The sequence below is a fragment of the Tautonia marina genome, from assembly GCF_009177065.1.
GTDB classification, from domain to species: domain Bacteria; phylum Planctomycetota; class Planctomycetia; order Isosphaerales; family Isosphaeraceae; genus Tautonia; species Tautonia marina.
In genome coordinates this window covers 1-57,671 of record NZ_WEZF01000024.1, presented here as the reverse complement: position 1 = coordinate 57,671, position 57,671 = coordinate 1, and the positions used below count along the sequence as shown (strand labels likewise).

Here is a 57,671-nt window from a genome sequence, read left to right as displayed (position 1 = left end):
TGCTCCGCCGTCGCGGCGACGACCATGGCATGCGCACGCCATTCACCGTCTTCACGCCGCAGCCGGAGGCTCCCGCCCTCCAGGCGGCCGGTCGGTCCTTCTACCCGGATGGCAACCTCGGCCGAGTCGCCGTCGGTCGTGGCCTCGCCGATCTCGAACGGGCTGTTGGGATCGGGTTGCAGCGTGATGTTGTGCTCCTGCTGGGCACGTCGGGCCTTTTCAGTCATCAGAGCTTGCTTGGTCGCCTCGTCCTCGGTCCCGAGGAAGAGGCGCGCGACCTCCTTCGGATCGTCGCCGGGGAGGTCGTCCGGGACCGGCATGTCCGGGGCGGGCGAGGGGCTTGCCGGGAACCCCGGCTGCAGCTCCTCGCCGGGCATCATTTCCTGAGCGATCCCCTGCGACGGCGCGGGAGCCATTGGGGCCGACGCCGCGCCTGGGGCCTGCGCCCCCATCATCGGCGGCGGGGGAGGCGGAGCGGTTCCCGGAGGGGCCGCCGTCGTCGAGGGATCGAGGGGCGCCACGGCCGGCTCGTTGCCGCCGCAGCCGGCAAGCATCAGCCCGCTGATCAAAAAAAGACCGGCGTGGAAGGATCGAACGGGGTAGATCATCTCTCGTCTCCTGCGTAAGCGGGGAATCACCATCAACGCCAATCAACGAACGAAGGACTCCTCAACGCCCGATGCGGTCCAGACCTTCAGGCGGCCCTCCGAGCCTGCGACCACCAGCCGTCGGCCGTCGCCCGACCAGGCCAGGGCGGTCGGTTCCTCCGGCCCCGAGAGGCGAAGGACCGGCTGGCCAGTGGGAACGTCCCAGAGGGCCACGGTCCCGTCGGCGCTCGCCGTGGCGAGCCGTCGTCCGCCCGGATGCCAGGCCACGGCCGCCACCGGATCGCCGTAAAGGGGAATCACGATCTCCGCGTCACCCTCCTCGATCGACCGAATCCGGAGCACGTCCGGCCGCGAATCCCCCGAGGGCGCGAAGCCCACCGACGGCCGCGGCGTGAGCAAGGCCAGCCGATGGCCTGGCGCGTCCCAGACCATCAGGCGGAGCGTCCCCTCGTCGCGCGGCTCCAGGACCCGGAGCACCCGGCCCGAAGCCGGGTCGAGGATCTGCACCGAGCGATCTCTCCCGGCCATCGCCAGGCGTTCTCCGAAGGGAGCCAGGGCGGCGAGGGACCGTTGACCCGCGTTCAGGGGAATCATCGAGCCGGCCACCGGCCCGTCCGCCCCGAGGCTCCAGCTTCGCAGCGCCTCACCCAGGACCGCCACCAGCCGCTCCTCGGAGACCCAGGCGACGGCCCGGACCGGCCCGTCGTCCAGGGGGATGCTGCGACCGGGACCCCGCGCCGACAGATCCCAGACGACAAGGTGATAGGTCTTGGTGAACACATCGTGGAGCGATGCCGCGATCCTCCGGCCTTCAGGCGACCAGGCGATCGCGTTGACGATTCCTTCCGGCCCTGCCAGATGACGATCGACCGTCCCGCCCTCCACGTCCCAGAGCCGGACTCGTTCCCTCGAAAACCCTCCCCGAGTCGAGGAGGCCAGCCGCTGCCCCGTCGGTGCCCAGGCCATCGCGGTCACGGCCCCGGAGTCGTCGTCGAGGACCTGCGCCTCGGGCGACTCGAACGGGTCCCAGAGCTTCACTCGCCCGTCGGTGCTCGCCGAGGCCAGCCGCAAGCCGTCGGGCTTCCAGGCCACGGCGTTCACCCCCCGCTGGTGCCCGCGCAGGGTCACGATCGCCGCACCGTCCGAGAGGTCCCAGACTCGAACCGTCCGGTCGTCGCTCGCCGAGGCCAGCCGCCAGCGGTCGGGGCTCCACGCCAGATCCCGGACCGGCCCGTCGTGTCCCGAGAGGCGCTGAAGCGCTCGACCGGACGCAAGATCCCTCACCCGGATCGCGCCGTCTTCCCCGGCCGAGGCCAGCCGTTTCCCGTCCGGAGACCAGCTCACCGCCAGGGTGTCCTGACCTGGATCAACGAATCGCTGAATTTCGACGTGCTCATCCACGTTCCAGACAATCACAGTCCCGGGTGCATGCGCCGTCGCCAGCCGTCGGGAGTCGGGGGACCAGGCGGCGTCATGGCTCCCTCCCGCGTCGTCGGGGTCGAGTGTCGCCTGCAAGGTTCCCGTCGCCGCCTCCCAGATCCGGATCTTCCCATCGAGCAGCCCTCCGACGGCGGCGATCCGGCAGCCGTCGGGACTCCACGCCACCGACCAGACCGCCTTCGACGGCCCGCCCCCTCCCAGCGTCCGAACCGCCTTGTGTGCGATCACGTCCCAGACGCAGACGGTCCCATCCTCGGCGGCCGTCGCCAGGAACCGGCTGTCCGGCGACCACGACGCGTCGTAAATCCCACCGGTCTGCCCCCGAAGCTCCGCGACCATCTCCCCCGTCGTCGCATCGAAGAGCGCAAGGAACCCGACCTCCGACCGCAAGGCCGGATTGGCCCGTGTCGCCGCCAGCAAGCGACCATCGGGACTCCACGCCACCGTCTCGACAAACTGGCCGACCGTCATCAGATCGGCGTTGGCGAGTCCGTTGAAGTAAAACCACTCCCAGCCCCTCAGATCGACTCGACCCGGCTCGGGCACCAGGGCCGCCAGCAAATCGCCGAGCCTGGCCATGTCGGCCCCTTGGTAGGCATCGGCGAGTTGCTGTGCGTGGATCAGAGCAAGCTGATACGCCAGGCGATCGCGCTCCTGCTGCGTCTCGGCCCGCAGGCGTTGCTCGCGGCGTCTGGCCTCCTGTTCCGCGTCGAGCGCCTTGGCCGTCTGCACGGCGGAGACCACCGCCAGCACCGCCGCCAGCGCGGCGAGGCCGACCGCCGCGGCCGAGAGTCCCGCAATGGCTGGCCGTCGTCGGCACCACATTGCCAGCCGGGTCGCCAGCCCCACCCGACGCGCCCGGATCGGCTCGCCGTTGACGAACCGCCGCAGGTCGTCGGCCAGGTTGTGCGCCGAGTCGTACCGATGCTTTGGCGCTTTCTCCAGGCACTTCAGGCAGATCACCTCCAGGTCCCGAGGCACCCGGCGGTTGAGCTTCGACGGCGCTTCCGGCACCGTTTCGCGGACCTGTTCCAGCGTCTGCACCACCGAATCGCCCGCGAACGGCGGCCGACCGGTCAGCAAAGCGTAGAGCACGGTTCCCAGGCCGTGCACGTCGGTCGCCGTGGTCACGGCCCCCCGACGTCCCGACGCCTGCTCCGGGGCCATGTACGATGGCGTTCCCACCACGGCTCCGGTACCCGTCAGGGCGCTGTCGCCTTCGATCCGCTTGGCCAGGCCGAAGTCGGTGACGTGGGGCTCCCCCTCAGCGTCGATCAGGATGTTCGCCGGCTTCAGGTCCCGATGCAGAATGCCTCGCTGGTGCGCATGGTGGACCGCCTCGGCCACCGTGGCGACCATCCGGGCCACGTCGGGAAACCGGTTCACAAACGTGTCCAGGCACTGATCGAGCCCCACGCCGCCGATGAGCTTCATGGCGAAGTAGGCGTGGCCGTCGTGCTCGCCGACCTCGAAAATCGGCACCAGGTGGGGATGATCGAGCGTGGCGACCGCCTCGGCCTCGTTCCGAAAGCGCCGGCGTTGCTCCTCACCAGCCAGCACGGCCGATCGGATCATCTTGACCGCGACCAGCCGGTTCAGGCTCACCTGCCTGGCCTTGAAGACCACCCCCATCCCGCCGCGTCCCAGCTCCCGGATCAACTCAAAGTCGCCGAAGTAGTGGAGCCGATCGGGGGGAATCGACCTACCTTCCTCGGCCCCCGAACCCTCGACCTTGGGAGAGGCCGAAGGATCCGGATTCTGCCGTTCGGGTCCCCAGTCCGAAGTGGGCGCGGCGAATGCCTCGGTCGCGATCGCGCCGGCCACCGTTTGTCCGAGGTGGGTGTCCTCGTCGAGCACTTGCCTCATGACACAGGCCGGGCAGAGGCCATCGAGGACCCCGGCAGGCAGCGTCTCGCCACAGTTCGGGCACGATCGGGGGGAAGACACCAGGAGCTCTCCCGGACAAAACGCTCGTCATCACCACCGAGCTTCAGACCGTGTCAGGTGTCGAGCTTACAGGGAAGCCTTCGAAATCACGATCGCGCCGGGTGGGGACGGGGCCGTTTGCTGTTCGATCACCTGGAGGTCAGCGGTTCTTCCCCCTCCTCGGGGGCGAGCTCGCCCACGCGAGCGCGGGCAACATCGCCCGCCTGGTTCGCAACCGCAAGACGTGATGGATCGTGAGCGTCTTCATTGTTGGATGGACGCCGCCTGCATCGGCGGCCGCGCCGTGAGACTTGCGGTGTGCGGGGTTCCTCCTCCGCCGGCCGATCCCCGCATCGGTGCCGGTTTGCTCCTTGGCCGGCCGCGGCTTCGGGCGAGCCGAAGCCGCGGGGTCACGGTCAGGAGCATCGTGAGGGGGGACCAGCCGGCCCCGGATCAGCCGACGGCCTCCGGGGCCCGGGGGCTCAGACGCGGCCCCTGAGCTTCTTCCAGAGGGTCAACGCTGGAGAGGTCACGGGCTGGGCCTCCGGACCCATCGGGTCCAGTGACGCCAAACGAGCCCGCTCGATCCGGGACAGGAAGATGGAGGCCGATGACTCCGACGGACGGAAGACCGCCAGGTCGGCCCAACCGTCCCCGTCGTAGTCGCCGGGGGCCGGCAGATCCCTCCCGGCCCCTTCGACGGGTTGGTTGATCACCCCGCCGCCGGAGAGCGCCGCCAGCCAGTGGGCGGCGCCGGGGACCAGGTCGCTTTCGGGTCGGAAGACGGCCAGGTCGGCCCGGCCGTCCCCGTCGTAGTCGCCGGGGGCCGGCAGATCCATGCCGGCGGCGCCGAAGGGTTGGTTGATGACCCCGCCGCCGGAGAGGGCCACCAGCCAGTGGGCGGCGCCGGGGACCAGGTCGCTTTCGGGTCGGAAGACGGCCAGGTCGGCCCGGCCGTCCCCGTCGTAGTCGCCGGGGGCCGGCAGATCCATGCCGGCGGCGCCGAAGGGCTGGTTGATGACCCCGCCGCCGGAGAGGGCCACCAGCCAGTGGGCGGCGCCGGGGACCAGGTCGCTTTCGGGTCGGAAGACGGCCAGGTCGGCCCGGCCGTCCCCGTCGTAGTCGGCCGGGACCGGCACATCGACACCGGCCATGCCGAACTGGCGGGTGAGCCGTTGGCCGTCGGCCAGCTCGATCGTCCAGGAGGCGTCGGCCGGGTCGTAGAAGACGAGGTCGTCGGTGCCGTCGCCGTCGAAGTCGACCGTCATGGGCCCCCGCCCCGGCCCGATCCCTCCGGGAGGGACCGGATCGGCCGGCTCCGTCTGGCGGCTCGGGACGATCGACAGGGGGGTTGAGGGGCTCGACCAGAGCAGGTCGATCCCGCCGTCACCGAGCCCTCGGCGGTATTCGAGGAGGATCTCGGCCGGATGCTCCGGATCGAGCGGCACGGGGGTCGAGGAGGCGGTCGTCTCCCCGGTCGCCCCCCAGGTCTCAAGGACCAGCTCGCCGTCGATCCAGAGCCGGGCTCCCCCCTCCGCGCGGACCTGGAAGGTGTAGGGCTCGTCAAACTGAGGGAGCAGCCGCCCGGTCCATCGGGCCGTGGCGATCCCCTCGAACGCGCCGGGCCCGCCGAGCGCGACGACGGGGTCGACCCGCTGGACGGCCGTTTCCTCGGATCGATTGGGGCCGAGGTAGAGCCCTCTCAGCCCGGTGCCGGCCCCCAGTTCACCGCCGTCAACCCGGTAGACCGCCGTCAAAACCGCGTCGGTCCGGGGCGTGGCCAGGCTCGACACGGCCGGCCGGCCGTCCGACCAGGTGTCGAAGATCCAGGTCGTCCCGCCGAGGTCGATCGTGTCCGGGACCGTCACGGTGCGCTCGACCCCGGCCACGCCGACGAACGACAGCGGCATCGGCGTCGGGGTGCCGTCGAAGACGACGCCGAGCCCCTCGGGGACTCCCCGGAGCGTCACCTCGGCCTTGACGGGGTGGAGGTCGTACTCGGCCTCGGTCGTGAGCCCGTTGGCGTCGGTCACCCGGACGTGAATGCGGACCCAGACGTTGTCGCTGGTTTCCCCGACCGCCGGCACGACGGCCGAGCCCTCGGCCATTCCTCCGGTCGGTGCCATCAGCGGGTGATAATGCTCGTCGTGGTGGAAGTTCATCCACCAGGTGAAGGATTCCGGCCCGAGGGGGGTGCCGTCACCGGCGACGGCCTCGGCCGCGAACTCGAACGGGACGCCGGCGACGTAGCGGCTCTCGGGCGTCGGCGCCGAGAAGGTGATCTCGGGGCGATCGTACGGGACGACCGTCAGCGTTGCCGCCTCGGACTCGACAACGCCGTGCTCGTTGGTAATCCGGACGGAGAACACAGCGCCGTCATCGGCCGGGGTCGTGGCGTCAATCGAGTAGCGATCTCCGGTCGCCCCCATGATCGGCTCGCCGTCCCGGAGCCACTGGAACGCGTAGGGGGGAGCGCCGGAAGGTACAACCGAGAAGCGCGCCGGCTCGCCGGCGGAGACGATCTGGTCGGCCGGCGGTCGGGAGACGACCGGCTCGTCGCTGCCGGTGTAGGTGATCCGGTAGACCGCGCCGTTGTCGAAGGTTGTGCCGTCGTGTCGGAAGTCGCCGAGCGAAACGTAGTAGAGATCGCCGCCGGGGCCGACGGCCAGGTCGGTGACGAAGTTGGGCTCTCGGTCGAACCAGCGCGGCTCGTGGGTCCCTTCCTCAAGGATCCGGATGCCGTTGCAGTAGTCGGCGTAGAACAGGTCGCCGACGTATTCGGCCGGAAACGAAGGCTGCTCAGGCAGGTAATAGACCGAGGCCGAAACGGCGCAGCCGATCAAGGGATCCCCGGGGGTGTGCGAGTACGCGTGGATCGGGTCGCTGAAGCGGAGGTCTCCCGGTTCCGAGGGCCCCTCGACGTCCGGCCAGCCGTAGTTGGCGCCGGGGACACCGAGGTTGATCTCCTCCCAGTCCCACTGCCCCACGTCGCCGATGTTCACCTGGCCGGTCTCGGGGTGGATCGACAGGCGGAACGGATTGCGCAGGCCCGAGGCCCAGATCGAGGCGTACTTGCCCGGCAAGATGCCGACATACGGATTGTCGTCCGGGATGGTGCCGTCGGGGTTGATCCGCAGGACCTTGCCGTGCAGGCTCTCCAGCGATTGGGCATTCTCGCCCACGCTGTTGTCGCCGACGCCGATGAAGAGCGTGCCGTCGGGCGCGAACACGATCGAGCCGCCGTTGTGGATGGTCGCCGGGCCGAGCGGGTCGATCTCCAGCAGAACCTGTTCGGGGCCGGCGACCGCGCCGTCAACCATCATGAAGCGGCTGACCCGGTTGTGCGCCGGGGTCCCCGGGACGGTGTAATGCACATACAGGAAGTTGGTGTGGGAGTGCTCGCCACCGTCCTGGCCGTCGTCGTGCCCGTGGGAGGCGAAGCCGGGATCGAAGGTGAAGCCGATCAGGCCGCGCTCCCCCTGGTTGGCGACGTCCAGCCGGATCAAGGGGTCCGGCTGAATCACGCCGTCGCGGATCACCTTGATCTCTCCGCTCCACTGCTCGGCGACGTAGAGCTCCCCCTCCGGCCCAAACTGCAGCGTCGTCGGGTTCGAGAGGCCGGTGGCCACCTCGATCTGAGCGAAACCGGGCGGCAGGCCCGCGGGGGCGATCCGGTCCTCCAGCGCTTCGAGGCGCACCCGCGCGTCGCGTCGCTTCCCCACCGGGCGGCGACGGATTCCACGCCCAAGAATCGTGTTGGTCAGTTGCATCACGAAGGTACTCGGCAGCGGGTCTCTTGTTCTCGCGTGGCCGATCACCACGCCCCCCCGGTTCGGTCCCGGACTGCTGCGGCGTTCCACATGCGAGGGCCGATCACCAGACGGGCCTCTCCCCGGAAGCATCCTAACCTTCCGACGAGGCCGACGGGTCGGGTCGCACCGATTTTTCTATCGGCTCGGTGGCTCCCGAAGCTTGATCCCGTTGGCCTGTCGAAACCTCGGGAGAGAGTGACACATCCAAACGTGTGAAGGCGCTCGCGGATCGGATCCTGCCCCGGAGCAGGCCCCGGCGTCTCCATCCTCCCGAACTCGGGTTGCAAAACCTTGCCCCGGCATTACGCTCTGTCCCTCGCAGGGACCGTCCGTCCGGGGAGGACCCGGCCGCGCCGTGCCCCTTGCCCTGGCCCCTTTGTGGAGACCTGTGCCATGGACGGCGTGATCCGAGTCGGGAGCCGCGACGAGTTCCTGGCCCTGGTCGGGGGCCCGGCCTTCGCCCGGCATCGTCACCTGGAACAATACCTCGCCGAGCAGCACCGGGAGGCCGACCAGTTCGCCGTCCCTGGCTACTGCCTCTGCTGCGAACGCCCGGTCGACTTTCTCGTCGACTGGCGCTTCGGTGGCAGCAACGACGGCGAGGGCGCCAGGCCGAACTGGCGGGAGCGCCTCGAATGCCCGGGCTGCCATCTCAACAACCGCCAGCGCATGATCGCGGGCCAGGTCGCCGAGCTTCTCCGGGGGGCCGGCGAGCCCTGCTCCTCGGCCTACCTGATGGAGCAGATCACGCCGATCTTCCGCTGGTTTCTCGAACACTTCCCCGACTGCCGGATTGTCGGCAGCGAGTACCTCGGGCCCGACCTCCAGGGTGGCTCCGTCCGTGACGGCATCCGCCACGAGGACGCGGAGCGGCTGAGCTTCGAGGATGCTTCGTTCGACGTGGTTGTCAGCAACGAGGTCCTCGAACACGTCAACGACCCGTTCCGCTGCATGCAGGAGATGGCCCGGATCCTCCGCCCCAGCGGCCAGGCCTTCCTGACGATCCCCTTTGACGTGTCGAGGGATCACAACCGCCGACGGGCCGAGATCCGGGACGGCCAGCTCCACCACCTTGAGGAGCCGGCCTATCACGGCAACCCGCTCTCGGAGGAGGGTTCCCTGGTCTTCACTGACTTCGGCTGGGAAGCCCTCGCGCAGCTCCGCGAGGCCGGCTTCGCGGACGTCGGCCTCCATGTCCACTGGAGCTACGAGCTTGGCCACCTCGGGCCCGCCCCGTCCTACTTCCACCTCATCCGCTGACGATCCATCCCCTCGAGGCGGGCCGTCGCTCGGGGATCGGCGGCCCCTTGGTCGCACGCGGGCCGGATCGAAGCTGCCCCGGCGTTCCCGGTCCAACGACCCGCCTCAACGGGGGAGGGCTTCGGATCGCCGCTCGGCGATGGTCCCTTCATCCAGGCGGTAAAGGACCGCGAAATCGTCCTGGTAGACGGTCCTCGCAAGCCCTGAACCTTCCAGAAACGCCTTCTGGGCCGGCCAGCCGAACTCCTCGCCGACGTGATCGACCCGGAGGATCAGGACCGTGTCGACCCCCGAGTCGATCAGCCGATCGGCCAGGTCGTTCGCCGGGGCCCCCCAGGCATCCATGCCACCGTGACTCGACGGCGTCGGGAACAGGGCGCCGTTCTCGTTGGTGCTGATCGGCCGGTGCTGGTAGTTCCTCCCGAACAGGGGGAAGGTGAACTTCCGGCCAAACACGGCGATGTGCCTGGAGCGGGGCATCCGGTCGAGGTGTTCCCAGACCTTCCCGCCGTACGGATTGGTGTCGATCACGGCCTCCACCATCCTTGCCTTCTCCTCGTGGCGAAGCAGGAGGCACGCCGGCACGAGCAGAGCGACCGCAATCACGGACACCAGGCCGACTCGGGGCAACTCAAGCCCCCTCTTGCCGAGCGCGGACCACCCCCCGCCCCGCCATGTCGAGGCAATCGCCGTCAGCACGAACGCGCCGAGCAGCGAGGCGACGATCACCCAATCTCCCGAGTAGAAGGGCGCGGCCCAGGGGCGGAACGCCACGAGGGCGACCGCCACGAGCCCCACGGCGGCCTGACCGGCCACGGCGGACGATCGCAGAACGACGGTCAGCCCGGCGGCCAGCGCGGTCCAGCCGAGAAGCGGCAGGATCGTGACGTAGCGGAAGCTACTGCTGTGAATCTCGCCGACGACGAAGGTCGGTGGGTTGCCGGCGGAGAAGGGCAGGGTGGGGTACACCACGACCGTGAGGGCGGCGATCCCCAGCGCCCCGGCGATCCAGAACCGCTCTCCCGGCTCTCCCCGAGAGGACCAGAGCCGCCGCGCCGCCGCCGCCCCCCCCAGCACGAACCCGATCGCGGCCAAGAGGCCGAGCGACACGGGCCAGTCGCCGAAGTGCCGGAGCGAGGCGAGCAGGGTCGTCTTGAGGCCGTAGGTCTGGGCGAACTCGGTGAGCCTCGTCTGCTCGAACGTGAGGCCCTCCCAGCCGAGCAGTTTCGCCGGGAACAGCGGATTCCCGGTCAGCGCGATGTTCCGCAAATACCAGAACGCCCCGGTCGCCAGGCCGCTGGCCAGGAAGATGAGCAGGACCGTTCCCGCCGCTCGGCCGAGACCCGCCACGCCGACCCGCTCCCCCTCCCGACCGATGGCGCGGGCCTCCCGGGCGATGCAGAGCAGGACAATGACCGAGGCGCCGAGGACGCCGGTCACCTTCATCCCGACCGCGATTCCCGCCAGCAGGCCGGCGATCCAGGTCTCCAGGCGGACCCCCCGGCGGTCGTCGCGGTCCTCCCGCGTCGGGATGGCGAACACCAGCGCCGCCGAGACCACCGCCGCCAGCCCGAGGTCCACATCCGCGAACATCGTCATGATGTACTGGGCCCGGGGAGCGACCCCCAGCAGCAGACCGGGCAGCAGCCGCATCGACAGCGGAGCCCCCACCCGCCGCAGCGCCTCCGCGGCGGCCAGCGTGGCCAGCGCCCAGTACAAAAAGCCCGTCGTCCCGACCCAGGCCAGCGTTTCGGCCCGGTCGGACACACCGAAGGGCACCAGAAACCAGGTCGCGATTAGGTCTCCACTACTCGGATAGAAGTAGTGATAGCCGTAAATGCTTTCGAGGTCCTGGCCGATGATCGAACGGTCGATGAGCCAGCTCGCGCTGATCGTCATGTGGTAGTAGAAGTCGTCCCACATCTCGAAGCCGGAGAACCGCCAGACCTCGGTCAAAAAGAGCGAGGAACCGACGATCGCCAGCGCCAGCAAGGCAATCCAGTCGGCCAGGCCCCACGGCTCGGCCGCCGGGCGGGAGGGCCCCGTCGGACCTTCGGGGGCGCGCATGCGGAGGCGGCGATTCCAGACCATCGCGACCGCCGCGACGACGACCCCGAAGATCGCCACCGAGGCCGGAACGAGCAGCCCGGCCACGCCCAGGCCAAGCATGGCCGAGTGGCCCATCACCAGGCACCACGCCGCGACGGTCAGCAGCCAGCACGAGTTCGACGGCGGCCCGCCCCGCCAAACCCGCCACCCGACGATCGAGGCGGCCATCAGCACGCCGAGGTTCGCCAGGGCAAAGAGTGTCTCTCCCATCGCAGCTCCCTCCGACTGTCTTGCGTTGAGCGTCCGGGTCAGGCCGACCGGGCCATCAGGGGGCCTCGGACCGCGTCCGGCCCGGGCTTCGTGAAGACCGCCAGGTCGTGCGCATACCAGAGTCGATTGATGCGCTGCGGATCGGACGACGCGAAGCCGAGCTCTCCCGCCCAGAGGCGGACCTGCGTGATCGGCGTGTACCGGACCCACTCCCGAGCGACCAGCAGGTCGTGGCAGTTGTTCGCCAGCGCCCGCCATCGCGGCCGGTGCCCGATGTCCTTGTAAATGAGCCGGCCGCCCGGCCGCAGCGCCTCGAAGGCAAGCTGGAGGACTGAGGGCCGCTGGTCCCGGGGAACATGGTGCATCACGTCAACGATGGTCACCACGTCGAACCGTCCTTCGGGCCAGGCAGCGGAGACGGGAAGGTGCTCAAAGCGGAGGGCCCCGGGGTGCCCCTGCGCCTCATAGTGCGTTGCCATCTCCCGGGCGACGGCGATGGCGTCGGCGTCCGAGTCGAACCCGACGCCCTCCGAGCACCGGCCCGACACGCCCAGAAGCGCCAGGAGCATCCCCTGGCCGCAGCCGACGTCCAGGACGCGGGACCCGGGGTCCACGCACTCCGCGACCCGCTCGAAGGGGCAGATGTAGGGCCGGTAAACCGCCATCTGGCGGCGAAACCCCGTCGTCGAGGCATAGAGCGCCGCCGCGGTCTTCGAAAACTCGGAGGCCGTCATCAGTCTGCTTCCCCCAGCTCCCTTGGAACGTGGTCCTGCACAGGTTCAGCCCGTCCCGTCCCGTCCCGTCCCGGGTCGTGACGGTCGATCGGCTCAGAGGAAGGTCGCCGCCGCGAGAATCGCCAGCGTCAGCACCCCCGTCGCGAGGCTCTGGCGGTCCTTCAGCGCAAACACCACCGGGTCGGAGTGCATCTTCCCCCGCTGCGCGAGGATCCAGATCCGGGAGGTCCAGTAGAGCAGCAGCGGACAGATCAGCAGCAGCCAGCGGGGGTGGCGGTACAGCGCGACGCTGGCCGGGTCGTTCAGATAGAGGCAGATGACGAGCACCGCCAGGTAGCTGCACGCCGGCCCGAGCGAGCCGATCATCGCGTAGTCGTCCCCGTGGTATGCCCGACCCGGCAACCGCCCCCGGCGGCCCAGCGCCGATCTCAGCTCGCTGTACCGCTTCAGGAAGGAGAGCCCCAAAAAGAAGAAGAGCGAGAAGACCAGCAACCAGGTCGAGATGACGATCCCCGTCGCCGCCCCGCCGCAAAGCACCCGGAGCGTGTACAGCCCGGCCAGGCAGATCACGTCCTTCATGAGCTTCCGCTTCAGGTACAGGCTGTAGCTCAGTGAGAGGATGAGGTACAGGACCAGCAATGCGGTAAAGGGGGCCGGCAGCATCAGGCCGATCCCCAGCGCCGCCGCCAGCAAGGCGCCGGCAACCGGGATGGCCGAGGGAATCGGGATCACCCCCGAGGCCAGCGGGCGGTTGCGTTTCACCGGGTGGACCCGATCCGACGGCAGGTCGATCAGGTCGTTGACGATGTAGATCGCCGAGGCCCCGAAGGAAAACGCCACGAAGGCCATGACCGACGCCAGCACCAGCCCCGGGTTTCCCAGCTGGTGCGCCGCCAACAGCGGCACGAAGATCAGCAAATTCTTGGCCCATTGGTGGACCCGGAGCTGTCGCATCCAGTCCCGCACCGGCCGTCGCCCACCCTCGAAGACCCGGCCCACCCGGGCCCGTCCCCGAGCCCTCCGCTCCAACCGCGTCCCCGGCGCCACGAGGATCGCCTCGACCGCCCCTTCCCAGACCGGCAGATCCACCCGGTGGTCGCCGACGTAGTCGTACTGCCCCGAGCCAAACCGGGCGTCGAGGGCGGCCCGCTTCGCTTCGCCCTTCAAATTGACCGAGCCGTCGCCGGCAACGACCTCGTCGAAGATTCCGAGGTGGTCGGCAACGGCCCTCGCCACCCCGGGGTCGGCCGCGGTCGCCAGGACGACCCGACGGCCCCGACCTCGCTCGGCTCGCAGGTAGTCGACCAGTTCCGTGTGGTACGGTAGCCTCGCCACGTCGACCGGTGCCCGGTCGGCGAGCTGGGTCTTCAGCCGGACTCGACCGGAGAGAAGCCAGAAGGGCACCCGCCAGAGGTCCCAGGGGCGGGTCCGCAGCAGCACGGCGAACGCCTCCCACAGCAGGTCCGAGCGGATCAGCGTGCCGTCGAGGTCCACGCACAGGACGCGAGCGCTCTGGGGCACGAATCGCTCGTGGGGCGTGGTCGCCCTGGTATTGGCAATCATGCTCAAGCGTCCGACCCCGGCTCTCAAAACGACACGCCGCACGTCCGTGCGCGGCGTCGTGCAAAAGGCTTTAGATACCAAGATCGGCGACCGGTCAAGGTCACCTTGCCCCGGCCCGGTCGATTGGGATCCGCCTCAGCAAGGAACGACGTCGTGATGGTTCCCACGGATGGCCCGGCCGCGCGCCCAACAGCGGTGCGCGGTCATCGGATTCCGGTTGACCACCCCGGCGGCTTTGCTAAAGTCCCCCCTCCGAGTCGGCCGGGCGAGCGACCCGATGCCCGGCCGGTCGCGTTGGTTGCAGGAGGCCCGCTCATGAGTCAGGACCGCTCGCCCCGAAACGCCCTCCTGGTGCTCGGCATGCACCGCTCGGGAACCTCGGCGCTGACTCGGGTGCTCGGCCTGCTCGGGGCGGAGCTGCCCGAGCACTTGATGCAGCCGCACCCCAACAGCAACGAGACGGGCTTCTGGGAGCCGGTCGAGATCGTCGATACCCACGACGAACTGCTCCGGTCGGTCGGCTCAAGCTGGGACGACGTCGCCGAGTTCCCCAGGCACTGGTTCGGCAGCCGTGCGGCCGAGCAGTACGCCGATCGGCTCGCCGCGCTGGTCCTCAGGAACTACCACGACGCGCCGCTGATCGTCCTGAAGGATCCGAGAATCTGCCGATTCCTGCCCCTCTGGCTGCTCGTGCTGGAGCGGGTCGGGGCCCGCCCTCACTTCGCCATTCCGGTCCGCAATCCGCTGGAGGTCGCCGCCTCGCTGAAGCGCCGGGACGGCTTCCCGATCGCCAAGTCCACCCTGCTCTGGCTGCGCCACGTCCTCGACGCCGAGCGCGATTCAAGGGGCTTCCCCCGCGCCTTCATCGCGTACGATCACCTGCTCGCGGACTGGAAGGGGGTCACCGATCGCCTCGGTCATCAGCTTGGCCTGACCTGGCCTGGCAGCTCGCACCGGGCGAGCGTCGAGATCGAAGCGTTTCTCTCCGAAGCGCTCCGGCACAACCGCGCCAGCGGGAGCGAGCTGAGGGACCATGCCCAGGTCGTCAGCTGGGTCAAGTCCGCCTACGCGACCCTGCGACGGCTCGCCCGTGGCGACACTCAGGAGCCGATCGAAACCTTCGACCGACTTCGCGTGCAGGTCGACCGGGCGGAGCTCGCCTACGGTCCGGTCGTCGCCGACGCCCGAATCCGGATCGAGCGCGCCGAGGCGGAACTCCGGGCCGCCGAGGAGTCCGCCCGGGGGATTGCCCGAGAGAAGGACCGCAGCGAGGCCGAGGCCCGGGCCCAGATCGAGGCGATGGCCAGCGAGCTGAACCAGACCCGACAGGCACTCAACGCCCAGCAGGATCGGATGGCCCGGGAACGGCAGCAGTTCGAGGCCGAACGTCGCCAGGCCAAAGAGGCCCTTGAGGCCAGGCGTCGCCAGGCCGAAGAGCCCCTCGAGGCCGAGCGTCAGCGACTCCGGGACGAGCTGGAGACCCTGGCCTCCCAGTTGCTCGAGGCCGAGGCGATGCGGGATTGGCTGCGGAGGGAGCGAGGCCGGCTCTCGGCTGAGCGTGACCGCGACCTGGCCCGGCTCTCGGCGCTGGCTGCCGACCTGGCCCGGACCGAGGCCGAGCGCGAGGCGGCCCTCGCTGACCGGCAGGCCGTGCACCGGATCTTCACCGAGCACATGGAGGCCGCCCAGGCCGCCCACGCCGAGGCCGTGCAGGCCTACCACCGGGCCGAGTCCGCCCGGCAGCAGCTTGAGGCCACGCTGGCCGAGCTGATCGGCTCCCGATTCTGGCGGTACAGCCGGCCAGCCCGGGCGGTCGGCCCGATGGCCCGACGGGCCCGCGCCCGGCTCCTCGGTGCCCCTCTGGCCGCCGCCCGGAGGCTGCCCAGGCCGGTCCGCGAACCGCTCCGGGGCCTGAAGCGCCGGATCGACACCGCCCGGGAGGACCGCCGCGTCCTCGCCGAGCTGGCCCGCTCGGGCCTGGCCTTCTCGTCGACCGACCGGCCGACCGTCTCGATCGTCATCCCGGTCCACAATCACTACCGGGAGACGGTTGCCTGCCTGCAGTCGATCCGCGCTCAGGTCGCCGGCGTGACCTACGAGGTGATCGTCGTCGACGACGCCTCCACCGATCCAACCCCCCAGGCGCTGGCCCTGGTGCCCGGGGTGGTGGCGATCCGCAACGCCAGGAACCTCGGCTTCATCGGCTCGTGCAACGCCGGGGCCGCTCAGGCCCGCGGCGAGTTCCTGGCTTTCCTGAACAACGACACGGTCGTCACTCCCGGCTGGCTCGAGGAACTGGTCCGGACCCTCCGCGAGGAACCCGACGCCGGGCTCGCCGGCTCCCGCTTGATCTACCCCGACGGCCGGCTCCAGGAGGCCGGCGGCATCATCTGGCGAGACGCCAGCGGCTGGAACTTCGGCCGCGGCGGCGACCCGAACGACCCGGAGTACTCCTACGCCCGGGACTGCGACTACTGCTCCGGCGCCTCGATCCTCATCCGTCGCGCTCTGTTCGACGAGCTCGGCGGCTTCGACTCCCACTTCGCCCCGGCCTATTACGAGGACACCGACCTGGCCTTTCGGGTCCGCAAACAGGGTCTTCGGGTCATCTACCAGCCGCTGTCGGTCGTTGTCCACTTCGAGGGGCTCTCCTCGGGCACGGACCTGAGCGCCGGGGTCAAGGCGCATCAGGTCACCAACCAGAAAAAATTTCGGCAGAAGTGGGCCGAGGTGCTGGCCCACCACCCGCCCGGCGACGCCGGCGACCCGTACGAGCGCGTCGCCCCGAGCAACCGCGTCCTGGTCATCGATCACATCGTGCCAACGCCCGACCAGGACGCCGGATCGCTCCGGATGTTCCGGATGCTCCAGATCCTCCGGAGCCGGGGCCTGGCCGTGACGTTCATCCCCCAGAACTTGCACGCCTCCCCCGGCTACACCCAAGCTCTCCAGCGGATCGGCGTGAAGGTGCTGCACCACCCCTACATCGCCTCGGTGCGCGAGTACCTGGAGCGGCATGGGCACCGCTACATGCTGGCCTGGATCTGCCGCCCCGATATCGTCGCCCAGCACCTCGATGACGTCCGCCTGCTGGCCCCTCGGGCGAAGATCGCCTTCGACACGGTCGACCTGCACTTCGTCCGGGAAGCGCGCGAGGCGGCCCTCCTGGGCGATCCGGCCCTGGCCGAGGCGGCCGAGGCCCGCAAGGCCCAGGAGCTGGCCCTGGCCGAAGCCAGCGACTACACCGTCGTCGTCAGCCCCACCGAGGCCGACCTCCTCCGGGATCTCCGGCCGGGACTGGACACCCGGGTCGTCACCCTCATCCACGAGCCCCACAGCGCGATCCCCGGCTACGCCGAGCGCAAGGGGATTGTCTTCATCGGCGGCTTTAACCACCCGCCCAATGTGGACGCCGTCGAGTTCTTCGTCCGGACCGTCTTCCCCGAGGTCCGCCGCCGCCTGCCCGGCGTGACCTTCACCATCATCGGCAGCCACCCGCCCGAACAGGTTCGCGACCTGGCATGCGACGACGTGATCATCACCGGATTCGTTCCGGACGTGACCGACTTCTTCCGTCGATGCCGGCTCTCGGTCGCCCCCTTGCGGTACGGGGCCGGTGTCAAGGGGAAGGTGAATATGAGCATGGCCTTCGGCGTTCCGGTGGTCGTCACTTCGATCGCTGCCGAGGGGATGCACCTGGTTGACGGCCGCGACGTGCTGATCGCCGATGACTCCGCCTCCTTTGCAGAGGCCGTCGTCCGAGCCTACCGTGACCCGAACCTCTGGCAAACCCTCTCCGAACACGGCCAGAGGAACATCGAGGAACACTTCTCGACCCGCGTCGTTGCCCGCGAAATCGACCGCATTCTGACCGACGCCGGCCTCCCGTCCGACGACCAACCCACCCTGCGCCTCGTTGGTCCCGACGCCGAGGCCTTGACCACCTCGAAGCGGGCCTCCTGACCCCTCACCCCATCTCCTCCCAAGGCTCCGGCCCCGCCTCCAGACCCGCACGATCGGGCCTCCTGGCAGGCGTGGGAGCGGCTGCCGAACGTCCTCAAGACTGGGGGCCAGCCGAGGCATCGGAGCGGCCTGGCAATGGGTCCGGCAATGCGGCCCCTTCCCGAATCCGATAGCCCGTATCGGCGGAAAGGTCTCGGTGACGGTCGATCCGGCCCGACGGCCAGGAGATTTCGAGGAGATCGATGTGCGTGGCGTCCCTCACGCCGAAGTGGAGATTCGGACTCGATGCCGACTGGTAGCTGCCACCGCCCACGTTCCAACGGGTCTGGCGATCACCTCCGGCCTCAATCGAGACCTTGGCCCCGATGGCGTCTCGGTTCGAGGGGCCGCCGACCAGCTGGAACGTCACGAAGTGGCCGGCCCCGGTGGTCCGATTGCGCAGGGCCGCCAGGGGGGCATTCTGAGGGATGAGCAGCGCATCGAGCAGACCGTCATTGTCGAGATCCCCGACGGCCAGCCCCCGGCCGACGTGGCCCACCTGGAAGGGAACCCCCGCGTGCTCGGACGCATCGACCAGCCGGCCGCTCCCGTCGCCGATCAGGAGCTGGGCCGGCATCTCATAGGGGAAGAGGGGGCGAAGGTCATTGATGTGACCATTTGCCTGGATCAGGTCGAGGCTCCCGTCGTTCTCCGCGTCGATCGGCGCGATGCCGAAGCCTAGCCGATGGCGAGTGGCGCGAGCGAGGCCGGCGTCGGCTGTTCGATCCGCGAAGAACCCGCCGCCGAGGTTCCGATAGCCGGTGGTCGCCTCGCCGTAGAAGTTCGTGACGAAGAGGTCGGGCAGGTCGTCGCCGTCGAGATCGGCGCAGGCGACCCCCATGCCCGCCTGGTAGCCCCCCTCGGCGTTCGCGGCGACCCCGGCCCGGAGCCCTGCTTCCTCGAACGTCAGCGTTCCCTGATTCAGAAAGAGGAAATTGGCCGAGAGATCGTTGGCGACATAAAGATCCATCAAACCGTTGCCGTCGAGGTCGGCGGCGACGACCCCGAGCCCCCGGCCGACGACATCGGCAAGCCCAGCCTCGACGGTCACGTCCTCGAAGACGCCGCCGACGTTGCGGAAGAGGTGATCGGCCTGCGCCTCGAACAGGAGAGGGTTGCAATAGCCGTTTGAGTCGGGGAGGTCGGGCAAGGGACAGACCTCGGGATCCTGCTCATTCCAATCGAGGTAGTGGCAGACGTAGAGGTCAAGATGGCCGTCGCCGTCGAAGTCGGCGAAGGCGGCCGAGGTCGGCCAGCCGCGATCCCCCCCGAGGCCGGCGGCCTCGGTCGCGTCCTCGAACGTCCCGTCGCCGTTGTTGCGGTAGAGCGAATACGAGCGCCATCGGGTGATGAACAGGTCGGGATGCCCGTCGTTATCATAATCGCCGACCGTGACCCCGTGGCCGTACCCTTGCTCGAACGCGGCGATGCCGGCGGCGGTGGTCACATCCTCGAAGGTGCCATCACCCCGGTTCCGAAAGAGCCGGTCTCCGCCGGATCGATCCGACCCGGCGACCGGGGGGAAGTCCCCCCCCTGGACGGCGTAGACATCGAGCCAGCCGTCACCGTCGAAGTCGAGCAGCGCGACGCCGCCCCCCATGGTCTCGGGAAGGTGGTGCTGATTCGATTGACCATTTCGATAGGTAAAGATAAGTTCAGCGCGACGGGCATCGTCCTCGAACCGGAGACCGTCCAGGAGGATCGATTGAGCCGTCCGGCGCGATCCCCGATCCCCCGCGCTGGAGCCGCCGACGAGCGAGGGCAGCCGTTCCGCCAGCATCGCGTTCCCTGATTCGGGACGGGGGACGGGACCAAGGCGATCGAGGGCGCGGCGGGCCTCCTGGTGCCCCGGCTCCCGCTCCCGGACGACCGCCCAGAAGGCCCTCGCCTCAAAGTGCCGGCCCAGGGATTCGGCCAACGCGGCCATCGACGCGGCGTTGGCCCGGAGGTCGTCACCGGACAGCGTTCGGTAGCGATGCATCGCCTCGTCGAGTTCCGCCTTGCGGCGGCGCAGTCGGGAGGCCCGGTCGAGGTCTCCGGACGTCACGGCCAGCTCGGCGAGCCGATCCAGTGCCGGCAATTCTCCCGGGCAGGTGTCAAGCAACCGATCCAGCGCCCGGCGCTCCGCCTCGGCGTCGCCCAGCCGGGCGGCGTTCCAGGCCTCGATCCGAGGGGCCAGGCAGGGTGATACCCCCGCGGCCGGAAGGTGATTCAGGGCTTCCCGAGTCAGCTCAAGCCGATGCGATGCGAGCCCCAGTTCCAGGGCAGATCGCCAGACGGCCGGATCATCCGGGCGACGCTCCAGGCAGGCGTCGAGCCATCGCAATGCCTCCTCATACCGACCGTCCCGGATGGCCAGGTTCGCCTGACCGAGCCAGACCCGATCGTCGTCCGGCGCCGCCTGACCTGAGCGATCAAGCACGGTCTGGGCCCTCTCGACCGAAAACGGGTTGAGGTCGAGCACCAGATGGCGCCTCAGGGTCGTGATGGCTGGGGAGGAGTCGGCTCCCTCCGCCTCCTCGTACTCCTTCCAGTTCGCTTCGAGCAGCGATCGGGCCTCCTCCAGCCGGTCCTGATGCCAGAGCAACTCCACCAGGAACTGGCGGAGCCCCGGGGCCGAAGGCCCCGACCGGACCAATCCCGAGACGGCGGCGGCCTCGGCCTCGGCCAAGCGCCCCCGATCCATCTCGACGATGGCCCGACCGAGGGCCGCCTGCCCGGCAAACGGGGAACCGTGCGGGACCCGTCGCCAGGCCCTGAGGGCCGCCTCGACGTTGCCGAGGGCGTGCTCGCTCATCCCGAGGACGTAGTCCACCTCACCGTTGGCCGCCCAGGTCCCGGAGAGCCTGACCAGCCGGCCGCGGGCCGACGCGATCCGCCCGGCGTCCAGTTCGGCCCTCGCCCGCTCCAGCTCGGTCCGGAGATGTACCGTCTGCGAATGCCACCAGATCGCGAAGCCGGCGGCTGCACTGACGACAAAAAAGAGAAAAATGCCAAGCTTTTTCGATGCTTTAAATCGGAACATGCTGAATGATTCGAAACCAAGTTGATCGGAAAATGATGATCACTCTCAAAAAAATGTTTGACTCAATCTTCTGGCACGGCTAGAGACATGATGGTATTCACAAAACGGATGGTCCGTATCGTCAATCGATAGACCAACAATTTCTATACAGCAACGCGTCTTGGTGTGCAACGACGAACCGATGAGGTCCCGGCGCAACTCGGGCCTCGTCGGCAATGCCAATGCGCAAGGACGAGCGGGCCTCGGCAATGGCCAAACCTTGAGAAGCGAGCGGGACGGCACCATGAGGAGAGTTCGAATTGGTATCAGGTCACGCGTCGTGTCGTGGGCGTTCGCCAGCCTCGTGATGGTGGTGATCGCCGGTTGCGGAGACCAAAGTGGCCTCAATCTGGCAACGGTCCAGGGGACGGTCACTTACAACGGGAATCCGGTCGATCACGGTCAGGTTGTCTTCATCCCGACCGAGGGAGTCGGTGGCCCGTCGGCGGTCGGGGAGATCCATTCGGACGGCTCTTACCAGATGAGGACCGCCGACTTCGAAGGGGCGGCCGTCGGCCGCCACAAGGTCACCGTCCACAGCCGAAGGCCACTCCGGCCGGAGGAGGAGAAGAGCCTGATCATCCCGGAATTGCTCATCCCGGATCGCTACGCGAACGAGTTGGATACTCCGCTTGCAATTGACGTCGAACCCGGCGTGAACCAGTTCGACATTGAACTCACAGATTGACGGCAATCCGGGCGGGCCCGAATCGGCCGAGAGGCTCGGCCGCGGAGGACCGGCCCTCCCCTGAACACGGAGACATTCTCTTGAATTCACGCAAAAGTGTCTCGTCGAATTTCCGACGCTCGAAGTCGGCCTTCACCCTCATCGAGCTGCTGGTGGTCATCGCCATCATCGGCGTTTTGATCGCGCTGCTGTTGCCGGCCGTGCAAAGTGCCCGGGAGGCGGCCCGCCGCTCGCAATGCTCGAACAACCTCAAGCAGATCGGGCTGGGCATCCATAATTACGAATCCACGCACGGTTGCCTTCCCGTCAGCACGCCTCACTTTCCCGAGTCACTCGCTCCGGGGCTCGTCTCCAACGGGATGAGCTGGATGTTGGGGATCTTTCCCTTCGTCGAACAGAACAACGTCTACAACCAGTTCAATTTCGACGGCGATTTCCAGTCCGGGCTCGGCATCGCCAACATCGGGAATCGGACCCTGATCCAGTTTCGGATCAATCTCTACCAGTGCCCCTCCGACCCGGATGGTCAAGAGCTTCAGGACAATGTTTGGGGCCTCTTCGGCGTCCCCTTCTCGCCGACCAACTATGCCGGGGTGATGGGGCCGCATAACCTCGGCAACGGCTCGCTCTTCGGCGGCTTGCCCGACTGCCACAACTATTCGGCCTACGGGTATAAGGAGTGCACCGGCACCTTCTGGCGGCATTCGATCCTCCAGCCGGTGACCCTGAGCAGCATCCGGGACGGCACCAGCAACACCATCGTCGTCGGCGAGGTCTTGCCGTCCTACGACGACTTCAAGACCTGGTCGCTCGGCGCCGGCACCTACTCCAGCACCTCTCCGCCGCTCAACTACCGGCCGGCGGTCAACCAGCCCTTCGCCAACTGGCCGAATCAGATCAGCTTCCGGAGCGCCCATCCGGGCGGCGCCCAGTTCCTCTGGGGGGATGGCCGGGTCTCCTTCGTCAAGGAGACGATCGCCCGGGATGTCTACCGGTCGATCAGCACCCGCAAGGGGGGCGAGGTCGTCTCCGCCGACCAGTTCTGATCGGCCCCGAGGCCGATCGTCCCGACGCGACACACCCCCTCGATCGCGAACCGCTCGGCTCGGCGATCGAGGGGTCGCGTCGGGTCCTACTCTCCCTGGGCCGCTCCCGAGAGGATCTCCACCGATGAAGAAACCGCCCCTTTCGACCGAGAGCCGCCGCGAGTTCATCGTCCAGTCTGCCGCGGGACTCCTCGGCGCCTCGGCCGTCGGCGGTACTCCCGTCCGGGCCGAAGGAGAGCCTTGTCGACCGGCCCCCGACCGCGGCGTGATCCCCCCTCATCGCCCCCTCGATCTTCCCGGCCTGCACGCCTACGCCGAGAAGAGCATCGCTGTGGGCGATCCCATCCGGTTTCGGGTCAGCAGCACCGTCCCCTTTGAGCTGTCCATCTGCCGGCTCGGCCCGGACATCGACGACCGCTCCAGCGACGAGGTTCTGGAGGTGACCGGCGACTTCCCGGCGAGTCCTCAGCCGATCCACCCTGGTTCTTATGTTCACGTCGAGCGTCACTTGCCTCCGGACGAGGCGATCGACTCCATCGCCCTCGAATGCTGGGTCCGGCCCTGGCCGACGGCCCGGCAGCAGGGGCTCATCACCCAGTTCAATGAACCTGATTCCTGCGGCCTCGGGCTCTTGATCGACGCGCAGGGCCGGGCCGTCTTCTCCCTCGGCGACGGCGGCGCCTTCCGGGCCGACCGCCTCCTGACCGGCCCCGCCCTGGAGCCGAAGCAGTGGCATCACGTCGTCGGCACCTGGGACGGACGCCAGCAGACGCTCTGGGTCGATGGCCGACGAGTCGCCGAGCAGGCGATCGAGGGGCCGGTCAGGCCGGGAAGCGCCCCCTTGAGGCTCGGCGCGATGGGCTCGGGAGGCGTGGCCGACGTCTTCCTCGAAGGCGACCTGGCGGGGCCGACGATTCATCGGACCCCGCCGGCCCCGGCCGCGATCCGGGAACGCTTCGACCGCCGATCGACCGAGCCCCCGGATCCGGCGACGGTTCTTGCCCACTGGCCGCTCGACGAGGAGAACGGCGACCTCGTCGCGGACCGCGGCGACCAGGCCCGCGACGGGCGGATCATCAATCACGGCACCTGGATGATCGGCGGCCCGAGGTTCGACGGTTCGGCCATCCCTCGCTTCGGCTCGTACGATCCCGCCCAGGATCCCTCCAGGGGCCACGGCCTCAGGCTCGCGTCGGATGACCTCTATGATTGCCGATGGTCCGTGACCCACGAGGCGACCATCCCCGAGACGGCCCGACCGGGCCTCTACGTCGGCCGCTTCCGGTTCGAGCTTGACGGAGAACCCCATCAGTACGACGTGACCTTCCTCGTCCGCCGAGCCGCGTCGAGCCCGCCGGCGCCGATCCTGGTCCTCTGCTCGACGAGCACCTGGCTGGCCTACGGGGGAACGCCGTTCGCCAGGAACGCCTCGGGACCGCAGTCATGGGGGACGGGTGGGCTGACCAACAGCGTCGAGCAGGCCCCGGCCTATTGCTTCTACCGGGACCACCACGCCGGGCAGCCGACCTATCAGCTTGGCATGAACATGCCCTGGCCGGTGGCCGGTCCCGATGTGTTGTACAGCCCCCCCGAGGTCGGCTACAGTCACCTGATGCGGGGCGAGCGCTTCACCCACGTCTGGCTCGACGAGCAGGGGTATTCCTACGACCTCGTGACCGACCTCGACCTGCACCGCAACCCCGAGATGCTCCGCGATTACCGCGTCCTGGTCCTGAACGGGCACAGCGAGTACTGGTCGATCCCGGCCTTTGAGGGGGTCGATCGCTTCCTGACCAATGGCGGGGGGGCCATCGTGCTCTCGGGCAACACGATGTTCTGGCGGGTGAGCTTCAGCGACGACGGGTCGGTGGTCGAGTGCCGGAAGTACGACCCGAGCATCGGCGGCCGGACCGACGCGCCGATCGGGGAACTCTGGCACAGCCACGACCGGAAGCGTGGCAGCCTGATGAGGGAATGCGGCTACCCGGCCTGGGAGGTCATTGGCCTGGAGTGCCTCGGCTGGTGGGGCACCGGCCGCGGGAGTTTCGGCGTCTACCGGGCCGACGCGACCGATCATCCCCTCTTCCACGAGCCCGAGCCGGTCGGCCTGGAGCCCGGCGAGACCTTCGGCCATGCCCCCGGCGGAGGCGAGCCGAGGGCGGTCGGCCACGAGGCGGACGTCCGGCTCGCGACCTTGCTGGAGATGACGCATCATCCTGTCCCCGACGGGGCGGAACTCCCCGAGGAGCCCCCCGGCATCACCACCCTGGCCCGGGGCATCCGTGACCCGGCCAACGGCATGTCCCTGGACTACTTCGGCCGGCGGTCGGATCCGATCGACGGCACCTCAGCCGAGGTGATCTACTGGGAACGTCCCCAGGGCGGCAAGGTCTTCCACGCCGGGGCGATCGCCGCCGGCTGGGCCTTGTCCGTCGACCTGCGCTGGGGGACCTTGATGCGGAACGTGCTCGCTCGCCTCGGTGTCGATCCGTCCCCGGCCCGAGGCACCCCGCCTCGGGCGGATCGTCGGGTCGACCGAGAAGATCCTTCGTAAGGCGGTTTCGTCCCTCAGCACTCCGGCGGGGGCCTCCGGAGCGCTTCCGCAGCGTCGACGCCGGGCGCTCCGCAACCTGACGGCCTTGGCCGCCGAACTCGGCGCGTCGGCCAGGCCGATTTCCGACGCGTCAGAGGGCCGCCGCTCACACCGGTTGGCCGGTCCGGGCTGGGCGCGGTCCCGTCGCCGCGGCCTGCCGGTCGATTGTGGCCACGGGGCGGGGTTGCGATAACTCCGCCTGGGTCGCCGTACCGTCTGATAATGGAGGTTATGCCACTCAGGGCAATCATGCTTGCGACGTTCGTCACCGATTGTCGTGCAGCGAACAAGTGACCTCGCGGCCGAAGAACCGGTCAGTTCCTCGCGACGAGAGGCCATGCCGATGTCTGATCGGGGGCCGTGCCTGCTGAGCCCGGGTGCCCCCCACTCCGAGGAGGGAGCGACACGGTTACGTCTTCCGATGGGCGATGGTGCTGCCGAATCGCTCCGTCGCGAAGGCATCCGTCACCCCGTAGAGACTCTCGGCGGCGCCGATGATCAGGAGGCCGGAAGGATTGAGTGCCTGGTGGAGGCCCAGGCAGAGGCGACGGCGCGCGACGTCGTCGAGGTAGATCAGGAGGTTCCTGCACAGGATCAGGTCGAACGTCCCCAGGTTGGGCAGCGGCAGGACGAGGTTGAGGCGGCGGAACTCGACCGCGCGTCGGAGTGGCTCGGCGACGAACCAGCCGTCACGGTCCGGGGAAAAGTACCGGGCTCGCTGGTCCTCGGAGACCCCGCGGCGGACCTCCTCGGCCGAGTATCGGCCGGCGCGGGCGATCGCCAGCGCCCCCTGGCAGATGTCGGTCGCCAGGATCGGGAAGTCCCCGAGGGTCAGCCCGATTCCCGGCCGACTCGCCAGGAAGTCCGAGATGGCCATTGCCACGCTGTAGGCCTCCTGGCCAGTCGCCGCGGCCGCGCACCAGATGCGGCACCTTGGGAGCGACGGGGCGGGCGCGGCGCGGCGGGCGAGGAGGCGGCGCGAGAGCTCGGGGAGGATCGACCGCCGGAGTTCCTCGAAGGGGTGGCCGTCCCGATTGAACGAGGTCTCGCGGGTCGTGATGGCCTCGATGAGCAGCTCGCGCAGGGGCGTTGCGTCCGGCCGCCCCAGCGCCTGGACGAAGGCCTCGTAGGAGGGCAGGCCGAGCCGCGTCAGGACGGGCTCGAGGCGGGAGACAACCAGGTAGTGCTTCTCCTCGGCGATCACGATGCCGCAAAGCTCGTGGACGGCCTTCCGGATTGCGTCGAACGCCTCAGGGCTCAGCCGCATGGCCGTGTCCCGCCGGCCAGCAGGGAGGCGACCGCCGGCCCAATGGCCTCCAGAGGGAGGACCTCGTCGACCAGATCGGTGGCGACCGCGGCCCCGGGCATGCCCCAGACGACGCTGGTCGCCTCGTCCTGGGCGATGACGTAGGCGCCACTCCGCTTCAGCGGCCCGAGCCCCCGGGCGCCATCGGTCCCCATGCCCGAGAGAACGACGGCGACGACGGCGTGGCGGTAGGCCGCCGCGGCGGAGCGGAAGAGGACGTCGGCCGAGGGCCGGCAGCCATTCTCGGGCGGCTGGTCGTTCAGGGCGATGGTCACCCGGTCATCTTGCCCCCGGAGGGTCATGTGCCGGCCCCCGGGTGCGACGTAAGCGGTCCGGGGCCCGACCGGCGCGCCGTCCTCGGCCTCGACGACCTCGTACGAGCACTTACGGCCGAGGCTCTCGGCGAAGTAGCGCGTCATGCCCCGCGGCAGGTGCTGGACGATGAACAGCGGGGCCGTCGAGTGGGCCGTCAGGCCGGGCAGCAGCAGCGCAAGCGCCTCGGGTCCTCCCGTGGAGGATCCCATGGCGACCGCCCGGAACCGGCCGGGACGGTCAGCGAGGGCCGCCGCGCGGTGCGGGCGGCCCGGGGGGGGCGAGGGGGAGCGTGAGAGCGTCGACCCCCGCCGTCGCTGGGCGAACAGGGCGATCTTTTCGGCGAGCTGCTGCCTCAGGGACGCGGCGTTCGAGCGGTCGTCCGGGCCGTCGGGCTTGCGGATGAAGTCGAAGGCCCCCCGCGCCAGGCCCTCGACCGTGACCGCCGCCCCGTGCTCGGTCAGGGCGCTGACGAGCAGGACTCCCACGGGGGGAAGCTCGGGGCGGGAGGCGTTCAGCCGGCGGATCTCGCTGAGGGTGTCCAGGCCGCCGAGGCCGGGCATGTTCAGGTCCAGAGTGACCAGGTCGGGAGGCGTGTCGCGGACGAAGGCGACCGCCTTCTCGCCGCTCCAGACCGAGCCCACCACCCGGACGCCTGGCTGCCCGGCCAGCGCGTCCTCAAGGGCGGAGCGGAAAATGCGAGAGTCGTCGACAATCAGGATGCGAAGCGGCTCGGAGATCATGCGCCCGCGGCCCCTCCCGTGTTGATCTTAAACCGGCCGATCAGGGTCCTGAGCTGGGTGCTGGTCCGGTCGAGCTGCTCGGCGGAGGTATGGACCAGGGAAGCCGAGTCGTTGGTCGATCGCGACGCCTGGCTGACGCCGTGGATGTCCGAGGAGATGCCGCTGGCGGCCTTTGCGGCCTCGGCCACGTTGCGGGAGACCTCGGTGGCTCCCCGGGCAGCCTCGGCCACGTTGCGGGCCATGTCTCCGGCGGCCTTGGCCACCTCGGAGATCGACCGGGCAATGTCGCCGACCCCCTTGCTCGCCTCCGACACGTTCTGGGAGATCAGGCTCGCCGCCCGGGTCTGCTTCTCCACCGACACCGTGATTCTACCCGAAGAGGCGTTGATGTCCTTGATGATCTGGGAGACGCCCTGAATGACCTGGACGGCCCGCCTCGTGTCCTCCTGCACCCCCTCGATCTTTCGAGCGATGTCCTCGGCCGCCTTGGCGCTCTGGTTGGCCAGCTCCTTGATTTCGTGCGCGACCACGGCGAAGCCCCGCCCCGCCTCGCCGGCCGAGGTCGCCTCGATCGTGGCGTTCAGCGCCAGCAGGTTCGTCTGCAAGGCGATCATCTTGATCGCCTCGGTGACCTTGCTAATCTCGGCGCCGGAGCGGTTCAGGAGCTGAATGGTCTCGGTCGCCGAGTCGGCCATCCGGCTGGCCTCGCCGGCGATGTCCGACCCCTGCTGGACGTCCTTGAGCACATCGGCGAACGAGCTGGAGATCTCGCCCACCGCCTGGGAGACGAAGTCCACGTTGGTCGAAGTCTGCTCGGCGGCCGACGAGATCGTGCCCACATTGATGCTCATCTCCTCACTGGCCGAGCTGATCGACGCCACGCTGGCGCTCATCTGCTCGGCCGCCGAGGCCATCGTGCCGATGTTCGTCGTGAGCTGTTCCGAGGCGCTCGCCACGCTCGTCGCCTTCATCGAGGCGTGCTCGCTCTGAGAGACCAGCTGGTTCGAGACCCCGGAGAGCTCCCCCGCCGAGGCGGCCATCCCTTCACAGACGCCCCGGATCTCGGCCACGATGGTGGTGAAGGCGTCCGCGAGGGAGTTGGTCGCATCGGAGAGTTGCCCGACCTCGTCGCGCTGGCGGAGCGAGACGCGGGAACGCAGGTCGCCGTCGGCCATCGACCGGGTCAGGTCGCGGACCTCCAGGACCGGTCCGGCGACGGAGCGCGTGACGAACACGGCGAGTGCCCCGCCGAAGACCAGGCCGGCCAGCGCGACGCCGATGATCCAGGCGAGGCCGACGAAGTAGGCGGCCGCGCTGCTCGCCCGACCGTCGGCGGCCTCCCGTGCGAAGAGGTCGCCGAGCTCTGAGATGCGCGCCGCACATTCGTCCGTCGCCTCCTTCAATTCGGCGAGCGACAGGGCCGTGGACCGGTTGTTGGAGTCCGTCTCCGAGAGCCCGATGATGCTCGCCTGGATGGCCTTCAGCTCGGCGAAGGCATCGCGGCCTTCCGACGGGGCGGCCGAGGGCTCCCCGGCAGCCTCCAGCCCGGCCTGGACCCGGCCCTGGAGCTCGGCGAGCTTGGTCGCCTGGGCAGTCATCTCCTCGGGGCTCGATGACTCGATGTGCCGGACGACGGCGGGATGCATCTCCAGCAGCGCGGCGAGGGCCTCCACGAACGACCGGAGCCGGGAAAGGTCGTCGGCCTCCGGGGGCGGCCCGGAGATGATCGCTCCGATCCGCGCGCGGAGGAGCGAGGCGATGAGGTCGGCCTGGCGCCGGTAGTCGCCGCCCAGGAGGGTCCTCGCCTTGAGATTGGTGTTCTGGACGGCAAGGTCGAGGCTCTCCTCATTGACCACCTCGTACGCATCAATCGCCTTGTCGAGCGCCTCGACCGCCGCCGACTGGCTGCCGGCCCCGTCGCCCGAGGTCAGCCCCCGGATCCGTTCGAGCTCGCTGCGGACGTCGTCCAGCACGGAACGCGACTCCGCGGCGTAGCTCCGCGACCGCTCGTCGTCCGGCGCGAGGATCGCATTCTTCTGGGCGCGGATGGACAGGAACAACCGGGACTGGAGGTCGGCCAGCGTCTGACGCTTCAGGATCGTACGATCCACGAGCTGTCGGACCTGGGCGTCGAGCGACGACAGCTGCGTCACGGCGACGCCTGCCACCACGACGATGGATCCCATCAGGATCAGGGAGAGGACCGACATCTTCTGGGCGAGTCTGAGGTTCTTCACGGTGGTGGACCCGGGAGTCGTGGGCGATTGGGGGAATCGGTCAGGCAGGGCCGGCCAGGGCCCGCTCGACGACCGGGAGGAAACGCCGAGGGGCCAGGACAACCAGCAGTTCGTCGGCCAGCCGGATGACGGACTCGATCAGCTCGACGCGGACCGCCCCCGGCCCGTCGCCCGGCAGGTCGGCGCGGGAGAAGGGGTCGATGAGGCCCGGGTCGGCGGCCTGGATGTCGGCGATCTCGTCGACCATCACGCCGAACGCGGCGCCGACCGATGGCTTGAACAGCACCAGGCGGCTTTCGGCGGCGACGCCCGAGGCCGGCAGACCCAGCAGCCGGCGAAGGTCCAGGGCCAGATAGATGTGGCCCCGGATATTGACCAGGCCGAGCACCTCGTCCGGGGCGTGGGCGACCCGGGTGGTGGTCGTCTCCGCCGTGATCTCCTTGACGTCGAGGAGGTCGACGCCGAAGAGGCCACCGGCCAGGCGGAACGTGCAGAACAGGCGGGGCGATGCCATCGGGGCCTCCGTCATGCGCCGGCCTCCCGGCCACCCAGGAGCGCCGCGACCTTCCGGACGAGCCGGTCGTGGTCGAGCTTGACCTCGTAGTCGTCGAAGCCGCACTCCCTGGCCCTCGCCTCGTAGGCAGCCCCGCTCAGGGAGGTCAGAGCGAGCAAGGGGGTGGGAACTCCGCGTCGTCGCACCTCGCGGGCAAATTCCCAGCCGTCCATGACCGGCATCTCGATGTCCGAGACGATCAGGTCGAACGGTGGGCCGTCCGCGAGGCGGGCCAGGCCGTCCAGGCCGTTGACGGCGGTCTCGACCTCGTGCCCCTCCTCCGACAGGTAGCGTCGCACCACCTCGAGGAAGAACGGGGTGTCGTCCAGCAGGAGCAGCCGTCGGGGGCGTTCCCCGCGTGCCGGGCCTGGCGAGGGAGGCGTGCCGAACAGCTGGGCCGACAGCCGGAAGATGTCCACGAAGAGCGTCATCCGGCCGCGGACGATGGCCGACCCGAGGATCCCTCGGTCGTGCTCCGGGTGGGATTGCAACTCGACCGCCAAGGCCTCGGTGTCCACGATCCGGCTCGCGAGAATCGCCATCGGCTGGGCGACGAACTTCGGCAGGATCAGGGGCACCCGCCCGGCTCCCGCCGCCAACGGGGGCGGGGCCGAGACCCCCATCACCCGATCGAGCCGGAGCAGCCGCATCGACACGCCGTCCACGGCCACGTACTCGTGCTCGCCGACACGCTCGACCCGGTCGAGGTCGACCATCTCGACCCGACGGATCTGGAGCAGTGGCAGCGCGAACTGCTCGTGGGGGCCATGCTCGAACAGGAGCACGCGGTGGGGCTGGACCGCCTTCGATGCGTCCGGGCCTCGCGCGGCCTCGGCGGCGGTCTCCGCCGCCGGCTCGAAGCCCGGCCGGGCGTGCTCAACGATGCCGGCGACGTCGACGATGAGCGCGACCCGGCCGTCCCCCATGATCGTCGCGCCGGAGAAGATGCCGATCGGCTTGATCGCCGGGTGCATCGGCTTGACGACGACCTCCTCCGTGCCCCGGACCTCGTCGACCACCAGCCCGAACCGCCGCGAGGCCGACCGCAGCACCAGGATGTACGCGATCGCCTGCCCTGTCCCTCCCGTCTCCTCTCCCCGATCGCCCCCGGCCCCGGCATCAGCATCAGCATCAGCCCCGGGGGGCCTCCGGCGGCGGAGCACGTCGGCCAACCGCACGATCGGCAAGAGCTGCCCTCGAAGCCGATAGACCTCGGTGTCGAACGCCCGGACGACCCGACCGGCCAGCCGGGGATGCAGGCAGACGGCCTCCTCCAGGTCCCGCTGGGGGACGGCGTAACGCTCCCCCCCCACAGTGACGATCAGGCAGGGGATGATCGCCAGGGTCAGCGGCAGCCGGAGGATCATCGCCGTGCCGGCTCCCGGCCGCGAGTCGATCGCCAGCGTCCCCTCGAGGTGCTCGATGTTCGTCTTCACCACGTCCATGCCGACCCCCCGGCCCGACACGTCCGACACGGCCCGGGCGGTCGAGAACCCCGGGACCAGGATCAACATGGAGAGCTCGCGATCCGCCATGCGGTCGAGCTCGGCCTCGGTCTTCAGCCGCATCGCGAGCGCCTTGTCGCGGATGGACTGGGGATCGAGCCCCCGCCCGTCGTCGCGGATCTCGATGCGGATCCGGCCCTCCTCGTGCGATGCCGACAGGACGATGCGGCCGACCGGCGGCTTGCCCCTCGCGACCCGCTCGTCGGGGGGCTCGATGCCGTGGTCGACGCTGTTGCGGACGAGGTGGGTGAGCGGGTCGGAGAGCTGTTCGAGGATCGTCTTGTCGAGCTCGACGTCCCGACCGACCAGACGGAGTTCCACCTGCTTGCCGAGCTGCCGGGCCAGGTCCCGGACCACCCGGGGGAACTTGCCGAAGAGATTGCCGATCGGCTGCATCCGGGAGCGGAGGACCGTCTCCTGCAACGCCGAGGTGACCGCGTCGAGCCGCTGCACGATGGGGCGGACCCGGTCGTCGTCCAAATCAAAGGCCAGCAGCGACTGGTTGCGGATGAGGGTCAGCTCGCTGGTCAGCGTCATCAGGCGGTCGAGCAGCTCGACGTTGATCCGGAGCGAGGCCCGCTCCGGCTCCGCCGCCGCGACGGCCCCCCCGGCGGCCGGGGCGAGCGGCGGCTCGACCCCCGTTGCGGGCGCGGGCGGCGGGTCCACCGCCTCGGGGGGCTCGGCCGCGATGGGAAACGCGAGGCGTCTCGCCACGTCGTCCTCCGGCATCGCGGTCCGGAACTGCCCACGCAACACGACGGGCCCCGGGGTCAGGCCCCTGCCCAGGTCGTCCTGCTCGAACTCCAGGCTGGCCCCCTCAACGCGCCCCCATCGGTCGAGATCGGCGAGCAGCGTCGCCAGCGACTGGCCACGGGAACGCGACCATTCGGCCAGGTCGACCGCCAGCGGGACGACGGCCCCCCTGCCCTCCGGCCCGGCGACTTCCGGCAGCCCGAGCGCGCGCCGGATCTCCTCCCGAGGCGTCTCCGACGCGAGCGCGACCCGGAAGCGGACGGGCCCCGAGGGGAGGCCGCCGGAGAGATCCTCGGCGTCGAGGACGACCGCTGGGGACGACACCCGGCCAAGCCGCTCGAACGCTGCGAAGAAGCCGGCGAGGCGGCCGGACTGGAGGCGATCCACCTCGCGGAGGTCGAGGTCCCAACCCTCAGGGCCGCCCACCCCTTGCCGGGCGACCCGCTCGAGTTCGTCGAGGAGCCCCCCGAGATCCGCCTCGCGACCGCTCTCGAGGTCATCCACAAGGGCCGCCAGCCGATCGCGGGCCAGCAGAAGCCGCTCGACGGCGGCCGGGTTCGGGGGATGCCCGCCCGGATCGCGCAACGTCTCGAGGACCGTCTCCATCGCGTCGGCCAGCGTCCGGATCGCCGTGAACCCGAGGAAGCCGGCGTCCCCCTTGATGGAGTGGACGATTCTCAGGCAGCGGTCGACCCGCTCCCGGGAGGCCGCGCCGAGGACCGGACCCTCCAGCGACAGGAGGATGTGCTCGAGGGCCGCCAGGTGCTCACGCGCCTGGATCACGAACTCGTCCGTCGGGATCTTCATCGCTCACGAGTCCCGGGGTGCCTGGACGCCTCGCAGGTCGAACGCCCCGCCCAGCCCCGTCACGCGGAGCACCGCCTCCATCTCCGCCGACACCCCGGCCATCCGGAGCCTCGGGCGGCCGTGTCGGGCGACATGCCGGGGGAGAGCGGCCAGCAGCGCCAGGCCCTGCACGTCGAGGTCCTTGGTCGCCCGCAGGTCGAGCCGCACGGCGTCGCACCCGCGCCCGACGGCCGAGAGGAACCGCAGGCGGATCTCCTCGGCCGCCCCCGCGTCGAGGTACCCGGGGAACGCGATCGTCGTCGCGACGGGCATGGTGGTCGCCTCGGCGGGCGGCATGACGAGGGGGGGATCGGGGGCGGGAACATCGGCCGCCACCGCCTCGCGGGGAGGGCTGGATGCAAGCCCGGAAGGGGTCGTCAACGGTCGTCCCCGCGAGGCGAGGATGGCGTTGACCTCGAGGACGAACGACCGAACCGCCTCGTCGAACCGGCTCGAAAGGTCCTCGCCGGGGGTCCTCGTCGCCTCCGAGATCTTGCCCAGCAAATCCACGCCCCGCAGCAGGACGTCCACGTCGGTGGGCGAGAGCGTCAGGGCCCCGTCCTGGACCCCGAGGAAGCAATCCTCCATGACGTGGGCAACGCGCACCGCCGCCTCCACGCGGACCACGCGGGCCGCCCCCTTGATCGAGTGCGCCGCCCGCATCATCTCGTCCACGCGAGACGGGTCGCCGGGCGCCTGTTCCAGGTCCAGCAGCGCGGCGCCCAGCACCTCCAGGTGCGACTCGACCTCAGACCGAAACAGCTCCTCGAGGGAGGAATCCTCGAGGCCCGTCGTGTCGCTCATGGTCGGACCTCTCAGGCCGAAGGGTGCGATTGGCCGCCCGCCGCCCCCGGGCCAAGGGGGTCGGCCGTGCCCGTCTCATCGCCGGGTGCAATTGAGCCCGATGACCGGGTCAGGGCACCCGACGCGGCCCAGCCCGGCCCGGGAGCCCCTGTGTCGAGAAGGAGCGGTCGCATCGAACCATTGACATTGCACCGGCGTGACCGGCGATCTGAGATCCATTCTATCAGCAACCCAGGGAAGAGCGACGCTCAAATTGCCTAAATTTCCTGATCCCACCAGAATCAATGGCTTCCCTCCGGTGCATCGTCTATCGCGATGTGCCGAGACCGCGGTACCATCGAGCCACGGTCGAGAAACGATCGGCCGCCACAAGGCGATCTCGATCGAGGGTTCTGTCGGCCATCGAGGGGCATTCGGATCTTGGCGAGGGTGACCGTCGTGGAGGATGCTCGTCCGACGTCGATGACCCTGCTCGATCGGGTCCGAGCCGACGATCAGGAGGCCTGGAACCGCCTGATCCACCTCTACGCCCCTTTGGTCCGGTACTGGTGCCGACGGGGGGGGGTTGCCGAGGGTGAACTTGACGACGTGACCCAGGAGGTCTTCCGGGCGGTGGCGTCGAGTATCGGCGACTTCCGACGAGACCGGGCGGGAGACCGCTTCCGGGGCTGGTTGCGGGGGGTGACGCGGAACAAGGTGCTCGACTGGCACCGAGCCCGGGGCCGGCGGCCGGCCGAGGCCGAGGGAGGTACGGCGGCCGGTCGGGCCTTGCAGCAGCATCCCGAACCGCCGGCCGAGACCGACCCGATCGACGACCCCGACGAGCGCCGAGAACTCGACGGCGTCTACCGGAGGGCGCTGGGACTGGTCCGCTCCGAGTTCGAGGGCAAAACCTGGGACGCCTTCTGGCGGGTGACCGTCGAGGGCCACGCAACGGCCGACGTCGCCGCCGCGCTGGGCGTGAGCACGGCCGCCGTCCGGCAGGCCAAGAGCCGGGTCCTCCGCCGGCTCAGACAGGAGGTCGGCGACCTGATCGCGTAGCCCGAGGACGCCGCGAGCCTCCGGGAGGCCGTCACCGCGCGAAATGGTGTCACACGTCGAACGATCAAGTCGGGTGAGGGGGAAGCGTTCCCGGCGAGGGGCCGGCGAGCCCAAGACCCAGCCTCAAGGCGGATCACCCGACGGAGACCCCGGCGATGACGCGCAAGACCTGGCACTCGGCGGCCCGCAAGCCGTGGCGACGGCGGGCCCTCCTCTCCCTCACCCCCCTGGAAGAACGACTCCTGCTGTCCTCCTACAGCTACCGGATCGCCAACGCCAGCCAGTTTGGCCCCGGGGATTCCCAGGCCCGGGAGGCCAGCAGCTTCCTGGGCGCCGAGTTCCGCAACGAGTCCGACTCAACCTCCCTCAACCTGGGAGTCTACCGGGGGACGGGGGCCGTCTCCGCCAACGGACGCATCGGCTTCGAGGTGGGAGGGTACGCCGACCCCGGCAGCTTCGACGCGCACTACGAACTCGACTTCCGCAACGACTGGGTCGAGCCCACCGCCTTCGGCCCGGTTCCCATCCAGACGGGCCTGACCTATCTCGGTGCCCAGGTCGACACCACCTCGCCGTCGCTGGGCGGATCCGCCGCGTTCATCTTCGAACTGAGCGGGTCGGTGTCCGGCCGGGTTGAGGCTTACAACCCGTTCACTCAGTCCTACGACGACGTCTTCGAGCAAACCTGGCAGCTCCCCTCGATCAACGTCAACCAGGAAATCGCCTCGTACAACCGGGATGGCCGGGGCGACCTGAAGCTCTTCGGCCGGGAGGTCGAGGGCACGGTCGGACTTTCGGTGCCGATCGCCCCGCCTGCGAGCATGGGGATCGACGTCACGGTCGACGGCAACAGCCGGTCGGCGGCGCTGTCGGTCAACGTCGGGGCCAGCTTCCTGGAGGCGGGCCGGAGCCTGGGGGAGATGCGCCAGGCGCTGCCTTCGATCCGGCTCGCCTCGGCCGGGATGGCGCCCGACGGAACGGTCGACATGTCCACCCGCCGGCCCGATTCCTTCTCGGGCGATTCGATCGTGCAAACGACCCTGATGGAGAACAACCTGGTCCTGACGAACATGTTCGGCCCGCTCGGGCCGATCGGCTTCAGCGCCGGCGAGGCCGGCTTCGAGGTGGCGGCGACGCTGACGGCTCTGGAGGCCACGGGAGGCCCGGAGCTTCACGTCTTCCAGGACTTCAAGACGACCCCGGACGGCACGCTGACCTACCGCTTCGAAGACCTCGACGGCCGGCCGGCCTTCGTCGACGTCACCGTGACCGAGCCGGGCGGCCAGCCGGTCGAGCACCTCGGCGTTGCGTCGATCGCGTTCGAGCCCGGCGCGCAGGTCGCCGTCGCGTTCGAGGGCCGGCCGATCCGGGTCAGACCCGAGGCGTCCTTCCACCTCGATGTCCAGAACGTCATCGGCCTTCAGGCCGCGCTCGGCCTGGATGTCGAGGCCCTGAAGGCCGAGTTTTCGATCGACACACCGGTCGGAAGCCTCGCGGACGTTACGGCCGGTCCCGTCTGGTCGGAGGAGTGGGACCTCTCGCACGACCTCCTGGCGATCCCCCTCTTCTCCAAGACCTTCGAGACCCACGAGACGACCTTCGCGCTGGAGGAGTTCATCATCGGCGCCGGCTTCATCCCCAGCCTTGAAGTCACCCGGACCGACGACAACCAAAATGTGGCCATGGGGGCCGGGACCCTCCGCCAGGCGATCTGGCAGGCCCAGTTCCTGGCTGCCTCGACCGGGCAGACGGCGCAGACGATCAGCCTGGCCCCCGGCGTGTACACCCTGGAGACCAGTGGTCGTCACGACGGCCGCATCAACCCCGCCGACCACATCGCCAGCGGCGACCTCGACCTCGTCGACCTCGACCTGACGATCGAGCCGACCGGCCCCGGGGTCCTCCTCAGCGGGGGGGGCCAGTTCCGGGTCTTCGAGGTCCATGCGGGGGCGAGCCTGACCCTCTCGGGCCTCTCGGTGATCGAGGGCAAGGCCGACCTCGGCGCCGGCATCCTCAACGCCGGAACCCTGAGGATGACCAACGCCTCGCTCGTCTCCAACAACGCCGACGGGTCCGGCGGGGCACTCTTCAACCGGGGCCTCGCGGAGCTGATTCACACGACCCTCACCGCGAACAGCGCCGACCGAGACGCGAACGGCTCCGGGATCGGCGGCGGCATCTTCAACGCAGGGGCCGGCAGCCGCATCGTGCTGATCAACGCGATCGTCGCCGACAATGTCCGGGGGCCTGTCCGCTTCTTCGACGGCCGGACCGACGACGACCTGGCCGGCAAACCCTTCGAGGCCGGCAGCGTCGGCAACATGGTGGGGATTGCTCGGGGCTTGGTCTCGGATGAAGATAATATCATCCTCGGAACCGAGGATCCGCAAATCAAGGTGATGTACCAGTCCGCTTCGGGAGACACCTTCCTCTACGCACCGGTCAACGGTTCCCGTGCCATCGACGCGGCCCTGCCCGGTTACGCGGAGTACGACCAGAACGGCAATGCGAGGCCAAGGGGCAACGCGCCCGACATCGGCGCCGTCGAAGGCGAGCCGGCAAGCACGGTCGTCACGACCCTGGCGGACGTCCGCGACCCCTTCGATGATCAGACCAGCCTCGTCGAGGCCCTCGAATACGCCTCGACGCGCGACGGCGCGGACACCGTGACCTTCGCCGAAGGTCTGCGGGGAACGATCCTGCTCGGCCCCTCCCTGCTCCTGGACGATGCCGACCCGATCACGATCGCCGGCGACGGCCGGATCACCCTTCGAAGGGGGACCGGTGGCAGGCTCGTGCAGATCACCCCAGGAACTCGGGTTTCGCTCCTCGACCTCGAACTGACGGCCGCGGGGCCGGGGATCGCTCGGTCGAGCGTCGCGATCCTCAACCAGGGGGAGATGGACCTGACCCGGGTGCGACTTTCGGGGGCCAACGCCGACGCCGGGATCCGCAACGAGGGACGGATGACCCTGGTCGACAGCACCGTTCGCGGCGTCTCCGGCACGGGCCTCGTCAACGCCTGGAACGCGTCCTTGACGGTGGAACGGTCCACCATCAGCGGGAATTCCGGCGGCGGGATTACCAACGGCGGCAGCCTGATGCTGACCAACGCCACCATCAGCGGCAACACCTCGGGCTTCTTTGGAGCCGGGATCGCCAACGATGGCCTCCTGACGATGACCCACTCGACCGTCACCGGAAATCATTCCACCCGGGAGGATTGGGGGGTCGGCGCGGGCCTCTCCAACACGAACCGGGCGACCGTCTCCGGCTCGATCATCTCGGGCAACACCGCGGGCAGCCCCCGGAGGCACGACGACATCGAAACCTCGCTCGGAACGCTTCTGGGCTCGGGGAACCTCTACGGGACGGTCGAGGCGACCCAGATCCCTGCGGGGAACCTCGTGGGCGTGACCGACCCTCGCCTCGGCCCCCTGGCCGACAACGGCGGGCCGACCCTGACCCACGCGCCGCTGCCCGACAGCCCGGTGATTGGCCTCGCCACCGGCTCGACCACGGCAATCGATCAGCGAGGACGGGCCCGGCGCACCATCGGCGCGCCGGATGCTGGATCGGTCGAGGCCGGGGTCGTGCTCGTGACAACCCTCGTCGATGCGGTCGATCCCCACGACGGGCGGCTCAGTCTCCGGGAGGCGATTGCCATCTCGGCGAGCCAGCCGGGTTCGGACGTCATCACCTTCGCCCCGAGCCTCCAGGGGCGGGTCCTGCTCACCGGCGAGCTGCTGCTGGACGACCACTCCGGGCCGGTCACGATCCTCGGCGATGGCCGGATCACCCTCGACGCGAACCGCCAGGCTCGGGTCGTCCGGGTCCTCCCCGGAACGACCGCCCGGCTGGAGGAGCTGACCCTCACGGGCGGGTCGCTCCGAGGCGGAGCCGGCTCCCAGGCCCGCTCCGGCGGGGCGATCTTCAACGCCGGGGACCTGTCGCTGGTCCGCTCGATCGTCGTCGCCAACACGGTCGCCGGCACCGACGCCGACGGCGGCGGCATCTTCAATGACCACGGAACGGTGGTTCTGGTCGGCTCGACCGTCTCTGGCAACGCCGCCGGCGCCAGCGGTGGAGCGATCGGCAACGACGGCGGCACGCTGAGCCTCGTCGACTCGATCCTGGAACAGAACGTCGCCGGCGACCGGGGCGGGGCGATCGACAATCGAGGGGGCCTTGTCACCCTCAACCGCTCGATCGTCCGCAACAACCGCGCGACCCACCAGGCCGGCGGCGTCTTCAACGACGGCACGATCGCGACCACTCACCCCGAGGGCGGGACGCTGCTCGTGATCGCCTCGACCCTCCACACCAACCAGGCCGAACGCGGCGGCGCCCTTGTCAACCTCGACGGTACGGCCGCGCTGACCAACGCCACGATCAGCGGCAATTTCGCCACCGGAGACGGCGGCGGGCTTTACAACGACGGCCTTTTGAGCCTCCGGCACGCCACGGTCACGAGGAACGTCGCCTTTGGCGCCGGCAACGGCCTCTTCAATGGCAACCGGGCCTCCGTCTCCGCCTCGCTCATCAACTCGATCGTCTCCGACAACTGGTGGCTGGCGGATCGGGAGGACATCGGCGGCAAGCCGGTTTCGTCCGGCAGCGTCGGCAACCTCGTGGGCTTCGGCGGGGGGCTCAACCGGGCAACCAACCTCACCGGACTCAACCCCTCCCTGCTCCCCCTGGCCTTCCACGGCGGGCCGACCCCGACGCACGCCCCGGCCGACTTCGTGAGCCCGGCGATCGACGCCGCGATCGACGCCCTCGCCCCGCCCACCGACCAGCGCGGCCAGCCTCGCCCGCAAGGCGCTCGCGCCGACATCGGCGCCTTCGAAACCACGCGAACCCTCGCTCCCCTGTCGACCTCCTGGGGATCGGGGGCGCTCGCGATCACTCGAAGCACTCCGCCCCGTCCGACCCCCCTGCCCCTCCCCGTCGCCGGGCCGCTCGGGCCGGTCGCGGTGGACTCAGGGGGATCGGCGAGCCCCGTCACGCCCGAGCTCCGGGAACCCAAGCGGCCCGAAAGGGACGACGATCTGCTCTCCCAGGCGCTCCGGCACCTCGCCAACCAGGACGGCTCGATGGTCTCGCCGGCGGCGATCCCCCAGGGATGGTTCGACGACGGGGACGAGGACGACCCCGAGGCCGACGTGAGGGGGCTCTCGAAGCTCCTCCGAATCGGCTGATCCTCTCGTCTCGGGTTTGGGGAGCGGTTCAGGGGGCAGGCTCATCGAGCCTCCCCGAACCGGCAATCTCAAGATCCGATCCGGGTCGGCGGGCGAAGGGATCGGCCGGGAAGCCGACATCGAGCAGGAGATCCCGGAACGCGGGATGATTGCGGAGCGGTTCGAGACCGCCCCGCATCAGGTCGGCCCGGCTCAGCAACCCCTCGGCGTTCAGGTCCGAGACGATTTGCAGCGCGAGCCTGGCCATCTCACCGGCCCGGGGGGTGCGTTTGAGGGATGTCAGCGACGCGATCGCCTCGGCGGCCAGCAGGCGCAAGGGCTTGTCCCCCTCGGCCTCCTGGATCACGGTGATCGCCTCGGCCAGCGCCCGATCGAACGCTCCGTCCCTGGCCAGGGCCGCCGCCCGGAAGGCCCGGATCTCCTTGCGGGCGTATCCGTCCGCAACCTCGAACGCCCGGTCGAAGGCGGAGACGGCCTCCCCCGGCCTTCCCAGGGCGACCAGGCAATCGGCCTCGCCCCAGGCCCCGTTGCGGACCACGTTGCGGATCATCGCGTTCTGCGGCTGCCGATCGAGCACGTCCGAGGCGACCTCGACCGACCGTCGAAATTCCTCGAGCGCGTCCTCGTGCCGCCCGCTGCCCAGCAGGGCGTTGCCGAGGTTGCCGTGGCTGGCCGCCAGGTGGTAGGCCCACATCGTATTGCCGGGGGCCGCGTCCGCGAGGCTTTGCTGGATCGCCACCGCCTCGCGCAGGACCTCCTCGACCTTGTCGGGCTGGCCCAGTCGATCCCGGATGGCGGCCAGGTTGCCCAGCGAGGCGGCCAGCTGGGTTGCCGTTTCGACCGATTCCGGCTCGTACATGGCCAGCTCGCGGTGAAGTTGCAACGACTCCTCCATCATCTCGGCGGCGTGCTCCAGTCGGCCGAGCTTCATCTCACACGAGGCGACGTTGTTCAATGCTCCGGCGACCCGGTCTCTCCAGTGACTTGACCCGGGGAATTGCTGGAGCCGTGTCCGGGACCGCTCCAACACCTTCCCGTGCGCCTCCAGGGACGCGTCGAAGTCACCGCGATACCAGGCAATCTGCCCTTCCAGGTTGAAGATCCCGAGCCAGGCGTCCTCAAGTCTCCTCGAATCGAACGCCTCGGGAATTGTCTGGAGACGCCTCGCGGCGGCATCCAGAAAGGCCTGACTCGCCTCGTATCGGCCGGAATCCCGCTCGAAGCCGGCAAGGAACGTTCTGGCCTCAGCCAGGTCGATCAGCGTCTCGACGGCCTGGGGGGCCGCTCGGAGGACCGCGTCCCCCTCGACGATCGCCCGCTCGATCGTGCTGATCGCCGCGTCGCGACGCCCGGCGAACTCGCGGACCTGACCCAGGTGCCAGAGCGCCCTCGCCAGTTCGGCCCGCTCCTCAGGCTCCAGCCCTCGCCCATCGTCGAGCGTGACGAGCAGATCAACGGCCCGCTGAAGCCCGGTGATGGCCTCGTCAAGCTCGCCGAATCGCCACTGAATCACGCCGTAGCTGGTCAGCGCCCTGGCCAGGTCCCGGGTGGCTCGGGGATCATCCTCGCGGATCTCAATGAATTCCTGGAAAAAGTCCCGGGCCTCGCCGAGCAGCTCATTGCGCAGAGCGAGCATCCCCGGCTCTTCGAAGAGGACGGACTCGCTGATCTGGATCAGGAACCGGTCCACGGCTCGCCGGGCAAGCTGATAGCTCGATTCGGAGCTGGCGAGGCTCTCGACCGCCTCGTCCTTGGCCTCCCGGGTCTCCTGCAGGGCACTTCGGAGCCGGGCATTGTAATACGCTCCGCCCGCGATCAGGGCGAGCAGGGCGACGGCCGAGACCCCCAGCGCCGTCGCGGCCGACGGCCGACGGCGGGCCCACTTACCGGCCCGTTCCAGCCCCGTGGCCGGGCGGGCGGTGATCGTCTCGGACGAGAGGTAGCGGCGCAGGTCCTCGGCCAGCGCCTCGGCCGAGGCGTAGCGGCGGGCCGGCTCCTTCTCCAGGCATTTCAGGCAGATTGTCTCCAGGTCTCTCGGCAGTTTCGGGTTGAGCCGCCGGGGCGAGACCGGCTCCTGGGTCCGGATCAAGAGCAGGGTCTCGATCGCGTCGGTCCCCCGGAAGGGCACCTGGCCGGTGAGCATCTCGTAGAGGATCACGCCCAGCCCGTAGACGTCGGTCGCCGGGCCGATCCGGTCCAGGTCGCCGGTCGCCTGCTCCGGAGCCATCGAGGCGGGCGTGCCGAGCAGGTCGCCCTCCCGGGTCGGCCCCCCGGCCTCCTCCATCCGCTTGGCGATGCCGAAGTCCGTGACCTTCGGCACGGGGGGACCGCCCGGCTCGGCCGGCGGGGCGAGCAGGATGTTCGCCGGTTTCAGGTCTCGATGGATAATCCCCCGGGCGTGGGCGTGCCCGACGGCCAGCGCCAGGGACCGGGACAGCTCGGCCGCTCGTCGAGCAGGCAGCGGCCGACCGGCAAGAACCCGGTCGAGCGAGCCTCCTTCGATCAGCTCGAGCGCGACGTAGGGCCTCCCCGACGACTCGCCCACCTCAAAGATCTGCACGATATTCGGGTGCCTCAAGGCCGCGATCGCCTCGGCCTCGGCACGAAAGCGGTCGTACGCCGACGCCTCCCCAATGGTCACCACCTTCAGGGCGACCTTCCGGCCGAGTCGAAGCTGTCGGGCCTCGAAGACGGCCCCCATCCCCCCCCGACCGAGCAGGCCGAGCACCTCGAAGCCCGGAACCTCCGGGGGGGCCTCCTCTCGGATTCCCCCCGACCGCCGTTCCGGGATTCGAGCCGAGCCGCCCCAGAGCATCCCGGGGCCCCCCGCCGTTCCCTCTCGTCCGCCCCTGCGGACGGCGGCGACGACCGAGTCCGTCAGCCGCTCCAGGCGATCGGCGGCCGCCTCGCAGGCCGGGCAGCCCTCCACGTGCTCGGCGATCTGCTCCGACTCGGCCTCGGCCAGATCACCCAGCAGGTAGGCAATCAAGCGAGGCTCCGAGGGACATCCTTCGAGGATCATCGCTCGCCCCCCCAGTCCGGACGCGTCGGTGACGGCCTGCTCGCGCCGCCCGGGTCGAGGTTCGGACTCGAACCCGGATCGGACCCGTCCGGTCGCAATCCGCGTGAACTCCCTCGATTGTTCCGCATTTCCAGGGGGATCGCGAGCGTTTGCTCCTCCACACGCCGAGAGATCCGCGGGTGGCGCAGCTCCCCCCCACGATCCGGAATCCGCGATCCTCCCGAGGATCGGCCGGCCGCGGCGCCGGATCGTTCAGCCGAGCCGTGAGGGGTGAGACGTGGTCAGGAGGCCTCGGGTTGCGCTTGCGGCTGCATTCGGGAGAGCCGGAGTTTGCCGTCGTGGTGGGCGGTGGCCAGTTGGAGACCGTCCGGATGCAGGTCGAGCGCGCGGGCCGTGTTCGGAAGGGAGAAGCGGTGAAACTCCTCGTCGGGCTGATCGGGACGATAGAACAACAGGTGTCCGCCGCCGGAGCCTCCCACGGCGACGGCGAGAAATCCGTCAGGGTGGAACCGGACTCCCCAGGCGACCCCCTTCAACCCCCCCTGGGCCTTCAGCAGGCCGATCTGCTCGCCTCGGAGCCCGTCGAACAGGACCACCGCCGGATCATTGACCGCACCCAGCGGGTTAGTCGCGTTCAGCAGGCCGGCGCAGGCGAGCCGGTCGCCCGAGGGGCTGAAGGCAAGGTCGCGGACCCCGCCGTAATCGACCTGCTGCCCAGCGTTGTACGAGTAGAGCGATGAGGCATCGAGCCGGTGTCGGAGCAGCCCGGACCCGACCTCCCAGACCACGATCCGTCCTTCCAGGTCGGCCGAGACGAGGGATTCGCCGTCGGGATGAAAGCCGACGGCATAGATCGGCTTGTCGTGCGCGCCGGTCAGGTCGTGCAGAAGCGACCCGTCCTCAATCGACCAGATCTTGATCCGACGATCGTTACCGCACGAGGCCGCGAGCCTCCCATCGAGGCTGACGGTGACCCCTCGGACCCAGCCGTCGTGCGCCTCGACCTGCCGATCGGGGACCGGCTCCCCTTCGGCCGCCGCCGGCCACCAGAGCAGCCGGCCATCCCCGCCGGCGCTCAGGAGCGTGCGACCGTCGGGGGTCAAGGCCAGGTCGAAGACCCAGCTCTCATGCGCCGCAAAAGGGACCGCCGTGGGCTCCTCGGCGGCGTCGAGATCCCACCGGCGCACGGTGAGGTCCTCCGACCCGGCGAAGACAAACCTCCCGGTCGGATCGAAGGCACAGCAGATGAGCGGACGATCGTGGGTCAGTTCCCTCGCCACGTGCGTCTGAGTCGGGTCGGCCCCGGAAGCCTCGCAGGGTTCCGGGGTCGGGGCGGGGTCGGGGGCCGGAGCGGCCGGTTCGTCCGGGAAGCGGCGGGTCATGCCAGCAGGTCCTCAATGGCGAACGAGGACGGGTCGGCGATCTGGAAGTCGCGGCCGTTGACCGAGAACTCGTCCACGACCGGGTCGATCCCCACGGCCCGAAGATAGGTGTGAAACAGGTCGTGGCCCCCGACCTGACCGTCGGTCACCTCGGTGCCGTCGGCGTTCGTTTCCCCCACAACCACCCCGCGCTGGATGCCGGCCCCGGCCAGCGCCACCGACCAGGCCTTGCTCCAGTGGTCCCGGCCATAGTACTGATTGATCCGAGGGGTTCGGCCGAACTCGGACATCACGACGACGAGCGTTCGATCGAGCATCCCCCGATCGGCCAGATCGCCGAGCAGCGCAGAGAACGAAATGTCGAACTCGCCAACCTGTTCCAGGTGGAAGTCGAAGTTCTCGTTGTGCGTGTCGTAGTTCGAGTGGGTGACCTTCACGAACGTCGCCCCGGCATCGAGCAACCGGCGGGCGAGCAGGCAATGCCGGCCGAAGTCATGCGATCCGTAACGCTCCTGATCGCGCTCCGGTTCCCGGGAGACATCGAACAGCTCGCGGCGCTCCATCAATTGGAGCGCCTGTTCATACGAGTTCGTGTACGCCTCGGTCTCGGCGGTCCGCCGCCGCAGGGCAAAGCGGTGATCGAGTTGCATCCGCAAGGTGTGCCTCGCCTGATCCTCGGCGTCGGCAATCGCTCCCGGACGCTCGGTATGGGCCGGAGCCTGGCCGTTCCCGAGAACCAGGGCCCCGTACTTGGGACCGAGGAAGGCCGCGTCCTTCCCGCTCAGGCCGCCGCCGCCGGGAGTGATGTGAATGTAACCAGGCAGCGGGTCCTTCTCCGGCGCGAGGAACCGGGCGGCGAGCGATCCGAGGTGCGGATGCTCCTGCCCCGGCATCTCGCGCCGGCCGGTGTGCATCAGATAACTCCCCTTGCCGTGGTCATCCTCCGCGGTGTTCAGGCCGCGCAGCAAGGCCAGGTGGTGCATCAAGGGGGCGGTTCGGGGCAGGAGTTCCGAGATGCGGACCCCCGGCACCGAGGTCTCAATCGCCCGAAACGGTCCCCCCGTGGCGGTCCCCGGTTTCGGGTCCCACGTTTCGAGCTGACTCGAACCGCCGGCCAGGAAGATGACGAGAATCTGCCGACCGGAGCGCTGAAGGTCGCTGGCGAGGGTCGTCATCGGCCGACCGGCAAACCCGGCCACCGTCCCAAGCCCCGCAGCGGCGACCCCGCCGAGGAACGCCCTGCGAGAGACCGCGTGCTCGACCGACCGGCACGAGTAAGGGCACCACATGCGAAGAACTCCGTGAGTGATTGGGGGGGGATCGCAGCCCGGATCGGATCGAATTGGATCAGCGTCTCGTTGCGTCGCCGCGGGCAACCGGTGTTCGGAAACGGCGGTTCAGGGGCTCAGTGGTTGAAGCGAAACTCGGCCGAGGTGATCAACGCCCAGGCGAGATCCCGGATTGCGGCCGATCGCCCGTCGGCCCCGCGTGCCTCAAGCAAGGCGACGACCTCGGCCCGCTCCTGGGCCGAGGGCCGACGACTCAACAGACTGAGGTAGAGCTGCTCGGCCAGCACGTCCCGATCGTCGATCGCCTGCAAGCGGGCGGTCAGGTTGCTGCCGGAGGGCTGGACCCAGTTCTGGACCGGTCCGCCGTTACTGAGAAAAAGGGCCTGATGAACGTTCGCCTCGACGGCATCGTCGGGCTGCCCCTCGGTGGCCCCGAAGTAGCGCACGAAGGTGGTGACGTTGCCGGCGAGCTTCGCCTGGACCTCCTGCTCGACGACCCAGGGGCGGCGCTGCGCACGATCAGGATCGTCCCGGCAAACCTCGCAGAGAAACGCCTCGGCATGATCGAGCTGAGCCTCGACGGCCCGTTCCTGGGGCTCGACCACCCCCAATCCGCGCATCAGGCTCCAGGCCAGTTGCTCGGGAGAAAGCGGGGCGAGCAGGGCCACGGCGAAGCGGCTCGGATCGCTGGCCGCCTCGTCGCTGCCCGGGGGCGGCTCGCTCGAGCGCTGGTAGGTTCGGGTCAGGGCCAGCTCGCGCAGAAATGCCTTGAGATCATAATCCATCGCCCGGAACTCCGCCGTCAGCAGGTCGAGCAGTTCGGGATGCGACGGCGGGTTGTCCGAGTGGTCGAGGTCGAGCGGGTGGTAGATCCCTCGCTTCATCACGAGGGCCCAGAGGCGGTTCGCGGCGTTGCGGGCGAACGGCTCGACCTCATCGGAGGCCAGCGCCTCGGCGAGCTGCTCGAAGCGGCTGAAGGTTGGCACCGAACGGACGTCCTTCTCCGGGGCGACGACGTAACGCTCCTCCTCGGGCAATTCCGGCTCGGCGACCGAGGCGCCGTCGAGAATCCGGGGGCCGGTCGAGTGGGTCACGCTCTTGCGGAAGACCGACTGGAAGGTCGTCTCCCCCTCGGCCGTCTCGGCCAGCATCACCCGGCCCGATCCCGGCTCGGTGAACAGGCTCGTGCGGTCGAGGAAGGCCCGAAGGCCGTAGTAGTGGGCTTGCAGGTAATCCTCGACCAGGGGGTGGTCGTGGCACTGGGCGCACTGCAGATCGCGGCCGAGGAAGATCCGGCCGAGGTCACGGGTCACCAGATCGGGATCGGCCCCGCGGTCGAGGACGAACTTCGCGGGGGCCCGTTCCGAGGGGGCCTCGGAACCATCCGCGGCCAGAATCTCCCGGACGAGCTGATCGTAGGGCCGATTCTCGGCAAAGGCCCGGTACAGGAACGTTTCCCAGTCGGCCCGCGGGACGTGCTGATCGCGGCGGCGCTCCATGAGCATGGTGTCGAAGACGTATTGCATCCGCCGCGCATAGCCGGGGCTCGCCAGCAGGTCGTCGATCAGCCGCTGCCGCTTGTACGGAGAGGGATCATCGAGGAACGCGCGGGCCTGCTCGGCCGAGGGGATCGTGCCCGTCAGGTCGAGCACAACCCGGCGGAGGAACTCGCCGTCGGTCGCCAGCGCGGCCCTCGGCCCCGCGCTGGCCTCCTCCACGAGCCGGTCAATCCGCTCGTGCAAGGGTTCCTCCGGCTCCTCGGCCCGCGTCGGCGTCGAACTCCCGATCAGCAGGGTGAGCACCAGGGCGATCGGGATCTCGAGCACGCAGCTGACCCGGTCTCGCATTTCCCCCGCCTCCGTTGCAACCTCGAAAGAGCCTGAACAACCGTGTCTTCCGGCCCACCAACCCAAAGGGCCCGCCGCCGTCATCGACTGGCGTTAAACAATAGTGCGACACCCTGGCAGCTGCAACATGTTTTTTGAGCAGGGAACGGTCGGGGCTGAAACGACCGGGGAAGGTGAGGACTGACCGCCATCACATGTGATATCATCACTCCTCAATTCGATTCGCGGCAAGCGCCGTACCCCATGCGGCGCCCCCGGCTCACCCGGCCGCCATGGGGGGAATGCAACGAAACGAAGCCCTCCGCGAATCCCGAACGCTGGTTTGATCATGCACGAACTGTCGATCGCCGAGGCCCTGGTGCAGCACGTCACCGAAGCGATGGCCGGCTCGGCCCCATACCGGGTCACGCGGGTTCGGCTCCGAATCGGCCTGCGTTCCGGGGCCGCTGCCGACGCCCTCGCCTTCGCGCTGCCATGGCTGTAGTATTGAGATACGACAACAATCCTTCCTCATCGTGGAACTCCGGATGCGTCGAGCCGATGCGCTCGTGGCCTGGGACGACGAAGACGATCTGAGCGGCAACCTCCACCATGTCATCGAACACGGGCTTTCTCCGGACGAGGTGGAGTCGGTGTTGCTGGCTGACGACGCTCTTTGAGCGCACCAGCCGATCGAGCGGCCGGCCACTGGTCGCGGGGTTTACCTTCACCGGGCGTTGGATCGTTGTTGTCTACGAGATTGCTGCGGCCGATCCGATGGTCTTGCGGCCGGTGACCGCTTACGAACCCGATCCAAAGGACCAGGCACCATGACCGGTGAGGATCTGCCCCATCGCGTCCAGATTGAGCGGACGCCCGAGCAGCGGGCCGAGGAGGAAACGATCCATCGCCGGTTCCGCCCGGGAATCACGCTGGGCGAACTGGTGGCGTTGGGTGAGGTGAGCGAGGAAGACGCCGCCGCAATGCGTGCGCAGCAGGAAGCCGGCCCCGCCCCCTGGCCTGCTCGGGAGCTGGCGGTAGCCTTACGCGCCGAGCGGCTGCGCCTCGGCCTCAGCGACGCTGACCTGGCGGCGATCTCGGGAATCGACCGGGCGGCGATCCACAAAATCGAGACAGGGCTCAACCGGAACCCGACCGTGGCCACGCTCGACCGACTGGCCACGGCGATGGGGCTGCAGCTGGCCTGGTCGCTCGAGCCATCCGGAGCCTCAAACCGCTGATCCGCAGCCGAGTCGTTGGCCGACCATCACGCATGTCGAGGAGGTCAACGCCGATTATGCACGAACTGTCGATCGCCGAGGCCCTGGTGCAGCACGTCACCGAAGCGATGGCCGGCTCGGCCCCGTACCGGGTCACGCGGGTCCGGCTCCGAATCGGCCTGCTTTCCGGGCTCGCCGCCGACGCCCTCGCCTTCTGCTTCGAGGTCGTCACCCGAGACACCCCGCTGGAAGGCTCGGCACTGGAAATCGAATCCGTCCCGGTCGCCATCCGTTGCGATCCGTGCGGGCAAATCGTGGAACTGCCCGAGGCGCCTCCGTTGCGTTGCCCCCGGTGCAATCAGGCCTCGGCCGCGATCGTGCGCGGCAAGGAGCTGGAGGTCGAATCGATTGACGTTGAAGATGAAATTCAGAACATGACCCGATCGGAGCCCGCTTCATGACTCCCCGGATCGTTGAGCTTCGCCAGGGGCTCCTCAAGAAAAACGACCAGCTCGCCGCCGCCTTGCGCCTCCGGTTCCAGGACGCCGGCGTCTTCGTCGTCAACCTCGTCTCCAGCCCCGGCACCGGCAAAACCTTGCTGCTGGAACGCACCCTCTCGGCCCTCAAGGCCGGCGGCGGCCGTCCCGCCGCTCTGGTCGGCGACCTCGAAACCGACCGCGACGCCCAGCGCCTCGCGCGCGCAGGAGTTCCCGTCCGTCAGATCCAGACCCACGGCATCTGCCACCTCGACGCCGACATGATCGAGCGTCACCTCGACGGCTGGGATCTCGCCTCGCATGACCTCCTGTTCATCGAGAACGTCGGCAACCTCGTCTGCACCTCCAGCTACGACCTGGGCGAATCGTGCCGGGTCGCCCTCCTCTCCGTCACCGAGGGGGAGGACAAACCGTTGAAATATCCCGGCATCTACAATTCCGCCGATGCGGTCGTCATCACCAAGATCGACCTGGCCGACGTCTGCGAGTTCGACCGCGACGCCGCCCGCGCCCACCTGTTCGACGTCCGCCCCGGTGTCCGCCTGATCGAAACCTCCGCCAAGACCGGTCAGGGCTTCGACGACTGGCTCGCCTTCCTCGAGGAGCGTCCGCAGAGCCGTTGACCCGATCCGTTCCAATCCACTCAGCAAATTCTCGGCAATTGCTCCCCCAAGGGGAGCGTCACCACCCGACGCCCGCCGATCGCCGTCGTCATCACGACCGTCCCCGGATGCTCCGACACGACCGAGCCAATCCGCACCGCCTGCCGACCGATCGCCACGCTCCGCAGGGCCTCCAGCGCCGCCTCGGCCTGAGCGTCGGGCACGATCGCCACCAGCTTCCCCTCGTTGGCGATCATCAAGGGGTCGAGCCCGAGCAGCTCGCAGGCCCCCCGGACCTCGGGGCGCACCGGCACGGCTCCCTCGTCGAGTACCACCCCGACCGCCGATCGCTCCGCAATCTCGATGAGGGTCGCCGCCAGCCCTCCTCGGGTCGGATCGCGCAGGGCCCGCACCTCGACCGAGGCCGCAAAGAGCCGCTCGACCAGCTCCGAAAGCGGCGCGCAGTCGCTCTCAATCGCCGACTCGAACGCCAGGCCCTCGCGAACGCTCAGGATCGCCACCCCATGATCGCCGATCGTGCCGCTGACGATCACCGCATCCCCGGCCCTCGCCCGATCCGGCCCCACCGATCGCCCCTCCGGCACCACGCCGATCCCGCTCGTCGTGAGGTAGCACCCGTCGCCGTGCCCGCGCTCGACCACCTTCGTATCGCCGGTCACGATCGCCACCCCGGCCCGTCGCGCCGCCTCGGCCATTCGACCGACGATCGCCGCGAGCTGCTCCATCGCCAACCCTTCTTCCAGAATGAAGCTCGCGCTCAGATGCAACGGCCTGGCCCCGACCATCGCCAGGTCGTTCACCGTGCCATAGACCGCCAGCTCGCCGATCGAACCCCCTGGAAACACCAACGGCCGCACCACATGAGCATCCGTCGCAAACGCCAGGCGCCCCGCCGGCACCGCCACCAGGGCCGCATCCCCCCGCGCCTCCAGCGCCTCGTTGCGAAAGGCCGGTAAAAACAGATGTTCAAGCAACTCGCCTGAGAGCCGCCCCCCTCCCCCGTGCCCCATCACAACCGTCGGCGTCTCGCGCAACGGCATCGGACAGGTCCACTCGTCGAATCGCGGCGGCTCAGGCATGAGCGGGCGCTCCCTTCGTCCGACCGTTCAGAAAATAAGCCGCGCACGCCCCTTCGCTCGACACCATCGTCGCCCCCAAGGGGTGCCTTGGCGTACACGCCGTCCCAAACGCCGGGCACTCGGGCGGCGTGATGAGCCCCTGCAAGACCTCGCCGCTTCGGCAGTCGGGCGATTCCAACGTCCGGATCGCTCCCACCTCGAACCGTTCCGCCGCGTCGAACGCGCGATACGCGGGGGCCAACCTCCAACCGCTCTTCGGGATCGTCCCGATCCCCCGCCACGGTTGATCCGTCACCGCGAACACCTGTTCCAGCAAGGCCCGAGCCACCGGGTTCCCCTCGTCCGCAACGACCCTCGCGTACGCATTCTCGACCCGAGCCTCGCCCCGCTCCAGTTGCACCACCGCCCGCCGAATCCCCTCGAGCAGATCCAACGGCTCGAACCCGGTCACGACGATCGGCACCCCGAACCGCTCGGCGATCGCCGGGTACTGCCCCGTTCCCATCACCGTACACACATGCCCGGCCGCCAAAAACCCCTGCACCCGGTTCGACCTCGACGCGCAGATCGCCTCGATCGCCGGCGGCACGAGCACCTGAGAGACCAGCATCGAGAAATTCGTGAGCCCCTCCTCGCTCGCTCGCGTTACCGCCATCGCGTTGGCCGGCGCCGTGGTCTCGAACCCGATCCCGAAGAAGACGACCTGCCGATCTCGATGCAGCCGCGCCAGTTTCAACGCATCCAGCGGTGAATACACCATCCGCACATCGGCCCCTTCCGCCTTCACCCGGAGCAGATCCGTCGACGACCCCGGCACGCGCAGCATGTCGCCGAACGAGCAGAAGATCACCCCCGGTTGCTGCGCAATCGCCAACGCCCGGTCGATCACCTCCAACGGCGTCACACAGACCGGGCACCCCGGCCCGTGCACCAGCTCGACTGCTTCGGGAAGAACCTGATCGATCCCATTGCGAAGAATTGCATGCGTCTGCCCGCCGCAGACCTCCATCAAGACCCACGGCCGCGTCACGACCTGCCGAATCTCCTCGACCAGCGCGCGCGCCACCGATCCATCCCGGAACTCATCCAGATACTTCATGCGGATCGTCCCCTTCCTCTCCCAGTTCTTCCGCCAGCACCCCCATCGCCCGGAACGTCTCCAGCGTCTCCCTCGCCTCGGCCTCGTCGATCTTGCTCAGGGCAAACCCCACATGAACAATCGTGTAATCCCCGACCTCCACCTCCGGCACGAACTCCAGGCAGACTTCCTTGACGATCCCCCCGAAATCGACCCGCCCCATGCGGGTCCCTCCCTCCTCGTAGATCCGATCGACTCGACCCGGCACGGCAAGACACATCGAGATTCTCCTCGATTCGCTCTATTCACATCCATGACTTGTTTAAGATCGCACACACGTTCATCATGATCTCCCTCTCCCCGCTCACGGGGAAAGGGGTCTGTTTCCGATCCCCCCTGCCGCGCTCCCGCCCTGCGCCCCGCGATCGTCCAGCATACCCGATCACGGCAGCTCGCCGACGCCGCAATGCGTCCCACCCCCGCAAAAAACCCCGGATTTCCCGGCGCGGCCCTCGCCTCGCTCCACAACCCCATTCCCGCCCCTTGCCACCCGATCCCATGATGGAACCATCCCCGGATCGCATCCCCCCAGCCAAACCGAAGCACGAGCCCCCCGACTCCCAATGTCCCTCCCCGCCCCCCACCTCCCCCAGCGCCGCCGTTTCCTCGTCCAGGGGGTCGTCCAGGGGGTTGGTTTCCGCCCGTTCGTCCACGCCACGGCCGACCGCCTCGGCCTGGCCGGCTGGGTCGCCAACGATCCCTCGGGGGTCGTCATCGAGGTCCAGGGGCCTCCCGATCAACTCCTCGCCTTCCGCCGCGCCCTGCGCGACGACGCCCCTCCGCTCGCCACCCTCGTGTCGATCACCGACGAGGCGATCCCCCCTGACGCCGCCGCAATTGGCTTCACCATCCTCCCGAGCCGCGCCGACGCCACGCCCATCACCCCCGTCCCGCCCGACATCGCCACCTGCGACGCCTGCTTCCGCGAACTGGCCGACCCGACCGATCGCCGCTACCGCTATCCCTTCCTCAACTGCACCGATTGCGGCCCTCGCTTCACCATCCTCAAGCGCCTGCCGTACGACCGCCCTCACACCACGATGGCCCGCTTCCCCCTCTGCCCGGCGTGCCGCCGGGAATACGAGAACCCCCACGACCGCCGCTTCCACGCCCAGCCGATCGCCTGCCCGCGTTGCGGCCCGACCCTCTGGTTCGTCCCCGCCTCCGACGCGTCTCGGGCCGCCCAGCATCCCGACTCCCCCGGCTCCTGGCCTCGCGGCGAGGCCGCTCTCACCCAAACCCGCCAGGCCCTCGACCTCGGCCGGATCGTCGCCCTCAAAGGGGTCGGCGGCTTCCACCTCGCCTGCGACGCCCGCAACGAACCCGCCGTCTCCCGCCTCCGGGCGCTCAAAGGGCGAGGCGACAAGCCCTTTGCCCTCATGGTCCCCTCCCTCGACCACGCCCGCCGCCTCGCCCAGGTCAACGACGCCGAGGCCCTCGCCCTCTCCGGCCGCGATCGCCCCATCGTCCTGCTCCGCCGCCGCGCCGAAGCTCACGACGCCCCCTCTCCCCTCGCCCCCTCCGTCGCTCCCGGCCTGGCCCAACTCGGCATCATGCTCCCTTACTCCCCCTTGCACTCGTTGCTCTTTGATGAACACGAGGACGCCGCCGACCGTCCCCTCGTCATGACCTCCGGCAACCGCAGCGACGAGCCGATCGCCATCGCCAACGCCGAGGCCCTCGACCGCCTCGCCCCGATCGCCGACGCCTTCCTCCTGCACGACCGGCCGATCCAGGTCCCTTGCGACGACTCCGTCCTTCAGGTCGTCAACGATCAGCCACTCCCCCTCCGCCGCTCCCGAGGGATCGCCCCGCTGCCCCTCCCCTGGCCGATCCCCGACGGCCCGACCGTCCTCGCCGTCGGCGCCGAGCTGAAAGGGACCTTCTGCCTGGCCCGCCCCCCGTTCGCCCTCGTCAGCCAGCACCTCGGCGACTGGGGCGACCTGGCCACGCAAGACGCCTTCGAGCGCTCACTCGATCACATGCAAATCCTCTTTCAGATCGATCCCCAGGTCATCGCCTGCGACCTCCACCCCGACGCCCTTTCCTCCCGATGGGCCGAGCGCCTGGCCGCCTCCCTCAAGCGTCCCCTCGTCCGCGTCCAGCACCACCACGCCCACGCCGCGTCATTGCTGCTCGATCACGATCGAGTCGGCTCCACCCCCTTGCTTGCCTGGGTCTGCGACGGCACCGGCTACGGCCCCGACGGCACCATCTGGGGCGGCGAATGCCTGCTCCTTTCCGGCGACGGTGCCCGCTTCGATCGCCTCGCCCACCTTTCCCCCATCCCCTTGCCCGGCGGCGACCTCGCCATCCGCCACCCCTCCCGATCCGCTCTGGCCCACCTCTGGGCCGCCGGGATTCCCTGGGACGACGACCTCCCCTGCGTCCAGACCACCTCCCCCGCCGAACGCCGGGTGATCCGCCATCAGCTCGAAACCGGCCTGAACTGCGTCGCCACCACCAGCCTGGGCCGCCTCTTCGACGCCGTCGCCGCCCTGCTGGGCGTCCGATCCTCGGCCACCTTCGAGGGCCAGGCCGCCCTCGAACTGGAATCCCTCGCCGCCCTCGGCACCCCTCCCTTGAATGCCCCCCCCTGCTCCTTCGCCCAGCGTTCCGCCACCCCCTCCGGCCCGATTCTGCTCGACCCCGCCCCCCTCTGGCCGTGGCTCATCCACCACCTCCGCCGCGGCACCCCGCTGCCCCACCTCGCCGCCGCCTTCCATCACGCCCTGGCCGATGCCCTCGCCTCGATCGCCTCCGACCTCGCCCGCCCCCGCTCCCTCACCACCCTCGGCCTCACCGGCGGCGTCTTCCAGAACCCCTTGCTCACCACCCGCACCGCCTCCCTGCTCCGCGCCGATGGCTTCGAGGTCCTCACCCACCGCCACCTCCCCCCCAACGACGGCGGCCTCTCCCCCGGCCAGGCCCTCGTCGCCGCCCGACAACGGCTCCACCTCCCCTCCCCCCAATGAACCGCGATGCCACCCCGGCATTCGTTCCGATCGCCCGAGCCACCTCGTATCGTGACAATCCATTGCCACGAATTGCCAACATCGCCACGGTGCAGTTCAGGAGGCTCCCCACCATGGAACCCAAGAACACTGCGACTCCCGAATCATTGAAGTCCCTCGTCCATCGCCGCGTGACCGAGGGCGGTGACTGCAGCGCCAGCGAGTCCGTCCGCGACCTGATCCGCGCCGACCAGAAGCGGCAAACCGAGGAGCGCATCGACGCCCTGCTTGTCGAGGGGCTTCATTCCGGCGCTCCGATCGAGATCTCGCCGGAATTCTGGGAAGCCAGGCGGCAGAAGCTCTCCGCGCGACTGACCCGGAAGCCCACGCCATGACCCGGCGCGTCGTCATCGCCATCAACTCACGTGAACACTTGTCACACAACCCGTGCCACCCGCCCGTCACCCAACGAACCCGGCCGGGCCGGGCCTGGAGACGACGACACCAACAAGGGGGCCAGCCAGGCCATCGGATCGGCCTCTGGTGAGGGACACTGGTGAACACCAGTATCACTCACCGTTCGGGATGATGAGAGAATGGTGTCTCTCAAGGCCCCTTTGTCCGAGAACTTGGCAAATCAGATCAGTCTTCAGACTTACCAATGAATCGATAGAGACCTGCTCCGAGCGCAGCGCCGACGATCGGAGCGACCCAGAAAAGCCACAACTGAGTCAAGGCCCAGCCTCCCACGTAGACGGCCACGCCGGTGCTTCGTGCAGGATTGACCGAGGTGTTGGTCACGGGAATGCTGATCAGGTGAATCAAGGTCAGGCCCAGACCGATGGCGATCGGAGCGAATCCGGCGGGGGCTCGCGAATCCGTGGCGCCGAGAATGATGACGAGAAACATCATGGTCATCACGACTTCCGTCACCAACGCCGCCAGCAAGGAATAGCCACCGGGCGAATGCTCACCGTAGCCATTCGAAGCGAATCCGTCGGCCACGTCGAATCCCGCTTTGCCCGTCGCGATGAGGTAAAGAACGCCTCCCGCCGCAATCGCTCCCAGAACCTGCGCGACGATGTAAGGCAACAGCAGCTTGGCCGGGAATCGCCCCCCCGCCCAGAGCCCGACGGAAACGGCCGGGTTCAAATGACAACCGGAGATGTGCCCAATGGCAAAGGCCATCGTCAGCACCGTCAATCCAAAGGCAAACGAAACACCCAGCAGACCGATTCCCACGTCAGGAAACGCTGCGGCCAGAACCGCGCTCCCGCAACCACCAAGAACAAGCCAAAATGTCCCTACAAACTCTGCCGCGTATTTGTTCATGCGTTGTGACCTTTTGTTGGAGAAATTGGTGCCTCACCTGAAGGAGGCGGAGGCCCATCCCTGTCCAGATCTGTCAGGGCGTTCGCATCATCCCAGGAAAAATGTCTTTTTGCGACTGACTCATTGGTTTTTTTGCGCTTGGCCCTGAAGGCGAACCGCCAGGACCATCCGCCCGCGCCAATTGCCCCCTCCTCCCGCTTTTTGTGACTGGCGCGACCATTTTCCACGATGGTAATGAGAGACGAGGCCCTCGATCAGGCCCGGCGGCGACGCCGCGCCCGATCATTCCAGGCACCACGAGGGCCGCCCGACACGATCCCCGCGCCAACCGCGATCCGTCCCCGGCGACAGACCCCCGACCCATCGCCCGGCCCCCCTTGCAAAGGTCAACCCCCATGAGCCAGCACCAGACCTCCTCATCCCCCGATGAATCGCCCCGTCCCCAGGAACCGAACACCCACACCGACACCCCCCGCCCCTCGGAACCGCGCTCCGAGCGCGGCACACGCCGCAGCCGACACAACGCCCGGCGCCACGGACTGACCGCCCAGCTCCCCGACGGCGCTGCCGAGGCCGCCCTCATGCAAGCGTTCGCCGATCGCTGGACGAAGCAGCTCGGTGCCGACACCGAGGCCGAGGAAGCCCTCATCCGCGCCTCGGCCCTCGCCTACGCCCGCCTCGAACGCTGCCGCACCGTCGAGGAAGCCACCCTCGCTCAGTCCTCGCGCGACGCCGTCGACCGCTGGGAAAAGCAACAGCGCCACGCCGTCCGACGCCTCGCGCAAAACCTCTCCCGAGACCCCATGAACACCGTCCTTGATCTGGAAAGCACCTCCTTCGGCTGCGAGTGGCTCAGCCGCCACTGGGTCCAGCTCGACGACAAACTGGGACAGGGGATCACCTGGGACCGCGACGAGATGAACCGCGCCCTGCTCCTGCTCGGCTACCTTCCA

Annotated in this window: 36 protein-coding genes (1 of these 36 running past the window's edge); 15 read left to right on the top strand and 21 right to left on the bottom strand. The window is 69.1% G+C overall.

Translation table 11 applies throughout. From position 1 onward, the window contains the following. The 3 genes from GA615_RS23245 to GA615_RS23235 all read right to left on the bottom strand — a co-directional run. Window positions 1–608, bottom strand: partial view of a hypothetical protein gene (locus GA615_RS23245; RefSeq protein WP_152053729.1) — the 5' portion only. Its footprint begins 1,570 nt before the window's first position; only the first 608 of its 2,178 coding nucleotides appear in the window; it begins with the start codon at window positions 606–608; its stop codon lies off the left edge, out of view. Window positions 609–650: 42 nt separating this feature from the next. Further along, window positions 651–3,995, bottom strand: a complete 3,345-nt coding sequence (locus GA615_RS23240) for a serine/threonine-protein kinase (protein WP_152053728.1) — start codon at window positions 3,993–3,995, stop codon at window positions 651–653. Window positions 3,996–4,456: 461 nt separating this feature from the next. Continuing rightward, complete coding sequence (locus GA615_RS23235) at window positions 4,457–7,744, bottom strand: PQQ-dependent sugar dehydrogenase (RefSeq protein WP_161602501.1); 3,288 nt, start codon at window positions 7,742–7,744, stop codon at window positions 4,457–4,459. Between the two features lie 435 nt (window positions 7,745–8,179). On the opposite strand from GA615_RS23235, the gene GA615_RS23230 reads away from it, so the two are divergent. Next, the gene (locus GA615_RS23230) at window positions 8,180–9,046 is read left to right on the top strand and encodes a class I SAM-dependent methyltransferase (RefSeq protein ID WP_152053726.1); all 867 of its coding nucleotides are present in this window, start codon (window positions 8,180–8,182) and stop codon (window positions 9,044–9,046) included. Window positions 9,047–9,151: 105 nt separating this feature from the next. On the opposite strand, the gene GA615_RS23225 is transcribed toward GA615_RS23230, so the two are convergent. From GA615_RS23225 to GA615_RS23215, 3 genes are all read right to left on the bottom strand, one after another. After that, on the bottom strand, window positions 9,152–11,365 hold the full coding sequence (locus GA615_RS23225; protein ID WP_152053725.1) for a hypothetical protein: 2,214 nt from the start codon (window positions 11,363–11,365) through the stop codon (window positions 9,152–9,154). Window positions 11,366–11,403: 38 nt separating this feature from the next. Further along, window positions 11,404–12,099 (bottom strand): class I SAM-dependent methyltransferase, encoded by a 696-nt coding sequence (locus tag GA615_RS23220; protein ID WP_152053724.1) that lies wholly within the window; start codon window positions 12,097–12,099, stop codon window positions 11,404–11,406. A 93-nt stretch (window positions 12,100–12,192) separates the two neighbouring features. Beyond that, window positions 12,193–13,662 (bottom strand): UbiA family prenyltransferase, encoded by a 1,470-nt coding sequence (locus tag GA615_RS23215; RefSeq protein ID WP_152053723.1) that lies wholly within the window; start codon window positions 13,660–13,662, stop codon window positions 12,193–12,195. A 315-nt stretch (window positions 13,663–13,977) separates the two neighbouring features. On the opposite strand from GA615_RS23215, the gene GA615_RS23210 reads away from it, so the two are divergent. Next, the gene (locus GA615_RS23210; RefSeq protein WP_152053722.1) at window positions 13,978–17,625 is read left to right on the top strand and encodes a glycosyltransferase; all 3,648 of its coding nucleotides are present in this window, start codon (window positions 13,978–13,980) and stop codon (window positions 17,623–17,625) included. A gap of 94 nt (window positions 17,626–17,719) precedes the next feature. Here GA615_RS23210 and GA615_RS23205 read toward each other — a convergent pair whose 3' ends face one another. Further along, entirely contained in the window at window positions 17,720–20,689 is a 2,970-nt protein-coding gene (locus GA615_RS23205; protein WP_152053721.1) for an FG-GAP-like repeat-containing protein, read from the bottom strand. Between the two features lie 319 nt (window positions 20,690–21,008). Between GA615_RS23205 and GA615_RS23200 the strand changes: the two genes are divergently transcribed. The 3 genes from GA615_RS23200 (at window position 21,009) to GA615_RS23190 (ending at window position 25,016) form a co-directional block, all read left to right on the top strand. Further along, entirely contained in the window at window positions 21,009–21,416 is a 408-nt protein-coding gene (locus GA615_RS23200) for a hypothetical protein (protein ID WP_152053720.1), read from the top strand. Between the two features lie 80 nt (window positions 21,417–21,496). Then, window positions 21,497–22,462 carry a DUF1559 domain-containing protein gene (locus GA615_RS23195; RefSeq protein WP_161602500.1) on the top strand — a complete coding sequence of 322 codons (966 nt, stop codon included), beginning with the start codon at window positions 21,497–21,499 and terminating at the stop codon, window positions 22,460–22,462. Window positions 22,463–22,586: 124 nt separating this feature from the next. Beyond that, window positions 22,587–25,016, top strand: coding sequence for a LamG domain-containing protein (locus tag GA615_RS23190; RefSeq protein WP_161602499.1), 2,430 nt, complete (start codon window positions 22,587–22,589; stop codon window positions 25,014–25,016). A gap of 448 nt (window positions 25,017–25,464) precedes the next feature. Here GA615_RS23190 and GA615_RS23185 read toward each other — a convergent pair whose 3' ends face one another. From GA615_RS23185 to GA615_RS23160, 6 genes are read right to left on the bottom strand one after another with little or no spacing between them, the layout of a single operon-like run. Continuing rightward, window positions 25,465–26,322, bottom strand: a complete 858-nt coding sequence (locus GA615_RS23185) for a CheR family methyltransferase (protein WP_152053717.1) — start codon at window positions 26,320–26,322, stop codon at window positions 25,465–25,467. After that, the gene (cheB, locus tag GA615_RS23180) at window positions 26,313–27,416 is read right to left on the bottom strand and encodes a chemotaxis-specific protein-glutamate methyltransferase CheB (protein ID WP_152053716.1); all 1,104 of its coding nucleotides are present in this window, start codon (window positions 27,414–27,416) and stop codon (window positions 26,313–26,315) included. The genes GA615_RS23185 and cheB overlap by 10 nt, the downstream gene beginning before the upstream one ends. Next, window positions 27,413–29,653 (bottom strand): HAMP domain-containing methyl-accepting chemotaxis protein, encoded by a 2,241-nt coding sequence (locus GA615_RS23175; protein ID WP_152053715.1) that lies wholly within the window; start codon window positions 29,651–29,653, stop codon window positions 27,413–27,415. The genes cheB and GA615_RS23175 overlap by 4 nt, the downstream gene beginning before the upstream one ends. Before the next feature lie 40 nt (window positions 29,654–29,693). Next, entirely contained in the window at window positions 29,694–30,167 is a 474-nt protein-coding gene (locus GA615_RS23170) for a chemotaxis protein CheW (protein ID WP_161602498.1), read from the bottom strand. A gap of 11 nt (window positions 30,168–30,178) precedes the next feature. After that, window positions 30,179–33,271, bottom strand: a complete 3,093-nt coding sequence (locus GA615_RS23165) for a hybrid sensor histidine kinase/response regulator (protein ID WP_152053713.1) — start codon at window positions 33,269–33,271, stop codon at window positions 30,179–30,181. 3 nt (window positions 33,272–33,274) lie between these two features. Further along, on the bottom strand, window positions 33,275–34,114 hold the full coding sequence (locus GA615_RS23160) for an STAS domain-containing protein (protein ID WP_152053712.1): 840 nt from the start codon (window positions 34,112–34,114) through the stop codon (window positions 33,275–33,277). A 429-nt stretch (window positions 34,115–34,543) separates the two neighbouring features. On the opposite strand from GA615_RS23160, the gene GA615_RS23155 reads away from it, so the two are divergent. Together GA615_RS23155 and GA615_RS23150 are read left to right on the top strand one after the other, a co-directional pair. Further along, window positions 34,544–35,155: an RNA polymerase sigma factor gene (locus tag GA615_RS23155; RefSeq protein ID WP_235905635.1), complete on the top strand. Its 612-nt coding sequence runs from the start codon at window positions 34,544–34,546 to the stop codon at window positions 35,153–35,155. A 155-nt stretch (window positions 35,156–35,310) separates the two neighbouring features. Further along, complete coding sequence (locus GA615_RS23150; protein WP_152053711.1) at window positions 35,311–40,356, top strand: right-handed parallel beta-helix repeat-containing protein; 5,046 nt, start codon at window positions 35,311–35,313, stop codon at window positions 40,354–40,356. 28 nt (window positions 40,357–40,384) lie between these two features. Here the strand turns inward: GA615_RS23150 and GA615_RS23145 are convergent, their stop codons facing one another. The 4 genes from GA615_RS23145 to GA615_RS23130 all read right to left on the bottom strand — a co-directional run bounded on the left by GA615_RS23145 (window position 40,385) and on the right by GA615_RS23130 (window position 47,896). Next, window positions 40,385–43,378: a serine/threonine-protein kinase gene (locus GA615_RS23145; RefSeq protein WP_152053710.1), complete on the bottom strand. Its 2,994-nt coding sequence runs from the start codon at window positions 43,376–43,378 to the stop codon at window positions 40,385–40,387. 281 nt (window positions 43,379–43,659) lie between these two features. Next, window positions 43,660–44,760 carry a WD40 repeat domain-containing protein gene (locus GA615_RS23140; protein WP_152053709.1) on the bottom strand — a complete coding sequence of 367 codons (1,101 nt, stop codon included), beginning with the start codon at window positions 44,758–44,760 and terminating at the stop codon, window positions 43,660–43,662. Continuing rightward, window positions 44,757–46,049 (bottom strand): DUF1501 domain-containing protein, encoded by a 1,293-nt coding sequence (locus GA615_RS23135; protein ID WP_152053708.1) that lies wholly within the window; start codon window positions 46,047–46,049, stop codon window positions 44,757–44,759. Before GA615_RS23135 ends, GA615_RS23140 begins: the two co-directional genes overlap by 4 nt. Before the next feature lie 116 nt (window positions 46,050–46,165). Then, the gene (locus GA615_RS23130; RefSeq protein WP_161602497.1) at window positions 46,166–47,896 is read right to left on the bottom strand and encodes a DUF1549 domain-containing protein; all 1,731 of its coding nucleotides are present in this window, start codon (window positions 47,894–47,896) and stop codon (window positions 46,166–46,168) included. 328 nt (window positions 47,897–48,224) lie between these two features. Between GA615_RS23130 and GA615_RS23125 the strand changes: the two genes are divergently transcribed. The 5 genes from GA615_RS23125 (at window position 48,225) to hypB (ending at window position 50,215) form a co-directional block, all read left to right on the top strand. Further along, window positions 48,225–48,380, top strand: a complete 156-nt coding sequence (locus tag GA615_RS23125; protein ID WP_152053706.1) for a hydrogenase/urease maturation nickel metallochaperone HypA — start codon at window positions 48,225–48,227, stop codon at window positions 48,378–48,380. Between the two features lie 43 nt (window positions 48,381–48,423). Next, the gene (locus GA615_RS28500; protein WP_261343963.1) at window positions 48,424–48,555 is read left to right on the top strand and encodes a hypothetical protein; all 132 of its coding nucleotides are present in this window, start codon (window positions 48,424–48,426) and stop codon (window positions 48,553–48,555) included. Between the two features lie 150 nt (window positions 48,556–48,705). Beyond that, window positions 48,706–49,116, top strand: coding sequence for a helix-turn-helix domain-containing protein (locus GA615_RS23120; protein WP_152053705.1), 411 nt, complete (start codon window positions 48,706–48,708; stop codon window positions 49,114–49,116). Window positions 49,117–49,172: 56 nt separating this feature from the next. Then, on the top strand, window positions 49,173–49,556 hold the full coding sequence (gene hypA / locus GA615_RS23115) for a hydrogenase maturation nickel metallochaperone HypA (RefSeq protein ID WP_161602496.1): 384 nt from the start codon (window positions 49,173–49,175) through the stop codon (window positions 49,554–49,556). Beyond that, entirely contained in the window at window positions 49,553–50,215 is a 663-nt protein-coding gene (gene hypB / locus GA615_RS23110) for a hydrogenase nickel incorporation protein HypB (protein WP_152053703.1), read from the top strand. Before hypA ends, hypB begins: the two co-directional genes overlap by 4 nt. Window positions 50,216–50,235: 20 nt before the next feature. Here the strand turns inward: hypB and hypE are convergent, their stop codons facing one another. Genes hypE through GA615_RS23095 form a run of 3 tightly spaced genes read right to left on the bottom strand, consistent with a single transcriptional unit; the run spans window position 50,236 to window position 52,652 of the window. Continuing rightward, complete coding sequence (gene hypE, locus GA615_RS23105) at window positions 50,236–51,294, bottom strand: hydrogenase expression/formation protein HypE (protein ID WP_152053702.1); 1,059 nt, start codon at window positions 51,292–51,294, stop codon at window positions 50,236–50,238. Continuing rightward, on the bottom strand, window positions 51,287–52,393 hold the full coding sequence (gene hypD / locus GA615_RS23100; protein WP_152053701.1) for a hydrogenase formation protein HypD: 1,107 nt from the start codon (window positions 52,391–52,393) through the stop codon (window positions 51,287–51,289). The genes hypE and hypD overlap by 8 nt, the downstream gene beginning before the upstream one ends. Then, the gene (locus GA615_RS23095) at window positions 52,377–52,652 is read right to left on the bottom strand and encodes a HypC/HybG/HupF family hydrogenase formation chaperone (RefSeq protein WP_152053700.1); all 276 of its coding nucleotides are present in this window, start codon (window positions 52,650–52,652) and stop codon (window positions 52,377–52,379) included. Before GA615_RS23095 ends, hypD begins: the two co-directional genes overlap by 17 nt. Before the next feature lie 343 nt (window positions 52,653–52,995). Between GA615_RS23095 and hypF the strand changes: the two genes are divergently transcribed. Next, entirely contained in the window at window positions 52,996–55,407 is a 2,412-nt protein-coding gene (hypF, locus tag GA615_RS23090; RefSeq protein ID WP_152053699.1) for a carbamoyltransferase HypF, read from the top strand. 113 nt (window positions 55,408–55,520) lie between these two features. Continuing rightward, on the top strand, window positions 55,521–55,781 hold the full coding sequence (locus tag GA615_RS23085; protein ID WP_152053698.1) for a ribbon-helix-helix domain-containing protein: 261 nt from the start codon (window positions 55,521–55,523) through the stop codon (window positions 55,779–55,781). Window positions 55,782–56,028: 247 nt separating this feature from the next. On the opposite strand, the gene aqpZ is transcribed toward GA615_RS23085, so the two are convergent. Next, window positions 56,029–56,718 carry an aquaporin Z gene (gene aqpZ, locus GA615_RS23080; protein ID WP_152053697.1) on the bottom strand — a complete coding sequence of 230 codons (690 nt, stop codon included), beginning with the start codon at window positions 56,716–56,718 and terminating at the stop codon, window positions 56,029–56,031. Window positions 56,719–57,113: 395 nt separating this feature from the next. On the opposite strand from aqpZ, the gene GA615_RS23075 reads away from it, so the two are divergent. Then, the coding region (locus GA615_RS23075; RefSeq protein ID WP_152053696.1) for a hypothetical protein at window positions 57,114–57,671 on the top strand (558 nt) is incomplete at its 3' end.

Excerpts from the sequence above, each read along its gene's own strand:
- GA615_RS23220 (WP_152053724.1), bottom strand. The coding sequence starts at position 12,099 with ATGACGGCCTCCGAGTTTTCGAAGACCGCGGCGGCGCTCTATGCCTCG.
- hypA (WP_161602496.1), top strand. The coding sequence starts at position 49,173 with ATGCACGAACTGTCGATCGCCGAGGCCCTGGTGCAGCACGTCACCGAA.
- GA615_RS23230 (WP_152053726.1), top strand. The coding sequence starts at position 8,180 with ATGGACGGCGTGATCCGAGTCGGGAGCCGCGACGAGTTCCTGGCCCTG.
- GA615_RS23185 (WP_152053717.1), bottom strand. The coding sequence starts at position 26,322 with ATGCGGCTGAGCCCTGAGGCGTTCGACGCAATCCGGAAGGCCGTCCAC.
- hypD (WP_152053701.1), bottom strand. The coding sequence starts at position 52,393 with ATGAAGTATCTGGATGAGTTCCGGGATGGATCGGTGGCGCGCGCGCTG.
- GA615_RS28500 (WP_261343963.1), top strand. The coding sequence starts at position 48,424 with ATGCGTCGAGCCGATGCGCTCGTGGCCTGGGACGACGAAGACGATCTG.
- GA615_RS23170 (WP_161602498.1), bottom strand. The coding sequence starts at position 30,167 with ATGGCATCGCCCCGCCTGTTCTGCACGTTCCGCCTGGCCGGTGGCCTC.
- aqpZ (WP_152053697.1), bottom strand. The coding sequence starts at position 56,718 with ATGAACAAATACGCGGCAGAGTTTGTAGGGACATTTTGGCTTGTTCTT.
- GA615_RS23235 (WP_161602501.1), bottom strand. The coding sequence starts at position 7,744 with ATGCAACTGACCAACACGATTCTTGGGCGTGGAATCCGTCGCCGCCCG.
- GA615_RS23095 (WP_152053700.1), bottom strand. The coding sequence starts at position 52,652 with ATGTGTCTTGCCGTGCCGGGTCGAGTCGATCGGATCTACGAGGAGGGA.
- GA615_RS23135 (WP_152053708.1), bottom strand. The coding sequence starts at position 46,049 with ATGTGGTGCCCTTACTCGTGCCGGTCGGTCGAGCACGCGGTCTCTCGC.
- GA615_RS23120 (WP_152053705.1), top strand. The coding sequence starts at position 48,706 with ATGACCGGTGAGGATCTGCCCCATCGCGTCCAGATTGAGCGGACGCCC.
- cheB (WP_152053716.1), bottom strand. The coding sequence starts at position 27,416 with ATGATCTCCGAGCCGCTTCGCATCCTGATTGTCGACGACTCTCGCATT.
- GA615_RS23190 (WP_161602499.1), top strand. The coding sequence starts at position 22,587 with ATGAAGAAACCGCCCCTTTCGACCGAGAGCCGCCGCGAGTTCATCGTC.
- hypB (WP_152053703.1), top strand. The coding sequence starts at position 49,553 with ATGACTCCCCGGATCGTTGAGCTTCGCCAGGGGCTCCTCAAGAAAAAC.
- GA615_RS23205 (WP_152053721.1), bottom strand. The coding sequence starts at position 20,689 with ATGTTCCGATTTAAAGCATCGAAAAAGCTTGGCATTTTTCTCTTTTTT.
- hypE (WP_152053702.1), bottom strand. The coding sequence starts at position 51,294 with ATGCCTGAGCCGCCGCGATTCGACGAGTGGACCTGTCCGATGCCGTTG.
- GA615_RS23085 (WP_152053698.1), top strand. The coding sequence starts at position 55,521 with ATGGAACCCAAGAACACTGCGACTCCCGAATCATTGAAGTCCCTCGTC.
- hypF (WP_152053699.1), top strand. The coding sequence starts at position 52,996 with ATGTCCCTCCCCGCCCCCCACCTCCCCCAGCGCCGCCGTTTCCTCGTC.
- GA615_RS23160 (WP_152053712.1), bottom strand. The coding sequence starts at position 34,114 with ATGAGCGACACGACGGGCCTCGAGGATTCCTCCCTCGAGGAGCTGTTT.
- GA615_RS23165 (WP_152053713.1), bottom strand. The coding sequence starts at position 33,271 with ATGAAGATCCCGACGGACGAGTTCGTGATCCAGGCGCGTGAGCACCTG.
- GA615_RS23215 (WP_152053723.1), bottom strand. The coding sequence starts at position 13,662 with ATGATTGCCAATACCAGGGCGACCACGCCCCACGAGCGATTCGTGCCC.
- GA615_RS23125 (WP_152053706.1), top strand. The coding sequence starts at position 48,225 with ATGCACGAACTGTCGATCGCCGAGGCCCTGGTGCAGCACGTCACCGAA.
- GA615_RS23130 (WP_161602497.1), bottom strand. The coding sequence starts at position 47,896 with ATGCGAGACCGGGTCAGCTGCGTGCTCGAGATCCCGATCGCCCTGGTG.
- GA615_RS23145 (WP_152053710.1), bottom strand. The coding sequence starts at position 43,378 with ATGATCCTCGAAGGATGTCCCTCGGAGCCTCGCTTGATTGCCTACCTG.
- GA615_RS23225 (WP_152053725.1), bottom strand. The coding sequence starts at position 11,365 with ATGGGAGAGACACTCTTTGCCCTGGCGAACCTCGGCGTGCTGATGGCC.
- GA615_RS23150 (WP_152053711.1), top strand. The coding sequence starts at position 35,311 with ATGACGCGCAAGACCTGGCACTCGGCGGCCCGCAAGCCGTGGCGACGG.
- GA615_RS23210 (WP_152053722.1), top strand. The coding sequence starts at position 13,978 with ATGAGTCAGGACCGCTCGCCCCGAAACGCCCTCCTGGTGCTCGGCATG.
- GA615_RS23140 (WP_152053709.1), bottom strand. The coding sequence starts at position 44,760 with ATGACCCGCCGCTTCCCGGACGAACCGGCCGCTCCGGCCCCCGACCCC.